General features: G+C 51.1%; 49 protein-coding genes, 3 tRNA genes and 3 pseudogenes (2 of these 55 running past the window's edge). 22 read left to right on the forward strand and 33 right to left on the reverse strand.

Translation table 11 applies throughout. From position 1 onward, the window contains the following. A pseudogene (locus BM191_RS08220) lies at nt 1-123 on the forward strand (IS5 family transposase); it begins 746 nt to the left of the window's first position. 54 nt (nt 124-177) lie between these two features. On the opposite strand, the pseudogene BM191_RS17520 reads toward BM191_RS08220, so the two are convergent. Together BM191_RS17520 and BM191_RS08230 are read right to left on the reverse strand one after the other, a co-directional pair. Next, a pseudogene (locus BM191_RS17520) lies at nt 178-279 on the reverse strand (tyrosine-type recombinase/integrase); the annotation flags it as partial. 201 nt (nt 280-480) lie between these two features. Continuing rightward, nucleotides 481-565: transfer RNA gene (locus BM191_RS08230), tRNA-Leu, on the reverse strand. A gap of 272 nt (nt 566-837) precedes the next feature. On the opposite strand from BM191_RS08230, the gene BM191_RS08235 reads away from it, so the two are divergent. The 3 genes from BM191_RS08235 to BM191_RS08245 all read left to right on the forward strand — a co-directional run bounded on the left by BM191_RS08235 (nt 838) and on the right by BM191_RS08245 (nt 4,440). Next, a complete protein-coding gene (locus tag BM191_RS08235; RefSeq protein WP_092877011.1) occupies nt 838-1,338 on the forward strand; it encodes a DUF2501 domain-containing protein in 501 nt (166 codons plus the stop codon). A 292-nt stretch (nt 1,339-1,630) separates the two neighbouring features. Next, nucleotides 1,631-3,133, forward strand: a complete 1,503-nt coding sequence (locus tag BM191_RS08240) for a helicase HerA-like C-terminal domain-containing protein (protein WP_092877013.1) — start codon at nt 1,631-1,633, stop codon at nt 3,131-3,133. A 17-nt stretch (nt 3,134-3,150) separates the two neighbouring features. Beyond that, nucleotides 3,151-4,440 (forward strand): DUF445 domain-containing protein, encoded by a 1,290-nt coding sequence (locus tag BM191_RS08245; RefSeq protein ID WP_092877015.1) that lies wholly within the window; start codon nt 3,151-3,153, stop codon nt 4,438-4,440. Between the two features lie 159 nt (nt 4,441-4,599). Here BM191_RS08245 and lptG read toward each other — a convergent pair whose 3' ends face one another. Further along, entirely contained in the window at nt 4,600-5,676 is a 1,077-nt protein-coding gene (gene lptG, locus BM191_RS08250) for an LPS export ABC transporter permease LptG (RefSeq protein WP_092877017.1), read from the reverse strand. After that, complete coding sequence (lptF, locus tag BM191_RS08255; RefSeq protein WP_092877264.1) at nt 5,676-6,776, reverse strand: LPS export ABC transporter permease LptF; 1,101 nt, start codon at nt 6,774-6,776, stop codon at nt 5,676-5,678. Before lptF ends, lptG begins: the two co-directional genes overlap by 1 nt. A gap of 275 nt (nt 6,777-7,051) precedes the next feature. Here lptF and pepA point away from each other — a divergent pair, with 275 nt between their 5' ends. The 4 genes from pepA to BM191_RS08275 all read left to right on the forward strand — a co-directional run bounded on the left by pepA (nt 7,052) and on the right by BM191_RS08275 (nt 12,756). Next, a complete protein-coding gene (gene pepA, locus BM191_RS08260) occupies nt 7,052-8,563 on the forward strand; it encodes a leucyl aminopeptidase (protein WP_092877019.1) in 1,512 nt (503 codons plus the stop codon). Between the two features lie 128 nt (nt 8,564-8,691). Further along, the gene (locus BM191_RS08265) at nt 8,692-9,150 is read left to right on the forward strand and encodes a DNA polymerase III subunit chi (RefSeq protein WP_092877266.1); all 459 of its coding nucleotides are present in this window, start codon (nt 8,692-8,694) and stop codon (nt 9,148-9,150) included. 5 nt (nt 9,151-9,155) lie between these two features. Next, complete coding sequence (locus tag BM191_RS08270; RefSeq protein ID WP_092877021.1) at nt 9,156-12,011, forward strand: valine--tRNA ligase; 2,856 nt, start codon at nt 9,156-9,158, stop codon at nt 12,009-12,011. A gap of 250 nt (nt 12,012-12,261) precedes the next feature. Further along, nucleotides 12,262-12,756, forward strand: coding sequence for a GNAT family N-acetyltransferase (locus BM191_RS08275; RefSeq protein ID WP_407927868.1), 495 nt, complete (start codon nt 12,262-12,264; stop codon nt 12,754-12,756). A gap of 121 nt (nt 12,757-12,877) precedes the next feature. Here BM191_RS08275 and miaE read toward each other — a convergent pair whose 3' ends face one another. Then, nucleotides 12,878-13,639, reverse strand: a complete 762-nt coding sequence (miaE, locus tag BM191_RS08280) for a tRNA isopentenyl-2-thiomethyl-A-37 hydroxylase MiaE (RefSeq protein WP_092877025.1) — start codon at nt 13,637-13,639, stop codon at nt 12,878-12,880. Between the two features lie 62 nt (nt 13,640-13,701). Continuing rightward, nucleotides 13,702-14,121 (reverse strand): ribonuclease E inhibitor RraB, encoded by a 420-nt coding sequence (gene rraB, locus BM191_RS08285; protein ID WP_092877027.1) that lies wholly within the window; start codon nt 14,119-14,121, stop codon nt 13,702-13,704. A gap of 153 nt (nt 14,122-14,274) precedes the next feature. On the opposite strand from rraB, the gene argF reads away from it, so the two are divergent. From argF to ridA, 4 genes are all read left to right on the forward strand, one after another. Continuing rightward, complete coding sequence (gene argF / locus BM191_RS08290; protein ID WP_092877029.1) at nt 14,275-15,288, forward strand: ornithine carbamoyltransferase; 1,014 nt, start codon at nt 14,275-14,277, stop codon at nt 15,286-15,288. 291 nt (nt 15,289-15,579) lie between these two features. Beyond that, nucleotides 15,580-16,515 (forward strand): aspartate carbamoyltransferase, encoded by a 936-nt coding sequence (gene pyrB, locus BM191_RS08295; RefSeq protein WP_092877031.1) that lies wholly within the window; start codon nt 15,580-15,582, stop codon nt 16,513-16,515. Nucleotides 16,516-16,525: 10 nt separating this feature from the next. Next, entirely contained in the window at nt 16,526-16,990 is a 465-nt protein-coding gene (gene pyrI, locus BM191_RS08300; RefSeq protein WP_092877033.1) for an aspartate carbamoyltransferase regulatory subunit, read from the forward strand. A 70-nt stretch (nt 16,991-17,060) separates the two neighbouring features. After that, a complete protein-coding gene (gene ridA, locus BM191_RS08305; RefSeq protein WP_092877035.1) occupies nt 17,061-17,447 on the forward strand; it encodes a 2-iminobutanoate/2-iminopropanoate deaminase in 387 nt (128 codons plus the stop codon). 45 nt (nt 17,448-17,492) lie between these two features. Here ridA and BM191_RS08310 read toward each other — a convergent pair whose 3' ends face one another. Both BM191_RS08310 and BM191_RS08315 read right to left on the reverse strand, forming a co-directional pair. Next, the gene (locus BM191_RS08310; protein WP_092877038.1) at nt 17,493-19,883 is read right to left on the reverse strand and encodes a beta-N-acetylhexosaminidase; all 2,391 of its coding nucleotides are present in this window, start codon (nt 19,881-19,883) and stop codon (nt 17,493-17,495) included. Between the two features lie 99 nt (nt 19,884-19,982). Then, nucleotides 19,983-22,562: a DEAD/DEAH box helicase gene (locus tag BM191_RS08315; protein WP_092877040.1), complete on the reverse strand. Its 2,580-nt coding sequence runs from the start codon at nt 22,560-22,562 to the stop codon at nt 19,983-19,985. Between the two features lie 224 nt (nt 22,563-22,786). Between BM191_RS08315 and nrdD the strand changes: the two genes are divergently transcribed. The 3 genes from nrdD (at nt 22,787) to BM191_RS08330 (ending at nt 26,051) form a co-directional block, all read left to right on the forward strand. Beyond that, nucleotides 22,787-24,919, forward strand: a complete 2,133-nt coding sequence (gene nrdD, locus BM191_RS08320) for an anaerobic ribonucleoside-triphosphate reductase (RefSeq protein WP_092877042.1) — start codon at nt 22,787-22,789, stop codon at nt 24,917-24,919. Continuing rightward, on the forward strand, nt 24,919-25,383 hold the full coding sequence (nrdG, locus tag BM191_RS08325) for an anaerobic ribonucleoside-triphosphate reductase-activating protein (protein ID WP_092877044.1): 465 nt from the start codon (nt 24,919-24,921) through the stop codon (nt 25,381-25,383). The genes nrdD and nrdG overlap by 1 nt, the downstream gene beginning before the upstream one ends. Nucleotides 25,384-25,529: 146 nt before the next feature. Further along, nucleotides 25,530-26,051, forward strand: coding sequence for a type 1 glutamine amidotransferase domain-containing protein (locus tag BM191_RS08330; protein ID WP_092877047.1), 522 nt, complete (start codon nt 25,530-25,532; stop codon nt 26,049-26,051). A 21-nt stretch (nt 26,052-26,072) separates the two neighbouring features. Here BM191_RS08330 and BM191_RS08335 read toward each other — a convergent pair whose 3' ends face one another. Beyond that, complete coding sequence (locus tag BM191_RS08335) at nt 26,073-26,504, reverse strand: YhbP family protein (RefSeq protein WP_092877049.1); 432 nt, start codon at nt 26,502-26,504, stop codon at nt 26,073-26,075. A gap of 56 nt (nt 26,505-26,560) precedes the next feature. On the opposite strand from BM191_RS08335, the gene BM191_RS08340 reads away from it, so the two are divergent. Further along, on the forward strand, nt 26,561-26,920 hold the full coding sequence (locus BM191_RS08340; protein ID WP_092877051.1) for a GIY-YIG nuclease family protein: 360 nt from the start codon (nt 26,561-26,563) through the stop codon (nt 26,918-26,920). Here the strand turns inward: BM191_RS08340 and BM191_RS08345 are convergent. Then, on the reverse strand, nt 26,907-27,410 hold the full coding sequence (locus tag BM191_RS08345) for a GNAT family N-acetyltransferase (protein WP_092877053.1): 504 nt from the start codon (nt 27,408-27,410) through the stop codon (nt 26,907-26,909). The two genes, BM191_RS08340 and BM191_RS08345, sit on opposite strands and share 14 nt — an antisense overlap. Further along, complete coding sequence (gene ubiT / locus BM191_RS08350; RefSeq protein WP_092877268.1) at nt 27,404-27,928, reverse strand: ubiquinone anaerobic biosynthesis accessory factor UbiT; 525 nt, start codon at nt 27,926-27,928, stop codon at nt 27,404-27,406. The genes BM191_RS08345 and ubiT overlap by 7 nt, the downstream gene beginning before the upstream one ends. A gap of 204 nt (nt 27,929-28,132) precedes the next feature. Between ubiT and ubiU the strand changes: the two genes are divergently transcribed. Together ubiU and BM191_RS08360 are read left to right on the forward strand one after the other, a co-directional pair. Then, complete coding sequence (gene ubiU, locus BM191_RS08355) at nt 28,133-29,128, forward strand: ubiquinone anaerobic biosynthesis protein UbiU (protein WP_092877055.1); 996 nt, start codon at nt 28,133-28,135, stop codon at nt 29,126-29,128. A gap of 8 nt (nt 29,129-29,136) precedes the next feature. Continuing rightward, entirely contained in the window at nt 29,137-30,018 is an 882-nt protein-coding gene (locus BM191_RS08360) for a U32 family peptidase (RefSeq protein ID WP_092877057.1), read from the forward strand. On the opposite strand, the gene BM191_RS08365 is transcribed toward BM191_RS08360, so the two are convergent. From BM191_RS08365 to BM191_RS08375, 3 genes are read right to left on the reverse strand one after another with little or no spacing between them, the layout of a single operon-like run. Continuing rightward, nucleotides 30,015-31,136, reverse strand: coding sequence for an ABC transporter permease (locus BM191_RS08365; protein WP_177203316.1), 1,122 nt, complete (start codon nt 31,134-31,136; stop codon nt 30,015-30,017). The genes BM191_RS08360 and BM191_RS08365 overlap by 4 nt on opposite strands. Then, the gene (locus tag BM191_RS08370) at nt 31,133-32,287 is read right to left on the reverse strand and encodes an ABC transporter permease (protein ID WP_092877061.1); all 1,155 of its coding nucleotides are present in this window, start codon (nt 32,285-32,287) and stop codon (nt 31,133-31,135) included. The genes BM191_RS08365 and BM191_RS08370 overlap by 4 nt, the downstream gene beginning before the upstream one ends. Then, entirely contained in the window at nt 32,269-33,240 is a 972-nt protein-coding gene (locus BM191_RS08375) for an HlyD family secretion protein (protein ID WP_092877063.1), read from the reverse strand. The genes BM191_RS08370 and BM191_RS08375 overlap by 19 nt, the downstream gene beginning before the upstream one ends. A 229-nt stretch (nt 33,241-33,469) precedes the next feature. Between BM191_RS08375 and BM191_RS08380 the strand changes: the two genes are divergently transcribed. Continuing rightward, complete coding sequence (locus BM191_RS08380) at nt 33,470-34,480, forward strand: luciferase-like monooxygenase (RefSeq protein WP_092877065.1); 1,011 nt, start codon at nt 33,470-33,472, stop codon at nt 34,478-34,480. 116 nt (nt 34,481-34,596) lie between these two features. After that, nucleotides 34,597-35,765 (forward strand): annotated as a pseudogene (locus BM191_RS08385) (IS4 family transposase). A gap of 61 nt (nt 35,766-35,826) precedes the next feature. On the opposite strand, the gene BM191_RS08390 reads toward BM191_RS08385, so the two are convergent. From BM191_RS08390 to rlmE, 17 genes are all read right to left on the reverse strand, one after another. Further along, entirely contained in the window at nt 35,827-37,656 is a 1,830-nt protein-coding gene (locus BM191_RS08390) for a DEAD/DEAH family ATP-dependent RNA helicase (RefSeq protein WP_143088807.1), read from the reverse strand. Beyond that, nucleotides 37,649-37,729, reverse strand: coding sequence for a protein YrbN (gene yrbN, locus BM191_RS17525; RefSeq protein ID WP_143088810.1), 81 nt, complete (start codon nt 37,727-37,729; stop codon nt 37,649-37,651). Before yrbN ends, BM191_RS08390 begins: the two co-directional genes overlap by 8 nt. Nucleotides 37,730-37,832: 103 nt before the next feature. Then, entirely contained in the window at nt 37,833-38,717 is an 885-nt protein-coding gene (nlpI, locus tag BM191_RS08395; protein WP_092877069.1) for a lipoprotein NlpI, read from the reverse strand. A 315-nt stretch (nt 38,718-39,032) separates the two neighbouring features. Then, a complete protein-coding gene (pnp, locus tag BM191_RS08400) occupies nt 39,033-41,150 on the reverse strand; it encodes a polyribonucleotide nucleotidyltransferase (RefSeq protein WP_092877071.1) in 2,118 nt (705 codons plus the stop codon). 295 nt (nt 41,151-41,445) lie between these two features. Continuing rightward, complete coding sequence (gene rpsO, locus BM191_RS08405; RefSeq protein WP_092877073.1) at nt 41,446-41,715, reverse strand: 30S ribosomal protein S15; 270 nt, start codon at nt 41,713-41,715, stop codon at nt 41,446-41,448. Nucleotides 41,716-41,895: 180 nt separating this feature from the next. Further along, the gene (truB, locus tag BM191_RS08410; protein WP_092877075.1) at nt 41,896-42,843 is read right to left on the reverse strand and encodes a tRNA pseudouridine(55) synthase TruB; all 948 of its coding nucleotides are present in this window, start codon (nt 42,841-42,843) and stop codon (nt 41,896-41,898) included. Continuing rightward, nucleotides 42,843-43,250 (reverse strand): 30S ribosome-binding factor RbfA, encoded by a 408-nt coding sequence (gene rbfA, locus BM191_RS08415; RefSeq protein ID WP_092877077.1) that lies wholly within the window; start codon nt 43,248-43,250, stop codon nt 42,843-42,845. Before rbfA ends, truB begins: the two co-directional genes overlap by 1 nt. Nucleotides 43,251-43,316: 66 nt before the next feature. Further along, the gene (infB, locus tag BM191_RS08420) at nt 43,317-45,995 is read right to left on the reverse strand and encodes a translation initiation factor IF-2 (RefSeq protein ID WP_092877079.1); all 2,679 of its coding nucleotides are present in this window, start codon (nt 45,993-45,995) and stop codon (nt 43,317-43,319) included. 24 nt (nt 45,996-46,019) lie between these two features. Further along, entirely contained in the window at nt 46,020-47,507 is a 1,488-nt protein-coding gene (gene nusA, locus BM191_RS08425) for a transcription termination factor NusA (protein ID WP_092877081.1), read from the reverse strand. 23 nt (nt 47,508-47,530) lie between these two features. Continuing rightward, nucleotides 47,531-47,983, reverse strand: a complete 453-nt coding sequence (rimP, locus tag BM191_RS08430; RefSeq protein ID WP_143088808.1) for a ribosome maturation factor RimP — start codon at nt 47,981-47,983, stop codon at nt 47,531-47,533. A gap of 211 nt (nt 47,984-48,194) precedes the next feature. Next, nucleotides 48,195-48,271 (reverse strand) — tRNA-Met (locus BM191_RS08435). A 59-nt stretch (nt 48,272-48,330) separates the two neighbouring features. Next, nucleotides 48,331-48,417 (reverse strand) — tRNA-Leu (locus tag BM191_RS08440). Between the two features lie 49 nt (nt 48,418-48,466). Further along, entirely contained in the window at nt 48,467-48,805 is a 339-nt protein-coding gene (gene secG / locus BM191_RS08445) for a preprotein translocase subunit SecG (protein WP_092877085.1), read from the reverse strand. Between the two features lie 231 nt (nt 48,806-49,036). Beyond that, a complete protein-coding gene (glmM, locus tag BM191_RS08450; RefSeq protein WP_092877270.1) occupies nt 49,037-50,371 on the reverse strand; it encodes a phosphoglucosamine mutase in 1,335 nt (444 codons plus the stop codon). A gap of 109 nt (nt 50,372-50,480) precedes the next feature. Beyond that, nucleotides 50,481-51,329 carry a dihydropteroate synthase gene (gene folP / locus BM191_RS08455; RefSeq protein WP_092877087.1) on the reverse strand — a complete coding sequence of 283 codons (849 nt, stop codon included), beginning with the start codon at nt 51,327-51,329 and terminating at the stop codon, nt 50,481-50,483. A 101-nt stretch (nt 51,330-51,430) separates the two neighbouring features. After that, complete coding sequence (gene ftsH / locus BM191_RS08460; protein ID WP_092877089.1) at nt 51,431-53,338, reverse strand: ATP-dependent zinc metalloprotease FtsH; 1,908 nt, start codon at nt 53,336-53,338, stop codon at nt 51,431-51,433. 55 nt (nt 53,339-53,393) lie between these two features. Next, nucleotides 53,394-54,023, reverse strand: a complete 630-nt coding sequence (gene rlmE, locus BM191_RS08465) for a 23S rRNA (uridine(2552)-2'-O)-methyltransferase RlmE (protein ID WP_092877091.1) — start codon at nt 54,021-54,023, stop codon at nt 53,394-53,396. A gap of 128 nt (nt 54,024-54,151) precedes the next feature. Between rlmE and yhbY the strand changes: the two genes are divergently transcribed. Beyond that, nucleotides 54,152-54,445, forward strand: coding sequence for a ribosome assembly RNA-binding protein YhbY (yhbY, locus tag BM191_RS08470; protein WP_092877094.1), 294 nt, complete (start codon nt 54,152-54,154; stop codon nt 54,443-54,445). Between the two features lie 151 nt (nt 54,446-54,596). Here the strand turns inward: yhbY and greA are convergent, their stop codons facing one another. Further along, complete coding sequence (gene greA / locus BM191_RS08475) at nt 54,597-55,073, reverse strand: transcription elongation factor GreA (RefSeq protein WP_092877096.1); 477 nt, start codon at nt 55,071-55,073, stop codon at nt 54,597-54,599. A gap of 248 nt (nt 55,074-55,321) precedes the next feature. On the opposite strand from greA, the gene dacB reads away from it, so the two are divergent. Continuing rightward, nucleotides 55,322-56,764 (forward strand): serine-type D-Ala-D-Ala carboxypeptidase, encoded by a 1,443-nt coding sequence (gene dacB / locus BM191_RS08480; RefSeq protein ID WP_092877272.1) that lies wholly within the window; start codon nt 55,322-55,324, stop codon nt 56,762-56,764. Between the two features lie 31 nt (nt 56,765-56,795). On the opposite strand, the gene cgtA is transcribed toward dacB, so the two are convergent. Further along, nucleotides 56,796-57,671, reverse strand: partial view of an Obg family GTPase CgtA gene (gene cgtA / locus BM191_RS08485; protein WP_092877098.1) — the 3' portion only. 300 nt of this gene lie beyond the right edge of the window; the window shows 876 of its 1,176 coding nt (coding positions 301-1,176); its start codon lies off the right edge, out of view; the stop codon is at nt 56,796-56,798.

Raw genomic sequence — 57,671 nt, forward strand, 5'->3', positions numbered from 1 at the left:
CTGTTCGGCGGTTCACTGACGCTGCGGGATTATGATGGTCAGGTTGCGGAGGCTATGGACATGGTGCGCGCATTGAACAAAATGACGAAAGCAGGTATGCCTGAAAGCGTGCGTATCGCCTGAAAACCCAGCCCGCCAGGGGATACTTACCTGAAATCTGATTTATTCAACAAAGCCGCCATTGGGGTGAATCAGCAAAAACATGCCATCACTATCAACAAGTGAATACTCTTTTTCCTCAGATTTAGCAGAACGAACCTTAGTACCTGTCAGTGCCATAGCGGCTATCCTTCCATAGTACTGCCGTGAGTATATAAGCAATATCGAACCAGCATATATACTCGGTTCTATACTCACAAGCATGTTGATGTGAGGTAACTCAGATTGACTTCAGTTGAGGTGAAAATCGTGGAAAGCCTTGTCTGGCGTGGATTTAAGGCATAAAAAAAAGACGTCACTGGACGTCTATTTACATGCTTTTGGTGCCGAAGGCCGGACTCGAACCGGCACGTATTTCTACGGTTGATTTTGAATCAACTGCGTCTACCGATTTCGCCACTTCGGCACTGAAGGAAGGTATACGGAAAACGTTGTGGATTATACCGTTACCCCCTGCTGGTGCAACCCCTATCCCTCTGCCCGAGTGTTGAGTGCTGAAAATTTGCGCGGCGGTCACACGCATTCGGGCCATTTATGCCGCTGGAGATAGGAGTAATCTGATTATCTGCGATAAGCGCATATTTTTGCGCAACCTTTAATTATTAACTAAAGTCACAGTTAGGAAGTGTACATGTTCACCTTCAGGGTGTAGTAAAAGACGTGATTAAGGTAATTAATATGAAAGTATCTACTGGGTTAGTAGCGGTTTTGTCTTTTTCTTCTTTTTTACTGGCAGGCCAGGTTTCGGCATCAAGCTGGCAGGATCAGCTCAATAATGCGGCCAATTTACTCAGCAGCGGTAATGGCAGCGCGTCTTCGCCGCAGCCGGCGCAAACCTCGCTATCATCGCTTACTGGCCTGCTTAACGGCGGTAATCAGTCTCTCAGCGCTAAAAGCATGACAAACGCGGCCGGTATCTTGCAATATTGCCTACAAAACAACATTGTCGATAATAATGCAGACTCAATTAAAGATAAGCTATTGGGTAAGCTTGGTCTGGCAAATGCCAGTCAGGCAGAGCAGAAGCAGGACTATAAACAGGGGCTGATGGGTTTGCTGAACACCGGTAATGGCCAGCAGGTGAACCTTAACAGTCTCGGACAGACACCGTTGGCAAAAAAAGTGAAAACCAAAGCCTGCGACCTGATTCTCAAGCAAGGTAAACAGTTTATTTCCTGATTATTTTCCTCGCGCCGCCTTAATAAACGATATTTTCACCGATTGCGGCGCTCTCTTCTTTCTCCTCTGCTAAAGAGTCGGCCCGGCTTTCCCGTCGTCATGCGGTTTGGATAAAAACAGCATCGGACGGGCATATTCAGCAACTATACTTATCAACCGCAGACAATAAAACGCATAACAGATTTTAATATGTCGGTACATCAGCGCGATGCTCAGCAGACGATGACCGGAACTCTCATTGCTATGCTAACCTGCTATTCTTGATGCATTACCTTTATCAAGGACCCAGACTATGAGTTCAGCATTATTGATTGCCCGCACCAAAGAAAAACAGCTGGAACTGCTGCCGTCGATGGCTAACCGCCACGGTCTGATAACCGGTGCGACGGGTACCGGCAAGACTGTGACGCTTCAAAAACTGGCGGAAAGCTTTTCCAGCATTGGCGTACCGGTATTTATGGCGGACGTTAAAGGCGATCTTAGTGGTCTTTCACAACCGGGGATCGCGTCGGATAAACTCAAAGCCCGTCTGGAGAACATCGGTGTCACTGACTGGCAACCGTCGGCAAATCCCGTCGTGCTGTGGGACATCTTTGGCGAGAAGGGTCATCCGGTAAGGGCGACAGTATCGGATCTCGGCCCGATATTGCTGTCACGGCTGCTGAACCTCAATGAGGTACAAAGCGGCGTGTTACAGATAATTTTCCGCATTGCTGACGATCAGGGTCTGTTACTGCTCGATTTCAAAGATTTACGCGCCATGACTCAGTATATCGGCGATAACGCCAAAGCCTTCCAGACGCAGTACGGCAATATCAATGCCGCATCGGTAGGCGCTATCCAGCGCGGATTATTGACGCTTGAACAACAGGGCGCTGAATACTTTTTTGGCGAGCCGATGCTGGATATCCGCGACTGGATGCGAACCGATGCCGACGGGCGGGGAATGATTAATATTCTGGCGGCGGAGAAGCTTTATCAGATGCCGCGATTGTACGCGACCAGCCTGCTGTGGATGCTGGCCGAACTTTATGAACACCTGCCGGAGGCTGGCGATCTTGATAAGCCGAAAATGGTGTTCTTTTTTGACGAAGCACATCTGCTGTTTACCGATGCCCCTGCCGTGCTGCTGGAAAAAGTGGAGCAGGTTGTTCGTCTAATCCGTTCTAAGGGCGTGGGGATCTATTTTGTGTCACAAAACCCCTCAGATATACCGGATAACGTCCTGGGTCAGTTAGGCAACCGCGTTCAGCATGCGCTGCGCGCTTTTACTCCCAAAGATCAGAAGGCAGTGAAAGCCGCAGCACAGACCATGCGATCGAATCCGGCGTTCAATACTGAAGAAGCCATTCAGCAGCTGGGTATCGGCGAAGCGCTGCTCTCTTTTCTCGATGCGAAAGGCAGTCCGGGTATTGTGGAACGTGCGATGGTTATCGCGCCAGCGTCGCGTATGGGTCCGGCCACGGATGATGAGCGCAATGGTTTGATTAATCATTCACCTCTTTTCGGCAAATATGATGAGGCGGTTGATCGCGAATCGGCCTTTGAGCGGCTGGCGCAAGGGGTTCAGCACGCCAGCGAAGAAGCCAATGCTCCGGAAGCTAAAGGCACTAACGTAAAAGTGGATGACGGTATTCTTGGCGGTCTGAAGGATATTATGTTTGGCACTACCGGGCCGCGCGGGGGCAAACGTGACGGTATTGTGCAAAGCATGGCGAAGAGCGCTTCCCGCCAGATAGCGAGCCAGATTATACGCGGCGTGCTGGGTAGCCTGATGGGCGGGCGTCGTCGCTGAGGAGCGTTTCGTACAGGATGACAGATAACAAAGAACGGGCATTACGCCGGGCCAGGCTATGGCCCGGCGTAATGCTATTGGCTGCCGCTGCCGCCTTTTTGTTTACACTTCTCTATCCGGTTTTTTATCCTGGTGACCGCTTGTGGCTGGCAGCGCTGAAGGCAGTTTCTGAAGCCGCGATGGTGGGTGCGCTTGCTGACTGGTTTGCGGTGAGCGCCCTGTTTCATCGTATTCCGCTGCCGCTGATCGGCCGCCACACTGCGATCGTTCCAAATAATAAAGAACGTATTGCCGATAACCTCGCCGCCTTCGTTCAGGATAAATTCCTTAACGCTGATTCACTGCTGTCGCTCATCCGTCGTTACGATCCGGCACAGCTGGTCGCCAGCTGGCTCAGTAAGCCCGAGAACGCCGGTAGGCTGAGCGGTTATTTGCTGCGTCTGATGCACGGATTTCTTGATATGGCGGATGATAGCCGCATTCAGGATTTTATTCGCCGTGCGGTACATCGGGCGATCGATAAGATCGATCTCAGTCAGTCTGCGGCGCTGATCCTTGAGAGTCTGACACGCAACGACCGCCACCAAGCGCTGCTGGATGATGCTCTGAAGCAGATATTGCACCTGATGAATAAACCGGCGACCCACGATTTTATTGCTAAAGAAGTGGTGGCATGGCTGAAACGCGATCACCCGTGGAAAGAAAAAGTACTTCCCAGCGAGTGGCTGGGAGAAAAAAGCGCAGCGCTGGCAGCTGATGCTGTTGAATCTATACTGACCCACGTAGAGCAGGACAGCGCCCACGCCCTGCGTGGAGCGTTCAACCGTAGCGTCAACACGTTCATTGCCCGCCTGCGCAGCGATCCGGAAATGGCCGCGCGTTCAGAAGAAATTAAGCGCTACCTGAAAGAAGATGAGGCGCTAAATCACTATATTCGCCAGCTCTGGAACGAACTGCGTCACTGGCTGAGGCAGGACCTGGCGAATAAAGACTCGGTGGTAAATGCCCGACTGCGCGAAGCCGCACAGTGGTTTGGTGAAACGCTACGTGATGACCCGATTTTGCGTCAGTCGCTTAATCAGCACCTGGAGAATGCCGCCGAACGTGCAGCGCCGGATTTTTCTAAATTTCTCACCCGTCATATCAGCGACACGGTTAAAAGCTGGGATGCCCGCGATATGGCTCATCACATTGAGCTAAATATCGGCAAAGATTTACAGCGTATTCGCATTAATGGCACCCTGGTTGGTGGATTCATCGGCCTGCTGTTATTTTTCATCTCAACCTTCCTGCCGCAATGGCTGTAGCTGGCGTCAGGCAACAGTGCGCTCCATCACAGGCAGATCAACGGATCATCCGCCGACGTAATATGCCGCACTGAGCGGTAAGAAAAACCGACAGCTGTGGCTGCAGGATCCGCTTTAACAATGCATTTGCTCGCCCGCCTTAAGGCAATCAAGCCTGGATTATTTTCGTCTGGCCAGCATAAATACACTGATGGCCAAAAACACTGCGCTCGGCAATAGACCGCCGATAATGGGTGGCAGCCCATATACCAGACTCAGCGGGCCAAAAATGTTATTCAGAACAAAGAAAACAAACCCAAAGCTGATCCCAGTAACGACCCTAACCCCCATCGGCACGCTGCGCAGAGGACCAAATATAAATGACAGTGCCATCAGCATCATCACCGCAACTGAGAGCGGGGAGAATATTTTACTCCACATACTTAGCTGGTAACGACCGGCCTCCTGACCGCTCTGCTTGAGATATTTGGTGTAATCATAGAGGCCACGAATTGACAGTGAGTCAGGATCAAGCGTTACCACACCTAATTTATCCGGCGTCAACGAACTCTTCCACTCCCCTTTCAGGGTCTGACTGCCGGTGATCTGCTGCGGATTCGTCAGGTTCGACTCCTCCACTTGCGACAGATCCCACTGCCGGGTGCCGGGGTTATATTTGGCAGATGCAGCATAACGCACCGTTTCCAGGCGGCGTTTATCGTTAAAGTTGTAGATATTAATGCCTTCGAGGGTGCTGTCGTTGCGGACATGCTGGATGAAGATAAAGCTGTTGCCGTCTTTCGCCCATAGTCCGTTCTGAGTAGAAACCAATGCGCCACCGAGTAGCTGCCGGGCGCGATAATTATTGGCCAGTTGTTCACCCCGTGGTGCTGCAAACTCGCCAATCAGCATGGTCAACAGTACCAAAGGGATCGCCGTTTTCATGACCGAGCCAGCAATTTGCAGGCGGGTAAAGCCTGCGGCTTGCATAACAACAAGCTCGCTGCGCTGTGCCAGCGTACCCAGTCCCAACAGCGCCCCCAGCAGTGCAGCCATAGGAAAGAAAACCTCGATATCTTTCGGCACGCTTAACAGCGTATACGCCGCCGCGCCGAGAGCCGTGTAATCACCCTGGCCAGTTTTACGCAGCTGATCGACGAATTTGATGATGCCGGACAGCGAAACCAGCATAAATAGCGTCGCCATAATGGTGTTAAAAATGGTTTTACCGATATACCTGTCGAGTACGCCAAACATTAAACGCTCCCCCTACGTTTAAAGCGTGCGCGAATGCGACGCATCGGTACTGTATTCCAGCCGTTAAGTATGAGCGCCAGCGCCAGGTAACTGAGGTTTATCCCCCACATCCAGTAGAGCGGGTTCAGGTGATCTCTGGCGGAATTGGAGCGTATCGAGCTTTGCAGTAAGAAAAAGATTAGGTACAGCAGCATTGCCGGCAGCATCGATATCACGCGGCCCTGACGTGGATTGACTTCGCTCAGCGGAACCACCATCAGCGCCATAACAAATACTGAAAATATCAGCGTCAGACGCCAGTTAAATTCACTGCGAAACTCGGGTTTAGCAGAGTGCCACAATGCGGTGAAATCGGCCTGCTCTGCATCATTCGGGTCGAACGGCACGGCTTCGTGGCCAATAATCGCTTTGTAGTTCTGGAAGTCGGTAATACGGAAATCACGCAGCATCGCGGTGCCTTCAAAGCGGGTTCCTTTATCCAGCGTGACCAACTGCGATCCATCGGGCCGTTGCGTCATGAAGCCATGATCGGCAACCACTACCGAGGGCCGGGCGTTGCCTTTTGGCTGCAGCTGGGCCAGGAAAACATGTTCAAAGTCGTTGCCCTTAACCCGCTCAATAAACAGCACGTTTTTACCGTCATTCGTCGTTTTGAACTGACCAGCAACCAGCGCTGCCGCCCCCGGATTGGCTTTCGCGTTCTGCGTCACTTCGTCCTGATAACGCTGTGACCACGGCCCTAGCCAGGCGACGTTAATGGCGGCGACAATCGCCGTAATCACCATCAGTACCGAGGCTGCTTTTATCAGCACAGATTTGCCAAGACCGCAAGCGTGCATCACGGTTATTTCACTTTCAGTGTATAACCGGCTGAAAGTCATTAAAATTGCCAAAAACAGGCTAAGTGGCAGTATTAACTGCGCCATTTGTGGCACGCCCAACCCCAAAAGGGTTAAAACAAGGTCAGTGGGAATATCGCCATCAACCGCTGCACCCAGTATCCTGACTAACTTCTGGCAGAAGAATATCAGTAGCAGGATAAACAGAATGGCTAACTGGCTTTTAAAGGTTTCCCGAACCAAATATCTAATGATGATCACGCTGAGTACGCCTGTGAAAACTTGTCTTTTTGCAGGAAAATCGCTAGTTTCATCGCTTATTAGCCATTTTTTCTTATTAATGGCTGTTGTCATCGCTGGAATAGTATGACAACGCATAGGTTCTGGTGGTGTAAATGTGTACCAAAATTTTAACACCCTGCACCACCAGATTTCCGTTTAATCAACGGCGATTTATTACCGTGGCAATATGCTGTACTAAAACGTACCATTCTATCTGCAGCAAACGCCGTTGTCTTTAAGATTCAGGAGAATGCATGGAGTTCAGTGTAAAAAGCGGTAGTCCGGAAAAACAGCGTAGCGCCTGTATCGTGGTAGGCGTTTTCGAACCGCGCCGTCTGTCACCTGTTGCAGAACAGCTGGATAAAATCAGCGATGGCTACATCAGCGCCCTACTGCGCCGTGGGGAACTTGAGGGCAAAGTAGGCCAGACGCTGCTGCTGCATCACGTGCCTGACATTCTCTCCGAGCGTATCTTGTTGATTGGCTGCGGCAAGGAGCGCGAGCTCGATGAACGTCAGTACAAGCAGGTTATTCAGAAAACAATTAATACACTTAACGATACCGGCTCAATGGAAGCGGTCTGTTTTCTAACGGAGCTACATGTTAAAGGGCGTAATACCTACTGGAAAGTGCGTCAGGCGGTCGAAACTGCAAAAGAGACGCTTTATTCATTTGACCAGTTAAAAAGTAACAAAACTGAACCGCGCCGCCCGCTGCGTAAAATGGTGTTTAACGTCCCCACCCGTCGCGAGCTAACCTGCGGTGAGCGCGCGATACAGCACGGTCTGGCAGTAGCTGCGGGCATCAAAGCCGCAAAAGATCTGGGCAATATGCCGCCAAATATCTGTAATCCGGCCTATCTGGCTTCCCAGGCGCGTCAGTTGGCTGACAGTTTCAATAAGAATATCAGCACCCGCGTCATCGGCGAACAGCAGATGAAAGAGCTTGGCATGAATGCTTACCTGGCGGTCGGCGCTGGCTCGCAAAATGAGTCCCTGATGTCAGTGATTGAATACAAAGGAAACCCGGCGCCAGACGCCCGGCCAATCGTGCTGATCGGCAAGGGTCTGACCTTCGACGCGGGAGGCATTTCGCTCAAGCCTGCCGAAGCCATGGACGAAATGAAATACGACATGTGTGGCGCCGCCTCAGTATATGGCGTCATGCGCATGGTGGCCGAGCTAAACCTGCCTTTGAATGTCATCGGCGTACTGGCGGGCTGCGAAAATATGCCGGATGGCTGCGCTATGCGTCCCGGCGATGTTCTGACCACCATGTCCGGTCAGACGGTAGAAGTGCTTAATACGGATGCTGAAGGCCGTCTGGTTCTCTGCGATGTGCTGACTTATGTTGAACGTTTTGAACCAGAAACGGTGATTGATGTCGCTACCCTGACCGGCGCCTGCGTGATTGCGCTTGGCCATCATATCAGTGGTCTGATATCAAACCATAATCCTCTGGCTCATGAGCTGATTAGTGCCTCGGAGCAATCGGGGGATCGTGCATGGCGTCTGCCAATCGCTGATGAGTACCAGGAACAGCTGGAGTCTAACTTTGCTGATATGGCAAATATCGGCGGCCGGCCTGGTGGTGCAATTACCGCTGCCTGCTTCCTGGCACGCTTTGCGCGTAAATATAACTGGGCGCATCTCGATATTGCAGGCACCGCCTGGCGTTCAGGTAAAGCCAAAGGGGCAACCGGTCGCCCGGTCGCCCTGCTCTCGCAGTTCCTGCTGAACCGCGCCGGGCTGAATGGGGAAGAGTGACGCTGTCCTGTCGGCGCGCTGCAGCGACAAGCTGTTAACGTTTCCGGTTAAGGATAATTTGTCCAGCCGGAGCATTGCTTAATCTACCGGGCGGGCGCCACCTCGTCCGCTTGACTATCTGGCCGCTTATGAAAAACGCAACCTTCTATCTGATGGAGTCCAGCGAAGTCGCTGACGGTCTCAGTGCCGTCGAGGCGCTGGTATGCGAGCTGGCAGGAGAGCGCTGGCGCGCGGGTAAGCGGGTACTGGTTGCCTGCGAATCTGAAGAGCAGGCTAACCGACTTGATGAGGCAATCTGGCAGCGACCGGTCGATGCATTTATTCCCCATAATTTAGCGGGGGAAGGACCCGGTTACGGCGCGCCGGTTGAACTGGCCTGGCCTCAGCGGCGTGGCAACGCACCGCGCGATCTGCTGATTAGCCTGCTGCCGCAGTTTGCAGATTTTGCCACCGCTTTCTATGAAGTGATAGACTTTGTCCCTCACGAAGAATCTTTGAAACAGCAGGCGCGTGAACGCTATAAAGCCTACCGCACCGCCGGCTTCCACTTGAATACGGCCACGCCTTTACAGCCGCAAATGACATAGTAGAAATGGAAAAGACATATAACCCGCAAGATATCGAACAGCCGCTTTACGAGCACTGGGAAAAGCAGGGCTACTTTAAGCCAAACGGCGATACCAGCCAGCAAAGTTTCTGCATCATGATCCCGCCGCCAAACGTCACCGGTAGCTTGCATATGGGTCACGCCTTCCAGCAGACCATCATGGATACCCTGATTCGTTACCAGCGGATGCAGGGAAAAAACACCCTCTGGCAGGCAGGAACCGATCACGCTGGCATCGCCACTCAGATGGTGGTTGAACGTAAAATTGCCGCGGAAGAAGGTAAAACGCGCCATGATTATGGCCGCGACGCTTTTATTGAAAAAATCTGGCAGTGGAAAGCGGAATCCGGCGGAACGATCACCCGCCAGATGCGCCGTCTCGGTGACTCTGTGGATTGGGAACGCGAACGTTTCACTATGGATGACGGCCTGTCTAACGCAGTCAAAGAGGTGTTTGTCCGGTTGTACAAAGAGGACCTGATTTATCGCGGCAAACGTCTGGTTAATTGGGATCCGAAGCTACGCACAGCAATTTCCGATCTTGAAGTTGAAAATCGCGAGTCAAAAGGCTCAATGTGGCACATCCGCTATCCACTGGCTGACGGCGCAAAAACCGCTGATGGCAAAGATTATTTAGTGGTCGCTACTACGCGTCCGGAAACCCTGCTGGGTGATACCGGCGTAGCCGTTAATCCCGATGATCCCCGTTATAAAGATCTGATCGGTAAGTTTATTCTGCTGCCGTTAGTGAATCGTCGCATTCCGGTAGTCGGTGATGAACACGCGGATATGGAAAAAGGTACCGGCTGTGTAAAGATCACGCCAGCGCACGACTTTAATGACTATGAGGTGGGTAAACGTCACGGTCTGCCAATGATTAACATTCTGACCTTTGATGGCGATATCCGTGAGCGCGCCCAGGTATTTGATACTCATGGTCAGGAGTCAACCACTTACGACGCGGCGATCCCAGCGCAGTTCCATAATCTGGAGCGCTTTGCCGCCCGTAAGGCGATCGTCGCCGCCATCGATGATATGGATCTGCTTGCTGAGATCAAACCTCACGATTTAACCGTACCTTACGGCGATCGCGGTGGCGTGGTGATCGAGCCAATGCTAACCGATCAATGGTATGTCCGCACCGCTCCGCTGGCGAAAGTGGCGGTTGAGGCCGTAGAAAACGGCGACATCCAGTTTGTACCTAAGCAGTACGAAAATATGTATTTTTCCTGGATGCGTGACATTCAGGACTGGTGCATCTCGCGCCAGCTTTGGTGGGGCCATCGCATTCCAGCCTGGTATGACGATGCTGGCAACGTCTACGTTGGTCGTAACGAAGAAGAAGTTCGTCAGGAAAATCAGCTGCCAGCAGAGGTGGCGCTGCGCCAGGATGAAGACGTGCTGGATACCTGGTTCTCTTCTGGCCTGTGGACCTTTTCCACACTCGGCTGGCCAGAAAATACTGAAGCATTACGCCAGTTCCATCCAACCAGCGTGCTGGTAAGCGGCTTCGATATCATCTTTTTCTGGATTGCGCGCATGATCATGCTCACCATGCACTTCATTAAAGATGAAAACGGCAAGCCCCAGGTGCCGTTCAAAACCGTGTATATGACCGGGCTGATCCGCGATGAAGAAGGGCAGAAAATGTCCAAATCCAAAGGCAACGTTATCGATCCGCTGGACATGGTTGATGGGATCTCCCTCGAAGCGCTGCTGGAAAAACGCACCGGCAATATGATGCAACCTCAACTGGCTGAAAAGATCCGCAAGCGCACTGAGAAGCAGTTTCCCAACGGTATTGAGCCTCATGGTACCGATGCGCTGCGCTTTACCCTGGCGGCGCTGGCCTCCACCGGCCGTGATATCAACTGGGATATGAAGCGCCTGGAAGGCTATCGTAACTTCTGTAATAAGCTGTGGAACGCCAGCCGCTTCGTGCTGATGAATACCGAAGATCAGGACTGCGGCCAGCACGGTGGTGAAAGGATACTATCGCTGGCCGATCGTTGGATCCTCAGCGAATTCAATCAGACGGTGAAAGGCTACCGCGATGCACTGGATAATTATCGCTTCGATATTGCGGCGAACATTCTGTATGACTTTACGTGGAATCAGTTCTGTGACTGGTACCTGGAGCTGACAAAACCGGTAATGAACGGCGGTACTGCCGCTGAACTGCGTGGCACTCGCCATACACTGGTGGAAGTGCTCGAAGCGCTGCTGCGCCTGGCGCATCCGATAATTCCGTTTATTACTGAAACCATCTGGCAGCGGATTAAAGTGCTGAAAGGCATTAGCGCCGATACGATCATGTTACAGCCGATGCCTGCCTATGATGCGGACAAAGTCGATGCTGTGGCGCAGGCTGACACCGAATGGCTGAAACAGGCCATCATTGCCGTGCGTAACATTCGAGCCGAGATGAACCTTTCTCCGGCGAAGCCACTGACCTTGCTGCTACGTGGCGCCAACGCCGATGCCGAGCGGCGTGTGAGTCAAAACCGCAGCTTCCTGTCAACGCTGGCACGCCTGGATGACATCACCGTGCTGCCAGCCAGTGATAAAGGCCCGATATCTGTCACCAAACTGGTAGAAGGCGCTGAGCTGCTGATCCCTATGGCTGGTCTGATCGATAAAGCGGCGGAGTCAGAGCGCCTGAGCAAAGAAATTATTCGACTGGAAGGCGAAATAGGACGTATTGCCAGCAAGTTGCATAATGAAGGTTTTGTCGCGCGTGCCCCGGAAGCGGTTGTGGTGAAAGAGCGTGAGAAAATGGAGGGTTACCAGCAGGCAAAAGCCAAAATAGCCGAGCAGCTTGAGGTAATTAAAGGTCTCTAGTCCGACGGCCGGAGGCGGCGCTTGCAGCCTCCGGTTTTAGTAAATGCCGCACGTGGATTTACGTCTTAAAAACCGTCACGACTGACAATCACTCTTCTTTTCGAAACACACGAGACAGATATTTTTCAGTCTAATCTGTCGCTTCAAACGCAGTCAGGATAATGACTTACTTCCCCATTGCATATGCAAGGCAGTGATGTTATTACAACTTTTTAGTCCAGGTTGATGCTGAACCAATGTGATGAGTACCATGCATAATATTGATTTGCTGCTGCGTCCGCTAAGCGCCGCTGATAATCCCGCCATCGCCGGGGTGATCCGCGACGTCTCCGCTGAGTTTGGCCTGACCGCTGATCGTGGCTACACGGTGGCCGATCCTAACCTCGACCACCTTTATGAGTTATACAGCCAACCGGACAGCGCCTACTGGGTGGTGGAGCTGGATGGTTACGTGGTTGGCGGCGGAGGCATAGCGCCCTTGCAGTGCTGCACCGAGGCTATATGTGAATTGCAGAAGATGTATTTTCTACCAGTAGCACGCGGGCAGGGGCTGGCGCGAACGCTGGCACTGAAGGCAATGGGATTTGCTCGCGAGCAAGGCTATCAGCACTGCTATCTGGAAACCACCGCCTTGCTCACAAGAGCCATCAGGCTGTATGAACAGCTTGGCTTTAAGCATATCGACAGCGCGATGGGCTGCACCGGCCATGTCGATTGCGAAGTCAGAATGCTCAAAACACTTTAAGAGCATGAAAAGGGCCGGTCACGATGGCCGGCGATTTTTAGCGTGCGGGCTAAGCGTATTCCCAGGGTTATGCAACGCCTCATCAGGCAGCGAAACTCCTTTTCCGCCCCAAGCAATAAAACTAAAAAGCCGGGATACCGCTGTGAAAGCGCAGTTCACCATCTTGCTCACTGATCAGACGCGCTTCTGTCTCCCCGATTTTTCTCACCCGGGGCAGAATATCAACCGGCGATATCTGCTGCGCCAGCGCCAGATAATCCTGATAGTGGCGAGCCTCAGAGCGCAGCAATGAGATGTAGAAAGCAGCCAGCGCCTTGTCCAGCAGAGGGGCAAGGCTGGCAAAGCGTTCACACGAGCGTGCTTCAATATAAGCACCACAAATCAGCTTATCGACTAACGTATCAGGTTCGTGTGTGGTCACTTCGCGCATGAGCCCTTTGGCATAGCGACTGGCGGTTATTTTGCGATAGCTGATACCCCGCGCCTGCATGATTTCCCAGACCTGATAAAAATGATGCAGCTCTTCTTTAATCAGCAGTACCATCTTTTCTACCAATTCGTCCGCCCAGGGCAACGCATTGCGTACGATAATGCGCTTAGTCAGATTACGATGCGCATTAACGAAATCGCTGTCATGATGTTCTCGATAAATAAAGTCTTCATAGGGTTTGAGCCAGCTGAGAATGGCATCACCGCTCGGCTTATCGGCAACATATTTACGAATGAGCCATGTCGCGGTCTGCGCAGCTTTAAGCTCACAGACCAGATGATCGGTCAGTAAGAGTGGCAGATTTTCTGGCTGAGCGGCAACATCGAGCCATCGCTGAGGGGTCCGGCATTGCAGGAAAGCGTGGATTGGGGAAAGCAGATCATCGTATTTCATGATTCAACGTCAATGTCATGGTAGCGGGCTGGCGCGCGAACCGGCGCGCCGTCATGCGTCAATTAATGGCGAATACCGTCGTCGTCGTCGTCGATGTAGTCACCGTCCTGTCCGTCATCCTCGGCGTCAGGATCTTCGAAATAAGTCCCCCAACCGTCATAATCAACGTTAAATTTACCCGCTAACGTCACAAGCTGTTCAACCTGTTCATCAATCAAATCAGCATTCAACGCCAGTTCACTGACAATATCGCAACACATGACTTTACTGCCGTCTTCGAGTTCCAGCTCATCAGGATCGCTGACTTCATACCCTAATTTAAACGCCTCAATGGCGGCTTTTTCCAGCGCATCGAAGTTAGCACAGGATAGGTGATGCTCGATGGCATAGAGCGCGTCAGGATCGCTGCCATCTTCCAGTAACTCATCAATAATCAGCCGGGTCTCTTCGCGCTGCTCTTCCAGCAATTCTTCATAAGCCATGATGCAACTCCTCAGTTAGCACAGATAATTAAAGCATTTTCCCACAGCACTCCGGGCACCACTACCCTAAACAGAAAAAGTTTATTCGCCACAGGGTTGAAAAAGAATATTCATGCGGTTACATTGAATTTTCATTCAATAAAGGGATGTATTATGCGTCAACTTTACCAACGTCATTTACTCAGGCTTCTCGATTTTACTCCCAGTGAGATAAACGTGCTGTTGACGCTGGCCACTTCGCTAAAAGCAGCCAAAAAGCAAGGCAAAGAAGTGCAGCGACTTACAGGTAAAAATATTGCGCTCATCTTCGAAAAAGACTCAACCCGAACCCGTTGCTCTTTCGAAGTTGCCGCTTACGACCAGGGGGCAAAAGTCACGTATCTCGGCTCCAGTGGCAGCCAGATTGGTCATAAAGAGTCAATAAAGGACACCGCCAGGGTGCTGGGAAGACTTTATGACGGTATCCAGTATCGCGGATATGGCCAATCGCTGGTTGAAACGCTGGCACAGTATGCCGGGGTTCCTGTGTGGAACGGCCTGACAAACGAATTTCATCCAACTCAGATCCTCGCTGACCTGCTTACGATGCAAGAGCAGCTGCCGGAGAAGCCATTGAGTGCCATGACGCTGGTTTACGTCGGCGATGCCCGTTACAACATGGGTAACAGCATGCTTGAAGCCGCTGCCGTAGCCGGCCTGGATTTGCGCATCATTGCACCGCGAAGCTGCTGGCCGCAGCAACAGCTTGTTGATGAGTGCCGACAAGCGGCGCAAGCCAGCGGAGGCCGCATCACACTGACCGAAGATGTCGCAGGCGGAGTTAAAGGCGCTGATTTTATCTATACCGACGTGTGGGTGTCGATGGGCGAACCGAAAGCGGTCTGGCAACAGCGGATCGAACTGCTACGCCCTTATCAGGTTAACCGCGAGATGCTGGAACTCACTGGCAATCCGCAGGTAAAATTTCTTCACTGCCTGCCTGCATTTCATGACGATGAAACCACGCTAGGACAACAGATCGCTGGGCAATACAATCTGCCGGGTGGCATGGAGGTTACTGATGAGGTATTTGAATCAGAGCACAGCGTTGTTTTTGACCAGGCCGAAAACCGTATGCATAGCATCAAAGCGGTATTGGTAGCGACGCTGAGCCCGGCGGCGTATTGATATCCTCGACCCACCAGCCATACTCAAAGCTGATGAATTTAAACCACGGTTTTAAAAGGCAACGATGCATTGACGGGCTTGATAAGCGATCTGACATGCGTATAATTCCCGAAAATTTGCCAGGAGGAAGTATGCGATTGCGCGCGTTGAACATTGCTGATAATCCCGCCTTTATTACAGGCGAACAGCGCCGGACTTTCCTCCGTGGTCATTACGATCTTAAGAAGCCCCTTTATTAAGGGGTTTTTTTTTGTCTTCAAACAGAGTTCAGCACGGCATCCGGAGGGTAACATGACCAACCCGCTGTATAAAAAGCATATTATCTCTATCAATGATCTAAACCGTGAGGAACTGGAGCTGGTGCTGGATACCGCCTCGCGTTTGAAATCCAGTCCTCAGCCAGAACTACTGAAACATAAAGTGATTGCCAGCTGCTTTTTTGAAGCGTCAACCCGTACACGCCTGTCGTTTGAAACTGCAATACAGCGCCTGGGCGCGGCTGTCGTGGGATTTCCTGACGGCAGCAATACTTCCCTCAGCAAAAAGGGAGAGTCGCTGGCTGACACTATTTCAGTTATTAGCACCTACGTTGACGCAATCGTGATGCGCCATCCACAGGAGGGCGCCGCCCGTCTGGCTTCCGAGTTTTCCTCGGGCATTCCGGTACTCAACGCTGGCGACGGCGCCAATCAACATCCCACGCAAACCCTGTTGGACCTATTTACCCTTCAGCAGACTCAGCATCGTCTGAGCCATCTGAAAGTAGCGATGGTCGGCGATTTGAAATATGGCCGCACCGTCCATTCACTTACTCAGGCGCTGGCGAAATTTGATGGCAATTGTTTCTATTTTATCGCACCTGATGCGCTGGCAATGCCGGGCTATATTACCTCTATGCTGGATGAAAAAGGGATTCACTGGTCGCGCCACAGTAGTATTGAGGACGTGATTACTGAGGTTGATATTCTCTATATGACGCGCGTTCAGAAGGAGCGCCTTGACCCATCGGAATATGCCAACGTTAAAGCCCAGTTTGTTTTGCGTGCTGCCGATCTTGCCGGAGCGCGCGATAATCTGAAAGTGCTGCATCCATTACCGCGCATTGATGAGATTGCCACCGACGTCGACGAAACCCCCTATGCCTGGTACTTCCAGCAGGCCGGAAACGGTATCTTTGCCCGTCAGGCATTGCTGGCTCTGGTTTTGAACAGCGAACTGCCGCAATAAGGAGCACGAGATGAAGCACGATAATAAATTGCAGGTTGAAGCGATCAAAAGCGGCACGGTGATTGATCACATTCCGGCTCAGGTTGGCTTTAAGCTGCTCTCGCTCTTTCGCCTTACCGAAACCGAACAGCGTATCACCATTGGCCTTAACCTTCCTTCGGGCGAAATGGGACGTAAGGATTTGATTAAGATTGAAAACACCTTTTTGACGGAGGAACAAATTAATCAGCTTGCCGTTTATGCGCCACACGCCACGGTAAACCGTATTGATGATTATCAGGTAGTCGCTAAAGCGGTACCGACGCTACCGGAGATCATCGACCGGGTACTAACCTGCCCGAACAGTAACTGTATCAGCCGCAGCGAACCCGTGATTTCCAGCTTCGCTGTGAAGCAACGCGAAAAGGAAATCCATCTGCAATGCAAATATTGCGAAAAAGAGTTCGCACATCATGTCGTTTTAGGAAACGGCTAACACGGCAGGCGTTGATGAATAGTCCCGGCGAGGCGTATTATCATACTCTTTCATTTTAAGGGAGAAGGTTATGTCACGCGAAATCAGTACGGAAAACGCGCCAGCGGCAATTGGTCCTTACGTACAGGCCGTTGACCTCGGCAACATGATAATGACCTCCGGCCAGATCCCGGTCGATCCAAAAACTGGCCTTGTTGCGGATGATATCGCCGCGCAAACGCGCCAGTCGTTGGCGAACGTCAAAGCAATCATTGAAGCCGCCGGTCTAAAAGTGGGCGATATTGTAAAAACGACGGTATTTGTTAAAGACCTCAACGACTTTGCTATCGTAAACAGCACCTACGAGGCCTTCTTTAATCAGCATCAGGCTAGTTTCCCGGCCCGCTCATGCGTGGAAGTGGCTCGCCTGCCTAAAGATGTAAAGATTGAAATCGAAGCCATTGCATTGCGCCGCTGAGGCCCGACGTTGAAACAGACCCGGCATGCTGCCGGGTCTGATAGATTACTTTTCTGCTCTCAGTAAGGTTTCAATCGGACGAACTAACGCATTTACCGTTTCATCCTGTACTTGTGCCGCATCACTCAACTGGTCGTGCATATTCGCCATTTCATGCGCGCCAAAAGTCCTATCGCTTTCGATAGCGTCAACCACCGCTAAACCAATGGTGCAGATCTTCGCAGTATACAGGGCCAGAGGCTTTAACGCGTGTAGCTGATAGTTTTGCTCCAGCAGCGGCATGACCTGTGGCACTATGCCCTGCCAGCGCAACAGCTTCTGCCGGATTGCTTGTGCAGCGTGCTTGTCACCCCGGTTTTCTACCAATCGGTTAACTAATCCCTGCAGTTCGCGCGCCGAATTACTTTCCGCCGGCAATACATCTGCCAGTCGATTAAGCGGCTCAAACTGATTATCTTGCCCGGCGAGGAATCTAAGATGACTCCGGGTATTAGCTTGCGCAGGCTCCAGAATTTCTGCGAATATTTGCAGCGGCAGAATATTGCTATTATTAGCAAGGCGCATCATTTGTACCTGCGTCTGGGCGTGCTGCTGCAAACCCACCGAAACGGTTGACCAGAGGTCGACGGCCTTCAGCCGTTGATACATGCTGTTTTCATCGGTGATATTTTTTGCCGACCAAAGCCGTTCAGCAACGACAAACATTTGCGGCCATAGCTTAACATCGATGATACGGGCGTTAACCAGCGACGACCATAGCATGGCCTCACCACCCAGAATATTAGCCTGCCGGGTACTTTCTGGCACTATCGGTTGCATACCCCGCGGCATCGCGGCCAGTCGGCTGCCTGTCAATAGATAGCGCACATTACCGACAAGAGCATAGCCACTCATCCGATTATTGTTAAAGGTGACGACGGGTTCTATCACGCTCATCCAGCTGTCCACGCGGAATGTCACCTGATGGGGTGACAACCAGCGAATATTACGCACCATGCGGCGCGACCTGCCATCAAAGTCGATGAATCCCCGGGTGCCATTTTTACCCTCAATCAGCGTAAAAGAACCCGTGACTGCCTTACCCTTTAGCATCGGCATGGTAAATAGCCAGCTTTGGGTATATTCATCGTCCTGAGCGCGATCGGCACCGTTTAACGGCCGCAGTTCAGGATCGTTGCGATAGTAATACGCGGCGGGTTGTGGTTGATTCATATAAAATCCGCTGGATAAAATACCGCGGTAGTTCGCGCGGGCAACAGCAGCGAGCGAATCCTGTCCCTGCCAGGACTGGATCAGGGTGTCAGGCGATAAATCCCGATGAAATATTCGGTCCCAACCGACCATACGGCGTTTGTGTGCGGTGAGTATTTTTTCTACACGTCGGTAAAAATAGTCTTGCACCGCCTCCACATTCTTCAGATTATGTTCTTTCATAAATTGCTGAATGCGCGCCGAGTTATTCCACTGGCTGGGATCAATCTCATCGCCGCCTATATGCAAATAACTATCGGGAAAGATAGTCGTCATCTCTCCGACCAACGAGTCAATGAACTGATAAACCTGCTCATTGCTGGGATCGAGTAAAATCTTCATCACTCCCCAGCTTCGCCCGATTTTATAGTTGCCGGGGGCGCTTATCAGTGACGGTATGGCCGCCGCCAGCGCGCCAGTATGCCCCGGCAAATCCACCTCCGGCACCACCCGTATCCCGCGATCGCGGGCATAAGCCACGATATCGCGCATTTGCTGCTGGGTATAAAACAGTCCATCACTGCCTTTCTCCGTCAGCACAGGATAGTTTTGCGAAGCAAAACGCCAACCCTGATCATCGGTAAGATGCCAGTGAAACACGTTCAAACGCGCCGCAGCCATGCCGTCCAGCTGACGCTTAATATCTTCAACTGGCAGGAAATGGCGGGCCGAATCCAGCAGGAGACCGCGCCAGGCAAAACGTGGCTTATCGTTGATTGTAACCCAAGGGATAAAGCTGGACTGACGGCCATTTTCCACCAGTTGCAATAACGTCTCCATTCCACGCAACGCACCGAAACGCGTCGCGGCGTACAGCACTACGCCGTTCTTATCGACCTGCAGGCAATAGCTTTCATCACTTTGCAGATTAGGCAGCGGATCAACGCGTTTAGCGATACGAATGCTGATCATCGGCTGTGGGAGATTAATCACCTGGGGCTGTAACTCCCAGCCGGTCTGGCGGGCAAGGCGCTCACGCCAACGCATCATCGCATCACCCAAGTCGTCACCGCTAACGGAAATAGCAAGCTGATCGTTAAGAATCAGTTGCCCGCCGCCAGCGGGCTGCATGACCTCCTGCGGCCAGGGCATCAGCGGTAAAAAATCTGCTGTCTTAGCAGACAGCGCTGGCGGAACAACAGCCAGAGCAAGCGCAAACGAGGTAAACTGCAAAACGCGCAGCATGGAGGCTCCATCAAACCATCAGGTTTAGGTGTGCAAAAAATCCGGTAAAAGATATTCAGTCATAGTCATTAAATCACTAGCTGGAAAACGCGCGTATGCTCAGTTACTTAGCAGATCAGTCAGCTCCTCATCGCTCAACAGAGCCGTTTCATCCGGCCCGTCTTGTAAAATACTCTCCGCCAAAGACGCTTTTTTCTGTTGCAGATTGACGATTTTTTCCTCAATGCTGCCTGCGATGATCAGCTTATAGACGAAAACCGCTTTCTGCTGACCGATACGCCACGCACGATCTGTCGCCTGATTTTCTGCCGCCGGATTCCACCAGGGATCGTAGTGGATCACCGTATCGGCAGCGGTCAGATTCAGCCCCACCCCACCCGCTTTCAAACTGATGAGAAATACCGGCACCTCTCCACGCTGGAAGCGCTCTACAGGCGCCTGCCGATCGCGGGTGCTGCCGGTCAGCACGGCATATTCAACCCCGGCCTTTTTCAGTTCGTCGGCGATTAGCCCCAGCATTTCGGTAAACTGCGAAAAAATCAGTATGCGGCGATCTTCAGCCAGCAGCGCTGGCAGCATTTCCCGCAGCATTGTCAGTTTGGCCGATTGACGAACGCCGGCGGCTCTGTCCAGTCGCATCAGGCGCGGATCGCAACAGATCTGACGCAGCTTCAGCAGTGCATCAAGCACCTGGATGCGGCTCGATGCATTGCCACGCTGACTGACGGACAGCCTGATTTGGCTCTCCAGCGAAGCGCGTACCGTTTCATACAGGTCGCGCTGCGCATCCCCAAATACGATACGGCGTATTATACTGCTTTTTGGCGGCAGCTCTTTGACAACCTCCAGCTTGCGCCGTCGCAGCATAAAAGGTCGCACCCTGTGCGACAACAGCGCACGGCGGGTAAGATCGCCATCGCGTTCAATCGGCAGGCGCCACTGGTGCAAAAAATCTTTCTCGCTGCCAAAGAAACCAGGCATTAAAAAATCAAATTGCGCCCAAAGCTCACCGAGGTGGTTCTCCAGCGGGGTTCCCGTCAGACAAAGACGGTGGCGCGCCTGCAGCTTACGAATAGCTCGTCCGGCCTGAGAATGCGGATTTTTAACGTATTGCGCTTCGTCGAGGATCAGTAGATGCCAGCGTTGAGGCCTTAGCGTCAATTGATCACGCCATAATAATGGATAGCTGGTCAACACGACATCGTATTGATGGAGCTGAGAAAAATGTTCACGACGCTGTGCACCGCTAAGCGGTAACACTCGCAGGTCGGGTGCAAAGCGCGCTGCTTCACTTAACCAGTTATAGATAAGCGTGGTCGGCACCACGATTAACGCTGGGTGATTCAATCTGCCACTCTCTTTTTCCAACAGCAAATGCGCCAGAGTCTGAACCGTTTTTCCCAGCCCCATATCGTCGGCCAGTACGCCGGCCATAGATTGCCGACTTAATGCCTGCATCCAGCTTACGCCTTGCTGCTGATAATCCCGCAGAATCGTTTTTAACCCTGCGGGCGGAGTTACCGCCGGCAACTCACGCGGGTTTTGTCGCCCAGCGCTTAACGCTTGCAGCGCAGTCTCATCTGCGGCTTGCCAGCTTCCGCTTTGAGACATTGCTGCCAGGCGCCCCCCCTCCCAAAGCGGCAGCTGTAGCGTTGCACTGACCGTTTCACCCTCGGGCAGTAGGTCAATCAGGCCACCGACCAGGGGTTTCAACTGCCCCGCTGGCATCGCCAGTCGCTCATTATTGACGCTGCATAGCTCAAAAATCTCATCGTCGGCAATCGTATTAAGATCGCCACTCCGCCAGCGCGTATCCTGCGCGAGCAAATGCGGCATCATTGGCAGCAACGCTATACGCCGCTGACCAACACAGGCATCGAGGCTAATTTCAAGATAGCCCTTTCTACGCTGGCTCACCCGGGCGCTAACCGCCTCGATATCAGTGCGATTCCAGGTGAAATCGTCATCCAGTGAAACCAGCCAGCCTTTGGCTTTTAATGCCGGTAATAGCTGCCTGATAATACGCCGCCAGTCATCAGTTCGCTCGGGAACAAACAGCCGCTCGGGTAACGGTGATGTAGGAGGCGTGTAAATATGTCCGGCTGGCACGACATGCAGACCAGCGTCCAGCAATTCATCCAACCAGCGCTGCTCTTTTTCTGGCTGGCGCACCACCAGCCAGCATTGTCCATCATCGTCGGTAAAAAGGTTTTCACTGCTGCCAGCGTCTACCATCACCTCGCGATAGCGAAATGACAGTGCGGCAAAATCCAGCCGTTTTTGCCGGTGACCATAGCGACCATAGCCACTGACAAAGCGGGAACGTGATTGCAGATGTATAGCGGGAACGGGATCGACGCAAAGTGACAGCGGCGTCAATATCACCTCTTTTTTCGCCGACTGTTGCTGTAGATCTGCGAGCATTATCGCAGCGACATGGCGGCAGTTGGTATGAACCGGACAGGTGCATTCACCGCTGACATGTAACTTGCCCTGTGGAGTACTGAAATGCACAACCACTCTCCAGGGCTCGTCTCCGACGCCGGGTATTTCGCCAGTCAGCAGATTAGGCTGTCGCTGAAGATTTTGCACTCTGGAGATCAAACCCTGCGCTTTGGCTACAGTTCCTGCGCCTAACCAGCGCCTGACCTGAGCTGCGTCATAGGTGAAAGAAGACATGAATACCCTCATGGGTCCTTATACGAACGCTTTTTACCGCATAACCGAAAATAGTAACGATCTGCGACGGTGGGATGCAACCTGCATTATCCTCGCGATGGCATTTTATTCACCTTTCTCTGTTCATTGATCTGCATCAATCGCAACGTGCTTAATTTTAACCAGACGCTACATATTGGGTCTATTATCCTAAAAAAACCCTATATATTGTAAAGGAGCAGCGCGTGGCGACGGTGGTAATCAAGCGGGATGGTTGCAGAGTGGCATTCGATGCCTCGCGTATTGAGCAGGCTATTCACCGGGCAGCGGAAGCTGCCGGAGTTGCAGATCGCGATTTGAGTCAGACAATTACGGATGCAGTCAGTGATAGCTTACAGACTCAACCCGAGGTCGATATCAGTGAAATTCAACGTTCTGTAGAGAACGCGCTGATGGCAAGCCGCTGGCCTGAAGTGGCGCGCTGCTGGATTGAGTATCGTCACGACCGCGACCTGGCTCGCGAGCAGCGGAGCCGCCTTAGTACTGCCATTCGTGGCCTGATTGAACAAAGCGATGCGGCGCTGCTGACCGAAAATGCCAACAAAGACGGCAAAGTTATCCCGACCCAACGCGATCTGTTAGCCGGCATCGTGGCAAAGCATTACGCCACGCGCTATTTGTTACCCCGCGATGTTGTTCAGGGGCATGAACGCGGCGAAATTCATTATCACGACCTCGATTACGCGCCTTTTTTTCCGATGTTTAATTGCATGCTTATCGATCTGAAAGGCATGCTGACTCATGGTTTTAAAATGGGCAACGCGGAAATTGAACCGCCAAAATCTATCGCCACCGCTACCGCGGTTACCGCACAAATTATTGCGCAGGTAGCCAGTCACATCTACGGCGGCACGACGATTAATCGCATTGATGAAGTGCTGGCCCCCTATGTGGACGCCAGTCGCGAGAAACACCGGGCTATCGCCCTTCAGTGGAATATTGCGGATGTTGACGGCTACGCAGATGAACGCACGGAGAAAGAGTGCTATGACGCCTTCCAGTCGCTGGAGTACGAGGTTAATACCTTGCACACAGCCAATGGACAGACGCCTTTCGTCACCTTTGGCTTTGGTCTGGGCACCGAACCTGCTGCGCGCCTGATTCAACAGTCTATTTTGAAAAATCGCCTGGCGGGTCTGGGTAAAAATCGTAAAACCGCCGTGTTTCCCAAGCTGGTATTTGCACTGCGCGACGGCGTGAATTTACGTGCAAAGGATGCGAATTACGACATTAAACAGCTGGCGCTGCGCTGTGCCAGTCAGAGAATGTATCCCGATATTCTCAACTATGAGCAGGTAGTCAAAGTCACTGGCTCCTTTAAAACCCCAATGGGCTGTCGCAGTTTCCTCGGAGTGTACCAGGAAAACGGCGAGACGATTCATGAAGGGCGCAACAATATTGGCGTTATCAGCCTCAATCTACCCCGTATTGCGCTGGAGGCTGCTGGCGACGAGCCGCGTTTCTGGTCACTTCTGGATGAACGGCTGGCGCTGGCAAAAAGCGCATTGATGACCCGCGTAGCGCGCCTGGAGGGTGTAAAAGCCCGCGTAGCACCCATTCTCTATATGGAGGGTGCCTGCGGCGTACGTTTACAACCCGACGACGACGTCGCCTCGCTGTTTCGCAACGGCAGAGCAACTCTGTCATTGGGATATATCGGACTGCACGAGACGATTAACGCACTGTACGGCACCGAATGCCATCTTTTCGACTCACCGCCGCGCCGTGATAAGGCGCTGGCCATTGTTCAGCGTTTGCGCTTAGCAACTGAAGAATGGAAAACCGAAACTGGCTATGGGTTCAGCCTGTACAGTACACCGAGTGAAAATCTGTGCGACCGCTTCTGCCGCCTTGATGCTGCCCGGTTCGGTATTATTGAGGGAGTAACGGATAAAGGCTTTTACACTAACAGCTTCCATCTTGATGTGGAAAAAAATGTGAACCCTTATGACAAACTCGACTTCGAAGCGCCCTATCCGCCAGTCACCAGCGGCGGCTTCATTTGCTACGGCGAGTACCCGAACTTACAGCACAACCTCAAGGCACTTGAAGACGTCTGGGATTATAGCTATAGCCGGGTTCCCTACTACGGCACCAATACTCCGATCGATGAATGTTACCAATGCGGCTATACCGGCGAATTTCATTGCACCAGCAAAGGTTTTGTTTGCCCACGCTGTGGTAACCACGATCCTGCCAGCGTTTCCGTAACCCGAAGAGTATGTGGCTATCTGGGTAGCCCCGATGCGCGGCCGTTTAACGCGGGTAAGCAAGAGGAAGTCAAACGGCGCGTGAAACATTTATCTCCGGGGGGCTGATGAATATCCAGCAATATTATCCGGTCGACGTGATAAACGGCCCAGGCACGCGCTGTACACTATTTGTTTCTGGATGCGAACATCAGTGCCCAGGTTGCTATAACCAGTGCACCTGGCGTACCGATAGCGGCGTGCCTTTTACCATCGAGCGAGAGGAGCAGCTAATTGCCGATCTTAAAGACAGCCGCATACCCCGGCAAGGTCTCTCGCTTTCTGGCGGCGATCCGCTACATCCGCACAATGTGGCCGATATTCTGAGGCTGGTTAAACGGGTCAGGCGAGAGTGTGCCGGGAAAGATGTCTGGCTTTGGACCGGATACCGGCTGCAAGAACTAAGCGATGCGCAGCGGGAGGTCGTTGCCCAACTGGATGTTCTGGTGGACGGTCGCTTTGAGCAGGCCTTAAAAGATCCGGCGCTGGTGTGGCGCGGCAGCAGCAACCAGATTATTCATCGGCTACGTTGAGATTAATTGCAAGCCCGACACGCATGAAGCAAGGCTCATTACTTTTCCTGATACTGTGGATATAAAAATTGCGGAATAATCCTGGTTGCATTACGGACAGCACCGACCAGGCTTAACGTTTTATAGCCCCTCTTTAAGGAAAAAATATGCGTAACAGAATTGCGGTACTGATTACCGACGAATTTGAAGACACTGAATTCACCTCACCCGCAGAAGCCTACCGCGCGGCGGGCTTCGAAGTGGTCACCATTGATGATCAGGCAGGTAAAACTATCAAGGGTAAAAAAGGGCATGCGCTAGTCATTGACAAGGCGATCGACGAGGTCAGCACGGCGGAGTTTATTGCATTATTACTGCCGGGCGGTCATTCGCCGGATAATCTCCGCGGGGATGACCGTTTTGTGAAGTTTACACATGATTTCGTTGTTAGTGGCAAGCCCGTTTTTGCCATTTGCCATGGCCCGCAGCTGCTCATCAGCGCCGGGGTTGTTCGTAGCAGAAAAATGACGGCAGTTAAGGCAATCGCCATTGATCTGAAAAATGCCGGCGCCGATTTTCACGACAAGGAGGTGGTTGTCGATAATGAAAATCTGGTCACCAGCAGGACGCCTGATGATTTACCTGCTTTTAATCGGGAGGCGCTGCGCCTTCTTAAAGCAGTATCCTGAGCCGGGACGGGCAACGCACATTTATTCACCTTTTCTCAGCCAGTGATGTTTACTGCCAAACCCCTGCGTGTTGTCCGTCATTTTAAGTTCGTTTATTACGATCTCCCACATCGGCGCCTTCGTCTTCATTGCAACGGGAAAGCGTCGAACGTAAGCATTTCGCGCAGCGATTTCTTGTTCGTCACTCAGCTGTCGAATTACGCCCTGATATTGCACACCCTTAATCAGCATGATGTTACGCGTCTGAGCACTGATGGTGCCTGCCACCTGCGGTTGCGCCAGCATCAGCACGCTGTGGCGTGTTTCAGCTTCACTGATCAACCAGAAAACCTGACGCTCTTCATTAAACAGATAAAAACAGTTAGCACACCACGGCGGCACTCCGGCGCACAGCGATAAAACATGCTGTTTTTTCAGATAACGGCATATAGCTGCCGGGATGCTATTATCCATACTGAATCATTCCTGAATCAAAAATAAGCGTTGCCACTTTGGCATCCGGATAAGTTATGGCCTTAGTACCCTTGTTACAGCAGCAGCGTCCGCATGAACCGCCAGGCACTGGCTCCTCACTGACGGTACCTGAATGGCAACTTTATATTTTACGCACTGCCTACGGCGTACTTTATACAGGTATTACCACTGACGTGGCCCGCCGTATGAGCATGCATCAGAACGGAAAAGGGGCAAAATCTCTGCGAGGTAAAGGGCCACTGGAACTCATGTTTCAATTCGCTGCTGGCGATCGTTCCAGCGCCTCCCACCTTGAATATCACGTTAAACAGCTGACAAGACTGCAAAAACTGCGTCTGATTTCAGAGCGTCCGCCTTGCCTTAACGACTGGCTGATTCGGATCAGAAGCGACTAAAAGGCGCTGAGAATTCAATTTGCCCCTGCAAGCCGTCAAATGCATGTTCAGCCAACGGATAAACCTGAAATGTGGCTTCGCTTCCCGGCCACCGGCAACTTAACTGATGACGCGCGGCTGGAGCAAAGCCATAGCGGCCATAGTAAGCCGGGTCGCCCAGTACAAAAATAGCGCTATAACCAAATTCGTTGAGCGCATCCAGGCCTTCATAAATCAGTTTTTTACCTAAGCTGTCGCCGCGCGCACTCTCATCCACGGCCAGCGGTGCCAGAGCAACCCAACCTTTGTCTTCATTATTCAACATAACCGGACTGAAGGCGGCATAGCCTAAAACCTGACCATCGTCATCTGTTGCCACCATGCCCAGGGTTAACAGGCCATTTTCACGCAGTTGTTGCACCAACTCTGCCTCTGCGGAGTCGATAAAACAGCGTCGTAACAGGCTGTCAATACTGGCCGCATCGACCCCAATCTCAGTTCGAATCAACATAGCTTACCCGCGCAATCCAGCGACGAATTCGCGTCCTCGTTAAGTCCGGCTTCGACAAATGAGGCCAGTTTTAACAAGCCTATACGTAGCGGAGCCGGTAGCGTTTCAAGTTCAATTGCATCCATAAGATTTTTTACCTCCAGCCCGAGTTCGGTGTCACCTTCAATGATAAGCCTGCGCTGGAAGAATAGCGTATCGGGGTCCTGTCTGCGTGCGGCAATTAACAGTAAATCGTTCGCCTGACCACGGAACCAGGCGTCAGCATGGGTTCCGTCAGCGAGCTCAATACGCCCCTCTCTCACCGTCATTCGCCAGCATAATCCCAGGTCAGTGATATCAATACCTAACCAGCGCCCTTCCAAAAAGTCTAGCTCCCCCTCAGCCAAAGCATGGCTGAACTGCCAGCATAGCACTTGTTGCAGCACATGTTTTTTTACAGCGAAAGGCGTAAAACTCAGCGGATAACGCATGAAGTTTGGCCCTTTGCGCACGCATTCGGCGCGTAAGCGGTTTAACACACTCAACACTCCCATTTATCGAATTCTGCTTTATTTTGCCACAGCATGGTTGCAGGTCAGTTGGCTGGATCAACAAAGAGGACGATTGCCTGTTTTTTTTTCTTAATTGCCGGCAATCAATGCATTTCACTGCCTCAAATCAAGACTCTGGTGCAAAGGGATATTTAAACTTCTGCACATTGCTAAAAACTAAGGATACCGAGAATGGAACTGCTGTGCCCGGCCGGGAACTTGCCTGCCCTGAAAGCGGCCATTGATAATGGCGCGGATGCGGTTTATATCGGCCTAAAAGATGATACTAACGCCCGCCATTTTGCCGGTCTGAATTTTACTGAAAAACGGCTTTGTGAGGCAGCCAACTATACTCACCAACGGCGGCGTAAACTGCACGTCGCAATTAATACTTTTGCTCATCCGGATAATTTTTGTCGCTGGCAGCACGCGGTTGACGTTGCGGCTCAGAGCGGCGCAGATGCATTGATACTCGCGGATATCGCTACCCTGGAGTACGCCTCTACACGCTATCCGGAAATGGAGTTGCACCTCTCCGTTCAGGCTTCGGCAACCAATAGTGAAGCTATTACTTTCTACCAGCGCAATTTCGCCATCGACCGTGTAGTGCTCCCCCGGGTACTTTCTATGCATCAGGTCCGCCAGCTGGCGCGCAGTACGTCGGTTCCGCTGGAAGTTTTTGCCTTCGGTAGTCTGTGCATCATGGCGGAAGGGCGTTGCTATCTCTCATCATGGCTGACCGGTGAGTCACCTAATACCGCTGGTGCCTGCTCGCCGGCGCGTTACGTCCGTTGGCAACAAACGCCGGATGGCCTGGAATCGAGACTTAATGAAGTGTTGGTTGACCGCTACGCCCCTAAGGAAAATGCAGGCTACCCTACCCTGTGTAAAGGGCGTTATCGCGTGGACGGAAATTGTTATCACACGCTGGAGGAACCTACCAGCCTTAATACTCTGGAACTGCTACCCGAATTAATGGCGGCAGGTGTCGTCTCGGTAAAAATCGAGGGACGCCAGCGCAGCCCGGCTTACGTGGCGCAGGTCGCACGCATCTGGCGCCAGGCCATCGATCACTGTAAAGCAGCGCCAGAGAGCTTCCGCATCAACCCTGCCTGGATGGAGGGACTTGGCGAACTGGCAGAAGGTACGCAGACCACTTTGGGTGCCTATCACCGCCAATGGCAGTAGGAGAAAAGATGAAATATGCCCTAGGCCCGGTACTCTGGTATTGGCCACAAAAGACTCTGAAAGCGTTTTATGAGGCTGTCAGCCAGAGTGACGCCGATATTATCTACCTCGGTGAGACCGTTTGCAGCAAACGCCGTGATAGCAAATTTGCCGACTGGATGGCACTGGCTCGTGATCTGAGCACCAGCGGTAAACAGGTTGTGCTAAGTACTCTGGCATTATTGCAGTCGCCTTCTGAACTCGTCGAACTCAAGCGTTTTGTAGAGAACGGCGATTTTGTGATTGAGGCCAACGATTTTGGCACGGTAAATATGGCTGCTGAACGCAAGCTGCCCTTTGTTGCTGGGCATGCGCTTAACATCTATAACGCCCAGACACTTCATCTTTTGCAGCGCCAGGGGATGATCAGATGGTGCATGCCAGTAGAACTTTCCCGTGACTGGCTGATCCAGCTGCTGGAGCAGTTTGATAACCTCAAGCTCAACCGGCTGTTCGAAGTAGAAGTATTTGGTTACGGCCATCTACCGCTGGCGCTCTCCGCACGCTGCTTCACCGCTCGCTCGGAAAATCGCAGTAAGGATGAATGCGAAACCTGCTGTATTAATTACCCTCAAGGACGTCAGGTTTACAGTCAGGAAAATCAGCGGGTTTTCGTGCTGAATGGTATTCAGACGATGAGCGGCTATTGCTACCACCTCGGTAATCATCTGCATGACATGCAGGGACTGGTCGATATCGTGCGTATTTCCCCAGAAAGCGCGGAAACATCAACGCTGGTTGATCAGTTTCGCGCTAATGAGCAGGGAGCGCACCCCTTCAACTTCACCGGCCAACAGTGCTGTGATGGCTACTGGCGCCAGCTGGCAGGGCTGACGCAGATCAGCGCTTAGCCCGGTAGTTGCCTGCGCTGGCGATGTGACCGCAGCCAGCGCAGGGCCAGACCAAAGCATGTCCACCCCGCACCCAGCAGCAGTAGCATCCCAACGTCGGGAAGCGTTTGCTGCCAGGGCCTGCCCATCTGATTAACACTTGCGAGAATATTAACCTGCCAGGTTGAAGGGAAAAGATGACTAAAAAAGTCGACCCACGCAGGCATCGACTGTAACGGCCAGAGCATGCCGGATAGATAGTAAACCGGCGTACTAATAAACGTCAGCGTCAGATAGATATGCTCAATCCTTCCAAGACATTCTGTGATGAATTTACCAAAACCCAGCACTGCCAACAAAAACGGAAATGTCAGTAGTAAAACTTCCGCCACGCTGCCGGTTTGTCGGTAACCCAACACCCACGGCCAGAGAATGTAGAGTAGTATGGATAAAAACAACCAGGGTGGGATCAACGCGCTAAGGGTGCCGAGAGTCTCCGCCACCGACACATTTCCCTTGGCGCGTAGCGTTATATTAACGCGAATGCTGGCGATCAGCAGGGTCTGCTGTAAAATCATGACCAGCAGCCCGGGAAAAATTATCGCCGCAAAACCAATACCAGGATTAAACACATCTTCAGTCTGGCCGATAAAAGGCGTGATAAGAACCTGCGCCTCGCGTGGCGAAAAACCCTGCTCTTGTGCTAACGTCTGCTGATATTTCTGCAGCATTTCCTGATAAGCAGCTGAGACATCCATTTGGATCTGACCGCTCGCCAGACGATTCGTCGCATCACCATATACCGGAATAGTCACCTCAATACCCGCGAGCATTTTTTTCTCTAAATCTTGCGGCATTATAATCACCGCAAACAGCTTACGGCGCCCCAGGTCATATAATGCGTCACGCAGATTACTATAGCTGACCGTCTTCATTTTCGACGTCGCATTAAGATCGCGAATAATGCGGTAGCTGACGGTCGAATGGTCCTGGTCGATCACCCCTACCGGCAGGTTCCAGACGCTGCCTTTAGCATATATCAAACTCATCAGACACAGGGAAACCAAGAGCATAAGCCACATCGGGCGCTCAAGTAAGCCTTTTAGCGTTGTACTGAATGCCTGCCACCATTGCTTCACGATATCACCTCTTTCTGTGCCAGACGCCATTTAAGGCGCTTGCGTAACAATAAAGTAGCCAGCAGTGGATATATCAACAGCAACAGGCAGGTATTGATTATCGGAGCAACGGGAACATCCCGTAAGAAGATATCGAACATCGCGGCCAGAGCATGTGTGAGTGGCTCCAGATCGGCAATTAAACGCGCTGGCAAAGGCATTGAAAGCTGCGGCATTGCGGTTCCGGAAAAAGACATCGCTACGCCGACCAGCATACTGGTGAACATATAGGCAAAAAGGATGCTTGAGGTAAATGAATATAGCAGCAAGCCGAGGCTCTGAGCGGCAATCACATAGAAAAAAGCCACAAACAGCATATAAAGTGGATTGCCGACCACCCTGGCATCAAAAATGCCAACCAGTAGCGCGAGCTGCACCATCAGAAGCGTCGTGAAACACAGGGTGTAAGGCAGTAATTTGCCAATCAGCGACGCGAAGAAATAACGCTGCTTTACCAATGGACGGCTACGGGCCAGTACGTAAATCATACAGACCACCGCAAAGAGTTGAGTCAGGTGAATCGTAGCTGAAAACTGTTGATAATAGATATAGCTGCCGCTGGCATTAAATAAGCTGTCATACATCAACGTGACTTTAGGCATCACCGGTAGCGCCTTTCCGGCGGCGTTGGCCAGTATAGAGCTGTACTGGCTGTTGAGCGAACTGACTAAACCCGCAAAGTCCTGAGTGGAATAAAATCCCGGTCCAAACATCAACGCATTGTAATACATCGTTACCCGCGGCTGACGTCCCGCCAACGTATCAGCTTCAAAGTTACGGGGAATCCATAACAGGGCATACACACCAGCACTTTCAAGCTGCGCACGCGCGCCGGGCAAATCACCGTCAAAGCGGATGATACGGGCATGCGAGCCGGCGTTAAGATCGCGGATCAAGGTGCGCGACAGGCTGCTATGATCGTTATCAACCGCCGCAACCGGCAGATGTAACAAGGTGCCTTCCGAAAAGGCACTACTAATAAGTGCAAACAGTAATAAAGGAAAACACCAGCAGAGCCAATGGACTACAGGCTTACGCCATGCGGTACGGACCTCATGCCCAAAAGCGCGGCTAAAACTGTGCCAGTGAGTCTTCAGGACTTCCATGACCATAATGCGCTCATTCCCTGACGCAAGCCTTCGACTGGTTTGGCTGGATAAAGCCTGACCTCAAACGTTTTCAGATCGAAATCGCCGGTGGCACGCGTCGCACGTTTGGTCGCGTAATCACCTAACGGCGCAATATAACGAACCTCAGCCTCAATTTCTTTATTCCCAAGCGCTGGAACCCGCAGCTTAACCTTATCCCCCTTGCGCACGTGGGCCAGAATGTCTTCGCGCAGATCAAAAACAAAATAGGCGTGGGACAAACGAACCAGCGTCAAAAGCGGGCTGGATGCGTTGAGAAGCTCACCATCTTCAGCCGGAATAGGACCGACTTCGCCAGCAACAGGGGCACGAACATTGAGTTCCTCAGTAACCGCTTCCACTTCGCGAAGCTGCTCTTCGGCCACCTTCAGCGCTGCAGCGTAACTTTCTCGCTGTTCGATACGATCGCCATTTATCCCCTCATCGAGGTTAGCTTCTGCGGCACGCATTGCTTGCCAGGCACTTTCGCGATTCTGACGAGCTGTTTCCAACGCCTGGGCAGAGACATAGCCTTTAGCCGCCACGGCATTATCGCGCTTCCAGATCGCATCAGCATCCTTATATTTTGCCTGTGCCTGCAGCCACTGAGCACGTAGATTTTGCAGACTCTCTTTTCGAGTGCCATCAAGCGACATTTTAAGCTGAGCAGCAGCCTGGTCCCGGGTTGCCTGCGCGGCGCGTAGCTGGGCGATAAGTTCCGGTGCCCTCAGGCGCATCAAAAGCTGCCCGGCCTTAACGTCATCACCGCGATGAACATAACGCTCAACCACTCTTCCTTTAGCCTTTGAGGTAACGATGACTTCCGGGGCATCAACCTCCCCCTGTAGCAACAGCTTGTCACTGTGCGCCCTGAACAGCACCGCCAACGCCACGACAACCATCATAAACAGCAGAGTGAGAAAGGTAGTCTTTTTCATTATGACACGCCTCCATATCCGGGCAGGAAGCGGAGATATCCATATGACGTCACGGTAATGATCCAATAAACAGTAAATAGAGGGTGGGAATTATAACGTTATGCAGATTGATTAGTTTGATTTAAAACCACTATTACACGGCTAACAATGACCATAAATGGTTAACATCCATTACAAAGTTAATGAATACTTATCGAAGATTTAAGCGCAGCAGGGAGTTAATTGGGTTATGACTAAGAGAATACAGGTTCCTTTATCCGTGCTGGATTTGGCACCTATTCCGCAGGGAGCAACACCACATGATGCTTTTCATTCATCCCTGGCCCTGGCACAGCAGGCAGAGAAGCTCGGCTTTCATCGCTACTGGTTAGCAGAGCATCACAATATGACCGGCATTGCCAGCGCAGCAACCTCCGTGCTTATCGGTTATCTGGCAGCAAATACCACTACTTTGCATCTTGGGTCCGGGGGCGTCATGCTGCCGAATCATTCGCCACTGGTCATTGCCGAGCAGTTCGGTACTTTGGCCTCGCTCTATCCTGGCCGCATAGATCTTGGGCTAGGACGCGCACCTGGTTCTGACCAGCGCACCTTGATGGCTTTACGACGTCACATGTCCAGCCATGATGATACTTTTCCGCAAGATGTACAGCAGCTCATAAGCTGGTTTGATCATCAGCAGGAGGAAAAGCTGGCCGTACAACCCGTTCCTGGACTAGGGCTAAAGATACCTGTCTGGCTGCTTGGTTCCAGTTTGTATAGCGCGCAGCTGGCAGCGCGGCTAGGCCTGCCGTTCGCGTTTGCTTCGCACTTCGCGCCAGAAATGCTGTTCCAGGCCCTCGATCTTTACCGCAAAAACTTCCAGCCATCAGAAAGGTTGGAGAAACCCTATACAATGATATGCATTAATGTGGTTGCCGCCGACAGCGAACGGGATGCTCGCTTCTTGTTTACCTCTATGCAGCAGCAATTTGTTCATTTGCGTCGTGGTGATCCTGGACAGCTCCCGCCCCCCGTGGAAAATATCGACAATATCTGGTCACCCTCGGAACAGTTCGGCGTCCAGCAGGCTCTGAGCATGTCTATTGTTGGTGATCGACGCAGGGTGCAGCAGGGGTTTGCATCGTTGCTGCATGAAACTCAGGCTGATGAGATCATGGCTAATGGTTTGATTTTCGATACGCAGGCGCGCCTGCACTCTTACGCACTGGCAAAAGCAGCCTATGATGAGCTGCAGTAAATATTCTGTAGCACAAAAAAGCCCGCCGGTGCACTGATGCAATGGGCGGGTAAAAAAGGACGGGCATCGAAAAATGTGATTGACTGATGGTGCTAACAATTAAGCAGATCGTTTTTATGCCCGCTCGTTCAGTATGTCAGACGTTTTTCCGCAACGCTTTAGCGCCGTTTCAACAGTATCACCATAATGCGCTCATTGATGCCACTCCTGCTCTGACTCGTTAAGTTTCGCTCACTCTGAGCATTATCGTTCGTTACATGCCGGGCACCGCTCAGGTGAAAAACAAGATAAAGCGGGTCGATCGTCTCCTGGCTAACACCGCGCTTCATAATGATATCCCTCTCATATTCAAAAATATTACAGTAATGCTGACTCAGCGTCTTACCTGGTGCGTCATTGCCGTTGACTGGCGTGGCTGGCCCACCCAACCGTTTCATGTTTTACACACCCGCCTGATTTGCGACGGTCGCGCCATTTCGCTCATGAGTCAGGTTGTTTCATCTGAACAACAGCAGAATGGCCGGATACATACCGCTCTACTAGATTCTGTTTCCCGTGCCATCGGCACTTGGTAAAAAGGTCATTATTGTCACTGATGCGAATTGTCAGAATGCCGGGTTACGCCCTGTAAAATCACCGGGATGAGGCGTTACTGGCCTCTGACCCGGTTAAAAATCGGGGGAGCAGTGGGTCAGACGACAATATTACCGGCCAGCGGCAAACCTGAGTATCCCGGGGCAGGCACACTTTCCCGAGCAGAATATGTCCGCTGAGAAGGTTATTTTTATCTTAATTGAAATGCATCCAGAGGCAGAAAGCACCCACGTTCCCACTGTCGTACAGCGCGTAAATCTGAGGAGCATGATGGCTGTTCAGCTGCCAAAGAACCCAGGCTTATTTTCAGCAGCATGGATGAATTTAAGCTGCGGGAAGTGATGAAGCTTTACGGCGCAGAATGCAGATTGAGCAGAATTTCCGCGACGAACTAAGTGCGCGTTTAGGTTCTGGCCTTTGGGCCAGCCATGGATATAGGGCAGGACGCCTGCGGGTACTGAGCCTGCTTGCGGCAACGGCAGTACTATGGCTACCGGATTATCTTGCTGAAAATAAAGGGTTGCATCTGAGTTATCAGGTCAGCAGTCTGAAAATACGAGGAGAAGTATCGTATCTGACGTTAGCGGAGAATGTTCTGCCACACTCTCCGCTAATTTTAAAACAAACGGCACGGGATGCTGTTCTTAACCACCTCACCAGAACCCACCGAAGCAGGATGCTGGTTTATTAGCGCTGATTTATGGGGATCCCTCAGCGCAAATGCGGGCTTTTTTTATCATAGGCTGACGCTATCAGGCATCACGACGACGCGACGGCGCACTGCCATCACGACGGCCACGGCCGCCTTCACGACGTTCACCGCCGAAATCACCACGACCCCCTTCACGACGATCGCTAAAACGTCGTCCACCTTCATGGCGGTCAGCTCCGCCAAAACCACGTCCACCACGACGTTCACTATTTCCTGGCTGAGCGGCTCCGATAAGCTGCATATTCATCGGCTTATTCAGGATACGTGTGCGAGTGAAGTGTTGCAGCACCTCGCCAGGCATGCCTTTCGGCAGCTCGATTGTTGAGTGAGAGGCAAACAACTTGATGTTACCAATATAGCGGCTGCTAATATCTCCTTCGTTGGCAATTGCGCCGACAATATGGCGAACCTCAACACCATCGTCACGACCCACATCAATGCGATACAGCTCCATATCGCCAACATCACGACGTTCACGCCGAGGACGATCGCCATCACGCCCACTACGACGGTCATCACGCTCACGGAATTCACGGCGAGCGGGGCGAGGGGCATCAGGTGGAAGAATTAACGGACGTTCACCTTGCGCCATTTTCAGCAGCGCAGCGGCCAGGGTTTCCATATCCAGCTCACTTTGAGGCGCAATTTTACTCAGCAGCGCACGATATTGATCTAAATCGCTGCTTTCCAGCTGCTGCTGCACTTTTTCAGCAAATTTAGTCTGACGGCGTTCACCCAGCAGGTCGGCATTTGGCAGTTCGACTTCCGGGATAGTCAGCTTCATGGTGCGCTCAATGTTGCGTAGCAAACGACGTTCACGGTTCTCAACGAACAACAATGCGCGACCCGCACGACCTGCACGGCCAGTGCGACCGATACGGTGAACGTAGGATTCAGAGTCCATAGGAATATCGTAGTTAACCACCAGGCTGATACGCTCAACGTCCAGACCGCGAGCAGCAACGTCAGTGGCTATCAGGATATCCAGTCGACCATCCTTAAGACGCTCCAGCGTCTGCTCGCGCAGAGCCTGATTCATGTCGCCGTTGAGTGCAGCACTGTTATAGCCATTGCGCTCCAGCGCTTCTGCCACCTCCAGCGTTGCGTTTTTCGTGCGCACAAAAATAATAGCTGCGTCAAAATCCTCAGCTTCGAGGAAACGAACCAGACCATCAGTTTTACGGCCCCACACGGTCCAGTAACTCTGACTGATATCAGGACGAGTCGTTACGCTGGACTGAATGCGCACTTCCTGAGGCTCATTCATAAACCGGCGAGTAATACGACGGATGGCTTCCGGCATAGTGGCAGAAAACAGCGCGGTCTGATGACTATCCGGGATTTGCGCCATAATGGTTTCCACGTCCTCTATAAAGCCCATACGTAGCATTTCATCGGCTTCATCAAGTACCAGACCACGCAGGCTAGACAGATTTAACGTGCCGCGCTTCAAATGGTCAAGCAAACGGCCAGGCGTACCAACAACGATTTGAGGTCCCTGACGCAGCGCACGCAGCTGCACGTCGTAGCGCTGGCCACCATAAAGGGCCAATACGTTTACGCCGCGCATATATTTAGAAAACTCAGTTGCAGCTTCAGCTACCTGCACCGCCAGCTCGCGGGTTGGTGCTAGCACCAGGATTTGCGGTGCTTTCAGCTCTGGATCAATATTATTAAGTAACGGCAGAGAAAACGCCGCCGTTTTTCCGCTTCCGGTTTGGGCCATACCCAGTACGTCGCGGCCTTCGAGTAGGTGCGGTATGCAAGCTGCCTGGATTGGCGAAGGCTTAACATAGCCCATATCGTTAAGTGCTGACAGGATCGATTCGTTCAGGCCAAGGTCGGAAAAATTGGTTTCAATATCAGTCATGTAGTACACGTGCCTCTTGTATTGCGGCGGCCAGTCTACATAACTTGTCATGAAAATCTTCAGTCATTTTCATCGAAAAGTGTGAACCGGCTCAAATTAGTAGTTTGGACGAACAACAAAGCCCTCATCCATATGAATGATGACTTTCAAAATGTCAGGCAATGGTAGTTCGTCAGCTATTGCTGGTCAGATTCTGATAAGTAGTCTTGTGTCTGGCCGAGAAGCGCCAGTTCCAACAATGCATACCGGTGCTCAACAAAATTATTCACGTTGTTGGCAACCGACAGCTTGAATAACGCTTCCGCGTTATCCTTATCCCCCAGACTTAGGTAATACTTACCTAAATAGAAGTAGGTTTCACTGAGATGCTCAGCGAGCGAGGTGTTATCCGTTGCGTCCGCCTTGAGGCGTTTCATTAGCGTTTCTTCGCTAATGTCGCCCAGGTAGAACTCGACAATGTTCCATCCCCATTGATCTCTGACCGCTTTGTCGTAACGCTGCTTTAGCGCTATTTTGGCCTGTTTAGCATTTATCTCACGCTCCGTGAGATAGAGCCACAAGCTGCGATAAGGATCATTGGGATCGTCTTGATAAAACGCCAGCAGATCATCCTGCGACAATTTATACCGACCGCCATAGTAAAGCGCGATGCCTCGGTTTAAACGCGCGTAGTTATAAGTTGGATCAAGCTCAAGTACAGAATCAAACGCTTCGTAGGCAGCATCAAAGTTGCCGGCCTGCGTTAAATATATGCCTAAGTAATTAAATACTTGAGGCATATCAGGTCTGATGGATAACGCTTGTGAAAAATCATTACGCGCTAAAGCCTCCAGACCGAGACTATCATACAACACTCCGCGCTCATATAACAGCTGCGCGCGTTCATCATCGCTCAATGCGTGACTGGCAAGAATTTGTTCCATGCGAGCCAAAATGACTTCCTGTTGCAGCGTCGGTTGTAAAGGAACCGCCAGCACTGCATTTTTACGCCAATTTGCGTTGCTGCAGCCTACCAGCGTTAACGCCGCCGCAACAACACACAAGCGCAAAAAAGGCTTCATTTCCCACTCCTGAATACAAACAATGGGATAAATTTCAAGTTATCCGCCTGCCTTGCACAAGGTGTCCCGACCTCGCAATTAAACGTCACTTTGTCCATTTTAGTTACCATTGTGCTGGCATTTTTAGACTGCCTAAAAAAAGACTTTCATTAACAATCTCAGCCCTCAGGTAACCATCATGTACATAGGTTATGAAGAGCAATATACCCCGGAATGCGCATCTGGCTTTGTCTAACATTACCAATAAAATTTCTGGGGTTATCAGCTGCTGTTACTCCAACAAACGGAAAGCACATAAGCAGCTGAGTTATTATATTACTCTGTCTCGGGTGTCGACTCTGCCGTTGACGCTTCGCTGGCCTCTTTTATGCTCAAACGAATGCGCCCCTGACGATCAACTTCAAGCACCTTAACCGGGACTTCCAGGCCCAATTGCAAATAGTCACCCACTTTTTCAACGCGCTTATCTGCGATTTGCGAAATGTGAACCAGACCCTCTTTACCACCACCAATAGCGACAAAAGCACCAAAATCAACGATGCGTGTAACTTTACCGTTGTAAATCCGGCCCACTTCGATCTCTGCGGTAATCTCTTCAATACGACGGATAGCATGTTTAGCTTTATCACCATCGGTAGCAGCGATTTTAACCGTGCCGTCATCTTCGATTTCAATGGTGGTGCCAGTTTCTTCTGTCAAAGCACGGATCACCGAACCGCCTTTACCAATCACGTCTTTAATTTTGTCCGGATTGATGCGGATCGTGTGAATACGCGGTGCGAACTCAGAGATATCACCACGATGTGTGCTAATCGCCTGCTCCATCACACCGAGGATATGCAGACGAGCACCCTTTGCCTGATTAAGGGCAACCTGCATGATTTCACGGGTGATACCTTCAATTTTGATATCCATCTGCAGCGCACTGATACCTTCACGGCTACCCGCTACTTTGAAATCCATATCGCCGAGATGATCTTCATCACCGAGGATATCGGACAGAACAACGAAATTGTCACCTTCTTTCACCAGACCCATAGCGATACCGGCTACGGCCGATTTAATCGGTACGCCTGCATCCATCAATGCCAGCGAAGCGCCGCAGACAGAAGCCATTGAAGAAGATCCGTTAGATTCAGTGATTTCAGACACCACGCGAACAGTATAAGGGAAAGCTTCCTGCTTAGGCATTACCGCCAGCACGCCGCGTTTTGCCAGGCGACCGTGACCGATTTCACGGCGTTTTGGTGAGCCGACCATACCCGTTTCACCAACTGAGTATGGAGGAAAATTATAATGAAACAGGAAGCTATCAGTGCGCTCGCCCATCAACTCATCAAGATTTTGTGCATCACGAGCGGTTCCCAGCGTGGCCGTAACCAGCGCCTGAGTCTCACCTCGAGTAAACAGCGCAGAGCCATGAGTACGTGGTAATACGCCGGTACGTACGTCCAGACCACGAATCATGTCTTTTTCACGGCCATCAATACGCGGCTCGCCACGTAATACGCGACTACGAACTACGTTTTTCTCAATGGCATGCAAAATCTCACCCAGCTCGTTTTCGTCCAGGGCCTCGTCTTCTGCTAACAACGCGGCAATCACTTCGGATTTAATCGCGCCAATCTGCTCATAGCGGGCCTGCTTGTCGGTGATGCGATAAGCGTCGCTAAGGCGAGATTCAGCTTGGGCGGCAACACGAGCATTCAGTGCGTCATTAACAACTTCAGGTTGCCAGTCCCAGCGGGGTTTACCAACTTCAGCAACCAGTGAATTAATATTGTCGATAACAACCTGCTGTTGCTCGTGGCCGAAAACTACAGCACCGAGCATTTGCTCCTCGCTCAGCAGTTCAGCTTCAGACTCAACCATAAGCACTGCGCCCTTGGTACCGGCAACAACCAGGTCGAGTTTGCTGTGAGCCAGTTCTTCAACTGTCGGGTTCAATACGTACTGATCGTTGATATAGCCAACGCGTGCAGACCCTATCGGACCATTAAAAGGAATACCGGAAAGGGACAGCGCTGCAGAAGCACCAATCATGGCAACAATATCAGGATTGACCTGCGGGTTAACCGAAACCACAGTGGCGATAACCTGCACTTCATTCACGAAGCCTTCAGGGAATAGCGGGCGAACAGGACGATCGATCAAACGAGCAATCAGCGTTTCACCTTCGCTGGGACGGCCTTCACGACGGAAAAAGCTACCGGGAATGCGACCAGCAGCATAGGTACGCTCCTGATAGTTAACTGTTAACGGAAAAAAGTCCTGTCCTGGCTTAGCTTTTTTCTGACCAACGACTGTCACAAATACGGCGGTGTCATCCATGCTGACCATTACGGCAGCAGTAGCCTGGCGAGCCATCATACCGGTCTCAAGAGTGACGGTATGCTGACCATACTGAAATTTACGTACAATTGCGTTCAGCAAAATTTTATCCTTACTTCATGGCAGAAAATACGCGTTCGCGCTCTGCCGTGGATTTCAAAATCTTCTGGTGCATCCTCGCGACTAATGACAGCCTTCAATCTTCAAGAGTTAAAGTCTCTCATTAGCCGCGCGAATCTCTGCAACATAAGATCACCCATGCAACAATACATTAGTTTGCTTTGAATTGCTGCCGGTTACTCGAAAAAAGGGGCCATGATGGCCCCTTTTTAGTAAAACTGACATAAATCCGAAAACGCCACTATGTATTGCGCTGAATACGTCGGGTTATTAAGACTTAGCGACGCAGACCCAGGCTCTGAATCAGGCTTGAATAACGTGCAACGTCTTTACGTTTTAGATAGTCCAGCAGCTTACGACGCTGAGATACCATGCGCAGCAGCCCACGGCGGCTGTGATGGTCTTTTTTATGCTCAGAAAAATGACCCTGCAGGTGATTTATCTGGGCAGTCAGCAGGGCAACCTGAACCTCGGTAGAACCACTGTCGTTGGTGCCACGACCGTATTTAGCAACGATCTCGGCTTTAGCTTCTACGCTTAGAGACATAGTAAACTCCGTTATAAGTGAATGATGGTGGCCGATCTCTAATTCAGCACACCTTGTTTGGGGCCGCCGTATTCTACTCTGCGTTTCTTGCGATAGCAAACGTGGAAACTGACATGACCTTCAGCATCCAATGAGCGTTTATTATTGTTTCTTCGAAAGCTATCTCACCTCAGCCAGCACTCAGGAAGTCAAAGCCTCAACCACCAACCGACGGGGGGCAACACGCCCGAAGTCATCTATTTCCGCCATGCCGATAAAATTACCACCATCGCCTTCAGTGACCCGAACCAGACCACAAGGTGGTATGCCAGGTACCTTAACAGGCTGCCCCTGCTTAAAGTATACGGCGACCGAAGGCTGAATATTAACCTCGGGCAGGCTGGCCGCCGGGCTATCCATTGACATCAGAAGCGTATCGAGATGGATATAAGGTGAGCACCCACTTTCATCTGCTTCATTAAGAATTGAATGTAATTGCTCAAGCGTAATCATCTTTTCAACAGGATAGTTTGCCACCTGCAGACGACGTAACATAGTTACATGTGCTCCGCATGCCAGCTTTTCCCCGAGGTCGTCAATAATCGTGCGAATATAAGTCCCTTTAGAGCAGTGAATTTCCAGCTCCAGCTCTTCAGCCTCATGACGAATAAACACCAGTTCATAAACGGTAATTGGCCGCTCTTCACGCGGAACCACAATGCCCTCACGCGCATATTCATACAGTTTACGCCCCTGAAACTTTAGCGCAGAGAACATCGAAGGCATCTGCAGTGTGTCGCCGCGAAAACTATTCAATGCCTCTTGCAACTGAGAATCACTAAATGTTAGCGGGCGCTCACTAACTATTTTACCATCAGCATCTGAAGTATCTGTACGCTGACCAAGACGAGCAATCACTCGATAGCGCTTATCCGAATCCAGCAGATAGCGAGAGAATTTAGTGGCTTCTCCTAGGCAGATCGGCAGCATACCGGTTGCAAGTGGATCTAATGCGCCTGTGTGCCCCGCTCGATTGGCGTTATAGATACGTTTTACTTTTTGCAGCGCGTCGTTTGAAGAGATTCCCTGCGGCTTGTCCAGCAACAGTACGCCATGAACGTCACGCCCACGGCGGCGAGGACGGCTCATCACTCCTCCCTGGAGTTGTTGTCGTCGCGATTAACCCGACGCGCATCATCACTGCGAATAACTGAACTGACCAGATTAGACATACGCATCCCTTCGATCAGGGAATTATCATAAAAGAAGGTCAGTTCAGGCACGATGCGCAAACGCATTGCTTTGCCCAGCAGCGTTCGAATATAGCCCGAAGCTTCTTTCAGCGCTTTCAGGCCATTTTTTATGGCGTCTTCATCCTGGTCATTCAAAAAGGTCACAAATACTTTTGCATAAGCCAGGTCACGTGAAACTTCAACACCGGAAACTGTTACCATCATACCCAAACGCGGATCTTTGATTTCGCGCTGTAGAATGATAGCAATCTCTTTTTGCAGCTCCTGTGCTACGCGCTGCGGGCGACCAAATTCTTTCGCCATAATTACCTCCAAATAATTAGGAGGCCGAGCGGCCTCCCAAAAGTATTGTTGTCATGCTCAGCGTGATTATTCAATCATGCGCTTAATTTCAATTATTTCAAACACTTCTATCATGTCACCTGCGCGAACGTCATTATAGTTTTTCACGCCGATACCACACTCCATACCGTTACGCACTTCATTTACGTCATCTTTAAAGCGACGCAGGGACTCCAGCTCGCCTTCATAAATAACAACGTTTTCACGCAGTACACGGATTGGATTATGACGCTTAACCAAGCCCTCGGTTACCATACAGCCAGCAATAGCGCCGAATTTTGGCGACTTAAATACATCGCGAACTTCAGCCAGGCCAATGATCTGCTGTTTATACTCAGGCGCCAGCATTCCGCTCATAGCCGCTTTAACTTCATCGATGAGATGATAGATGACTGAGTAGTAACGCAGATCCAGACTTTCTGCTTCAATTACCCGCCGCGCTGACGCATCGGCACGCACGTTAAAACCAAGTATAATCGCGTTGGAAGCTGCCGCAAGCGTTGCATCGGTTTCAGTGATACCACCGACACCGGAACCAACGATTTTCACTTTCACTTCGTCAGTTGAAAGTTTAATCAGCGAGTCAGCAATCGCCTCGACAGAACCCTGAACGTCCGCTTTTAGGACGATATTGAGCTCAGAGACTTCACCTTCAGACATGTTAGCAAACATGTTCTCCAGTTTAGATTTCTGCTGACGCGCCAGCTTAACGTCGCGGAACTTGCCCTGACGATACAGAGCAACTTCGCGCGCTTTCTTCTCATCACGCACAACCGTTGCTTCATCACCAGCAGCAGGCACACCTGACATACCGAGAATTTCGACCGGAATGGAGGGGCCTGCCTGCGTAACTTCACGCCCCAGTTCATCACGCATTGCACGCACACGACCGTACTCAAAACCACACAGCACGATGTCGCCTTTATTAAGCGTGCCTTCACGGACCAGTACGGTGGCAACCGGACCACGACCCTTATCGAGGAAAGACTCAATGACCACCCCGCTGGCCATACCACTGCGAATGGCGGTCAGCTCCAGAACTTCGGCCTGCAGCAGAATGACCTGCAGCAGATCATCAATTCCTGTCCCTGCTTTGGCTGATACGTTGACAAACATATTTTCGCCGCCCCACTCTTCAGGAACGATGCCATACTGTGTCAGCTCATTTTTAACGCGGTCTGGATCGGCTTCAGGTTTATCGATTTTGTTGACGGCAACCACAACAGGCACGCCGGCCGCTTTCGCATGCTGAATTGCCTCGATAGTTTGCGGCATCACGCCATCATCTGCGGCAACCACTAACACAACGATATCCGTCGCCTGTGCACCACGAGCTCGCATCGCGGTAAAAGCAGCATGACCGGGGGTATCGAGGAACGTGATCATCCCATTTTCGGTTTCGACGTGATAGGCACCAATATGCTGTGTAATACCACCGGCCTCACCAGATGCCACCTTAGTGGAGCGAATATAGTCAAGCAGTGAGGTTTTACCGTGGTCAACGTGACCCATAATCGTAACCACCGGTGCACGGGATTCCATCGCAGCGCCGGTGTCACGGTCGCTCATCACCGCCTCTTCCAGCTCATTTTCACGGCGCAGGATCACTTTATGCCCCATCTCTTCAGCAACCAGCTGTGCTGTTTCCTGATCGATGACCTGATTAATAGTCGCCATTGCCCCCATTTTCATCATTGCTTTGATGACCTGGGAGCCTTTTACCGCCATTTTATTTGCCAGTTCAGCAACAGTAATAGTTTCACCGATGATAACGTCACGGTTTACAGCCTGTGCAGGTTTATTAAAGCCCTGTTGCAAGGTGCTGCCTTTACGATGCTTACCGCCTTTGCCGCCGCGAATAGCGGCTCGGGCTTCTTCACGATCGGTTTTCGCTTCCGCGTGTTTGTTGCCTTTTTTGGCACGAGCTGGTTTTGCACTACGACCGTGCGAACGGCCACCTTCAACCTCACGGTCGTTCTCATCTTCGGCCTGCCGGGCATGCTGCGAGGTAGTAACGTGATAATCCGTCTCCTCCTCAACTTCAGCTTTTTCCCACTCACCGGCTTTTTCTTCGGCCAGACGACGAGCTTCCTCAACAGCCTTTTTGGCGTTTTCTTCTAGTTTGCGACGAGCTTCTTCTTCCGCTTTTCGCTGCAGCTCAGCCGTTTCGGCTTCCAGACGCGCCTTTTCGGCTTGGTTCATTCGGGTTGCTTCGTCGATAGGTTGATTGCTCACTTTACTTTTTTCCGCTGCCTCACGTTTGGCTTTTACTGCAGCCTCACGCCTGGCTTGCTCTTCAGCGTCACGCTTCGCTTTCTCATCTGCTTCGCGTCTGGCTTGCTCTTCCGCCTCACGTTTAGCCTGTTCTTCTGCTTCACGCTGTGCCTGAGCTTCAGCTTCTGCCTGCTCAGCATCAGCTGCATCGCCCTTGACATAAGTACGCTTTTTACGCACTTCAATTTGTACCGACTTACTTTTACCCCCTGACCCGGGAATATTCAAGGTGCTGCGCGTTTTGCGTTGCAACGTTAGTTTACTACCGTTGCTGTGATCACGGCTAAGATGAGTCAATAAGGTCTCTTTTTCTTGTTGGCTTACAGAGTCATTTTCAGACTTGCGGATCCCCGCTTCAGCAAACTGCTGTACCAGGCGTTCTACCGGGGTCTGAATCTCTGCAGCCAGGGATTTTACGGTTACATCTTTCATGCTGTTCCTTCCTGCTACAGTTTATTACGCGTCGTCACCGAACCAGCAAATATTGCGTGCAGCCATAATTAGTGCGCCGGCTTTCTCATCGTCAAGCCCTTCAATATCTGTCAGATCGTCGACTCCCTGTTCGGCAAGATCTTCCAGCGTACAAACGCCTTTTGCTGCCAGAGTGAATGCCAGAGTACGATCCAATCCTTCGAGGTTCAGCAGATCTTCCGCAGGTTTGTTATCGCCCAGGCTTTCTTCCTGTGCCAGCGCGAGGTTAGTCAACGCACTTTTCGCACGTTCACGCAAGGCTTCTACGGTATCTTCGTCCAGACCATCGATTTCCAACAATTCATTGATGGGCACATAAGCCAGTTCCTCCAGTGAGGAAAAACCTTCGTCGACAAGCGCCGTAGCGAAATCTTCATCAATGTCGAGGTGTCTGGTGAAAGCATCAATTGCCGCGTGCGCTTCAGCCTGATGTTTAGCCTGAAGATCGTCGACGGTCATCACGTTCAGTTCCCAACCACTCAGTTGCGATGCTAAACGGACGTTCTGGCCATTACGACCAATTGCCTGAGCCAGATTTCCGGCCTCTACGGCAATATCCATGGTGTGATTATCTTCATCCACCACGATAGAAGCGACATCCGCTGGCGCCATCGCATTGATAACGAACTGCGCCGGGTTGTCATCCCAAAGTACGATGTCGATACGCTCACCACCAAGCTCACTGGACACCGCCTGAACGCGTGCACCACGCATGCCTACGCAGGCACCAACTGGATCAATCCGTTTATCATTCGTTTTCACTGCAATCTTGGCACGTGAACCTGGATCGCGTGCAGCCGCCTTAATTTCAATGACTTCCTCGCCGATTTCAGGCACTTCGATGCGGAAAAGTTCAATCAGCATCTCCGGGCGTGAACGACTGACAAACAGTTGAGCACCACGCGCTTCCGGACGTACAGCGTAAAGAATACCCCGAATACGGTCGCCAGGACGGAAGTTCTCTCGCGGCAGCATATCTTCACGAATGATGACAGCTTCAGCGTTATTACCTAAATCCAGAGTGATATTGTCACGATTTACTTTCTTCACCACGCCAGTGATGATATCACCTTCCTGCTCACGGAACTGGTCTACGACCATAGCGCGTTCAGCCTCACGCACTTTCTGCACGATGACCTGTTTGGCAGTCTGCGTGGTGATACGATCAAAGGTTACAGATTCAATCTGATCCTCGACATAATCGCCAAGGTTGAGGTTTTCATCCTCAAACTGTGCGGCTTCCAGCGTGATTTCACGCGTCGGCTGGGTCACTTCCTCAACGATCAGCCAGCGGCGATAGGTATCAAAGTCACCACTTTTACGATCAATGCTGACACGTACGTCTATTTCTTGTTGATACTTTTTCTTGGTCGCTGTTGCCAGAGCGCTCTCCAGAGCCTCGAAGATCTTCTCACGGGGCAGAGCTTTCTCGTTGGATACGGCTTCAACGACAGCTAAGATTTCTTTATTCATCCTGGTTAGCCTCAATTCTGACTTTAAAAGTGGGGGATCAGATTCGCCTTCTGAATATTGCTCAGTGCGAACACTTCATCGTTACCCTCAACGGCTACAATAATCATCTCACCGTCGACAGACTTAATTATACCCTGCCATTTGCGGCGGTTTTGTACAGCCATCCGTAATACGAGACTGACTTCCTCGCCCTTAAAGCGAACATAATGTTCAGCTGTGAACATCGGGCGGTCGAGCCCGGGCGAAGAAACTTCGAGGTTGTAAGCGACACTGATTGGATCTTCAACATCAAGAATCGCACTGACCTGATGGCTGACATCGGCGCAATCATCGACAGTAATACCCTCGTTACTATCAATATAGATACGCAGCGTTGATGTGCGCCCGCGCAAGAATTCAATACCAACTAATTCATAGCCAAGCGCTTCAACGGGAGCGGAAATCAGCTCTGTCAATTTTTGCTCTAATGTGGACAAGGCCACCTCCAGGACATAAAAAAAGGGCTTTCAGCCCAGTAATGCAATTGCCTGATAACAAAAAACCCCGATAAATCGGGGCTTTATGCGACTGGACCCTGTATGTCGCAATATGCGACACGGCACACTATCCAGAAAATTTTTTTTTAATATCACTCGTATGCGTTCATAAATGCCTACGGTATTTTTGAAAAAAAATTCTATGGGAAAGTGGTTGCGGGGGCCGGATTTGAACCGACGACCTTCGGGTTATGAGCCCGACGAGCTACCAAGCTGCTCCACCCCGCGTCCGAAAACGTGGCAAACACTACACCTAACTTGTATAAAATGCAAGTAAAACTAAGAGTTGGTACCGAGGACGGGACTTGAACCCGTAAGCCCAATCGGGCACTACCACCTCAAGGTAGCGTGTCTACCAATTCCACCACCTCGGCACTCATTTGCAAATTTTTAACTACATTTACAGAAAAAACCTCAGCCAACTTATTTAGGGATATCGTTCCCAGGAGCTGGTTTGGCAGGCTGTTCTTGCGAGACCTGCTGACTCTGGGTTGGAGCAGTCAGATTTTCCCACTCACTCCCTTTCTGCGTATAGTTGGTGTTCAGATTGCCCAGAAGCAAGCTGATAATGAAAAACAAGGTTGCCAGCACTGCTGTGGTACGGGTCATAAAATTACCTGAACCGGAAGAACCAAACAGCGTTGCAGAGGCACCCGCCCCAAAAGAGGCACCCATATCAGCGCCTTTACCTTGCTGCAGCATGATAAGACCTACGAGGCCAACAGCTACAAGAAGGAAAACAACTAACAGAGCGTCGTACATAATCAACCTTATACTGGCGGCATTAACCGCATCTGAAATAGCTTCAAAACTTTACAGGGATGATATTACTTTCACCCACTGAAGCGGGTGAGAATACTAACTAATGCCGCCTATCCAGGCAAGCGCAATTTACGCTGAAACGGTTATTTGCAGAAAAAAACGGCAACCCGACAGTTAGAAGTTCGCCGGATAACTGGAAAATACAACCATTTCGTTGGCCTGTCTCTGCTTTCAGACCGCCTTCACTGCTTCGGCTATTTGGTGTGCCAGCTCATTAACCAGCGTTTTATTCTCACCCTCAACCATTACCCGAATCAGCGGCTCAGTGCCAGATTTACGAAGCAGCACCCGACCTTTTCCATTCAGCGTTTTTTCCACCTGGTGGGTCACAGCCAAAACGTTTTCATCTTTCAATGGGTCATGCGTACCGCTAAAACGAACGTTTACCAGAACTTGCGGCAGTAGGGTCATACCCGCACACAAATCGTGCAGGCTCATATTATTACGAACCATTGCGGTTAGTACCTGCAAACCCGCGACAATGCCATCTCCGGTGGTGGTTTTATCTAGCAAAATGACGTGTCCGGAATTCTCTGCGCCAAGACGCCAGTCCTTTTCTTTCAGCAGTTCAAGTACATAGCGGTCGCCAACTTTAGCCCTGGCGAACGGAATTCCCAGTTGTTTTAACGCTAACTCCAGTCCCATATTGCTCATCAGCGTACCAACAACACCACCACGCAGCTGCCCCTGCCGCAAACCTTCACGCGCGATAATATACAGAATCTGATCGCCATCTACTTTTAAGCCCTGATGATCCACCATCATCACTCGATCGCCATCACCATCAAAAGCCAAACCCAGATCAGCTTTTTCCGTCAACACCCGCTCTTGTAGCTGGCGGGTATCTGTAGCGCCACACTCTTTATTGATATTCATTCCGTCCGGCTGTACACCAATTGAGACCACCTCTGCACCAAGTTCACGCAGCACATTGGGCGCAATGTGATAAGTAGCGCCGTTAGCGCAGTCCACCACAATTTTCAGACCATTAAGACTCAATTCACTGGGGAAAGTCCCTTTACAGAATTCAATATAGCGACCGGCAGCATCCACAATGCGGCTCGCCCGCCCCAAATCCGCCGACCCTACGCAGGTAAGCGGCTTTTCCATTTCGTTTTCAATCGCTTTTTCTATTTCGTCCGGCAACTTAGTACCATCAGTTGAAAAGAATTTGATGCCGTTATCATCGTAAGGATTATGTGATGCAGAAATAACAATCCCTGCCTCGGCGCGAAAAGTTCGTGTGAGATAGGCAACCGCCGGCGTCGGCATTGGTCCGGTAAAGGCTGCGGAAAGACCTGCTGCTGCCAGACCAGCTTCAAGCGCAGACTCCAGCATATAGCCGGAAATACGTGTATCTTTACCAATGATCACCTTACGAGAGCCTTGCCCTGCAAGCACTTTACCCGCAGCCCAACCAAGCTTGAGTACGAAATCAGGAGTGATAGGAAATTCGCCAACTTTTCCGCGAACGCCATCTGTTCCAAAATATTTTCGGTTATTCATAAGACCTTTCATCTTTCTTAGTATCGGAGTTTCACCCGTTACCCCGTCATCTACACAGCGGCATGCGTTCAGGCTACTCACGTCCACTGGTTTAAGGTTTTGGATATTTTTAATGCGTCCGCCCGCGTTCCCGTTCATTGAGTGTCGCCTCAGCAACTCGCATTGCCTCCACCGTTTCTTTCACATCATGAGCACGTATAATATGCGCCCCTTGCATGGCTGCAATAACTGCACAGGCCAGGCTACCACTAAGGCGCTGCGTCGGTCCAACATTTAGCAGTTGCCCAATCATACTCTTACGCGACATACCAACAAGCAGCGGCAAACCAAAATGGTGATAGTCTCCCAAATATGCGAGCAATTGATAATTGTGAATAAGGTTTTTTCCAAATCCGAATCCCGGATCGAGCAATATCTGCGTTTTTTCGATACCAGCCGCCTCACAGCGTGATATTTGAAGGGTAAAAAAGTCGTGCACCGCGCGTCGCACATCCTGATAATCGGGATCCAGCTGCATTGTCTTCGGCTCCCCTTGCATATGCATGAGACAAACCGGCAGCCCCGTAGCTGCTGCAGCCTCCAACGCACCAGGCAGCTGAAGTGAGCGTACATCATTAATGATATGCGCACCGGCATGCGCTGACTCTTCAATTACTCGTGCTCTGGAGGTATCAACCGATATCCAAACCTCGAAACGTTGAGCAATAGCTTCAACAACTGGAATAACGCGATCAAGTTCTTCCTGCTCACTGACCTCAAGCGCGCCGGGACGTGTTGACTCGCCACCTACATCAATGATAGTTGCGCCCGCATTAGCCATTTCATTAGCATGAGTCAACGCTTTAATCAGGGTATTGTGCTTTCCACCATCTGAGAATGAATCCGGCGTAACGTTAAGTATTCCCATCACGTGAGGATGTGACAGATCTAGCTCACTCTTTCCTGCGCGGAGTTTCATCAACGCTTTCTCCTCAGAACTACAGGGTAAAATAAAAAAGCCCCGAAAGGTACGGGGCTGAGCTTCAGTTTACACTTCCGAAATATTTCATCAGATGTAACTTACATGGTATTTCCTGGATCTACCGTGGTTGGCTCATCAACAGGGCGAGGTGCTTTCGGTGAACTATTATCGCTGTTATCGCTACCCGGCTCCTCCCATCCGGCCGGAGGCCGCACTTCACGTCGGGCCATCAGATCGTCAATCTGTGGCGCATCAATGGTCTCATACTTCATGAGTGCATCTTTCATTGCGTGAAGTATATCCATATTCTCGTTCAGAATTTCGCGAGCGCGCTGATAATTTATTTCAATCATGTGCTTCACTTCCTGATCGATAATGCGCGCTGTTTCATCTGACATATGTTTAGCTTTTGCCACAGAGCGTCCGAGAAAGACTTCCCCCTCCTCTTCCGCATACAAAAGCGGACCGAGTTTTTCGGAGAAGCCCCACTGTGTAACCATGTTACGGGCAAGATTAGTCGCAACCTTGATATCGTTGGATGCCCCTGTTGAAACATGATCAACACCGTAGATAATCTCCTCGGCCAGACGACCGCCATACAGCGTTGAAATCTGACTTTCCAGCTTCTGTCGGCTGGCACTGATTGCGTCACCTTCGGGCAAAAAGAACGTTACGCCGAGCGCGCGACCTCGAGGAATAATGGTAACTTTATGCACGGGATCGTGCTCCGGCACCAGGCGTCCGATGATTGCATGACCGGCTTCATGGTAAGCCGTTGACTCTTTTTGCGCTTCAGTCATCACCATAGAGCGACGTTCAGCGCCCATCATGATTTTATCTTTAGCTTTCTCAAATTCAACCATCGAAACTACGCGACGATTACTACGAGCGGCAAACAGCGCAGCTTCGTTTACCAGGTTTGCTAAATCTGCGCCGGAGAATCCGGGAGTGCCACGCGCGATAATCGCAGCATCAATATCAGTCGCCAGCGGCACGCGGCGCATATGTACTTTCAAAATCTGCTCGCGTCCGCGCACATCAGGCAATCCGACGACTACCTGACGGTCAAAGCGTCCAGGCCGCAGCAACGCTGGATCAAGTACATCAGGGCGGTTAGTTGCTGCAATAACAATAATGCCTTCGTTGCCTTCGAAGCCGTCCATCTCAACCAGCATTTGGTTAAGAGTCTGTTCGCGCTCATCGTGACCGCCACCCAATCCAGCTCCACGCTGACGGCCAACTGCATCAATTTCATCAATAAAAATGATACAAGGCGCCGCTTTTTTGGCTTGTTCAAACATATCTCGTACGCGTGAGGCACCCACGCCGACAAACATTTCCACAAAATCGGAACCAGAGATAGTAAAGAAAGGCACTTTAGCTTCACCCGCGATGGCCTTAGCAAGCAGAGTTTTACCTGTACCTGGAGGGCCTACCATCAACACGCCTTTTGGAATTTTACCACCCAGTTTCTGGAAACGGCTTGGCTCACGCAGATATTCCACCAACTCACCCACTTCTTCTTTAGCCTCATCACAACCAGCTACGTCTGCAAGCGTTGTTTTAATCTGGTCCTCAGTCAGCATCCGCGCCTTGCTTTTACCAAAGGACATGGCACCTTTACCACCTCCCCCCTGCATCTGGCGCATAAAGAAGATCCAGACACCAATCAGCAACAGCATGGGGAACCATGAAATGAAGATAGTGGTAAGCATACTCGGTTCTTCAGGCGGATCGCCTACCACTTTGACATTTTTAGTCAAAAGGTTATCGAGCAACTTGGGGTCGTTGATAGGAATATAGGTCGTGTATCGATTACTGTCTTTTTTGGTTACGTTGATTTCACGCCCGTTAATACGTGCCTCGCGGATCTGATCCTGATTCACTTCCTGCAGGAAGGTTGAATAATCAACCCTACGACTATTAGACTCGCTGGGCCCAAAGCTCTGGAATACCGACATCAGCACAACCGCGATGACTAACCAGAGAATCAGGTTTTTCGCCATGTCACTCAAGGGATTAACCTCTTATTACAACTGTGTTAACAGACAGCGTAGGGTACTATAGTTTGCGCCCTGTCGCTACAATGTACACTTCACGCGAACGTGCGCGCGAAGCTTCCGGCTTACGAATTTTTACTTTCGTAAACAGGGAGCGAATTTCCCGCAGGTATTCATCAAAGCCTTCTCCCTGAAACACTTTCACTACAAAACTACCGCCGGGTGCCAGGACATCCCGACACATCTCAAGCGCTAACTCAACCAGATACATTGACCGCGGAATGTCAACCTCTGGCGTGCCGCTCATGTTTGGTGCCATGTCCGACATTACCGCTTGAATTTTTTCATCACCTACACGCTCTAACAACGCTTTAATGACTAATTCATCACGAAAGTCGCCCTGAAGGAAGTCAACACCAACAATCGGATCCATTGGCAAAATATCGCAAGCAATAATACGCCCCTTTGATCCTATCTGCGTTACCACATATTGGGACCATCCGCCCGGAGCAGCGCCAAGGTCAACAACCGACATTCCAGGTTTAAACAGCTGATCACTTTGCTGTATTTCATCAAGTTTAAACCAGGCCCGCGAGCGCAGGCCTTTTTTCTGCGCCTGCTGAACATATTTATCGCTAAAGTGTTCCTGTAGCCAGCGGCTGGAGCTGGCTGAACGCTTTTTACCAGTCATACAATTTCCAACTATGATTCATTATGAGCGATAAATAAACCGCTTAAATCAGTACCGTCGATTTGGTGATACACCGGAGATGGCGGTAGAATGCTCCGTTTTCAATCCCTGTGTAAGTATAAAATACGATGAATCTGAGTACTAAACAAAAACAGCACCTGAAAGGGCTGGCCCATCCATTGAAACCCGTTGTGATGCTGGGTAACAATGGCCTGACTGAAGGGGTATTAGCCGAAATTGAACAGGCTCTTGACCACCACGAACTGATTAAAGTAAAAGTCGCAACAGAAGACCGTGAAACCAAATGCCTGGTAGTAGAAGCCATCATACGCGAGACTGGAGCTGCAAATGTGCAAGTGATCGGTAAAACACTGGTACTGTACCGTCCATCCCAGGAGCGTAAAATTTCCCTTCCTCGCTAATTTCCTTGACCCAGCGCCTTACGTCAAGCGACGTTACGTTGGTCAAACGAACTTGCCATGCTATTTATCACTATAAAAGGCCGCGCGGCGGCCTTTTTCTTTTCTTTACACATTACGGTCAAAAGTGCTCACAGCGCAGTTGGCGGCGATATTAAACGTAATCAATCTTGATAATTTCGTATTCGGCATCTCCGCCCGGCGCTTTGACGATAACAACATCGTCCCGCTCCTTACCAATCAACCCACGAGCCATCGGTGAGTTAACGGAAATCAGGTTCTGTTTAAAATCTGCTTCATCGTCACCCACAATCCGATAAGTAGATTCTTCGTCATTTTCCAGATTTAGCACAGTAACCGTTGCGCCAAAAATGACCCGTCCATTAGCATTCATTTTCGTAACGTCAATCACTTGGGCGTTCGATAGCTTAGCCTCGATCTCCTGGATTCGTCCCTCACAGAAGCCCTGCTCTTCGCGCGCCGCATGATACTCAGCATTTTCTTTCAGGTCTCCGTGTTCACGAGCCTCAGCAATTGCAGCGATAATGCGGGGACGCTTTACCGACTTCAACTCTTCGAGTTCAGCACGCAGCTTTTCCGCACCGCGTAACGTCATCGGAATCTGGTTCATCTCAATACCTCGTCAAATCAATCCTATTTAAAACATCGTCATCCTGACCGGTGATTGCAGAAAGCGCTCTGCCGCGCCTGTTATCAAATTTAAAAACGAAAGAAACCTGACCCGGAGCGTATCCAGGCCAGAAAGTCATTTTGCATTTTGATACGTATTTTACCCAGGAGTTCCCCCCGGGTCATCGTTTACTTTGCACCTCAATGCACCGTAGTATGACAGCACCATCTGCCTTTTGCCGCGAAATTATGCGATTTTTACGAATTATTACCGGTGTAGCCTACGCGATTTCACTTAATGCTCAAGTTGTACAGGCTGCCTCAATTGAGAGCTATACGCAATATTTACCTGAAGGAGCAAGTCTGGCATTTCTGGCTCAAAAAGTAGGTTCTGACACACCATTACTGGATTACAACGATAAGCAGATGGCTCTACCCGCCAGTACGATGAAGATACTTACGGCACTGGCGGCACTGTTGCAGTTGGGGCCGAACTTTCGCTTCACCACCACGCTGGAGAGTCACGGCAGCGTTAGCGCTGGCACCTTAACGGGGGATCTGATTGCACGTTTCGACGGCGATCCTACCTTTTCCCGTCAGGATATGCGCAATATGATCGCTCAGCTTAAAAAACTGGGTATAACGCATATCGACGGAAATTTAGTGATTGATACCTCGGTGTTTGCCAGTCATGACAAAGCGCCCGGCTGGCCATGGAATGATATTTCGGAATGCTTTGATGCGCCACCCGCTGCTGCGATCGTTGACCGTAATTGCTTCTCGGTCGCGTTGCACAGCGCAGCCAAACCTGATGAGATCGCACACGTCACCGTGGCGTCTTATTATCCGGTAAGCGTGTTTAGCCAGGTTCGTACGCTGGGCCACAACTCTCCGGATGCGCAATACTGCGAACTGGATGTCGTCACGGGCGAATTAAATCGCTATACGCTGACAGGCTGCATGCCGCAGCGTGCGGAACCGTTGCCGCTATCCTTTTCCATTCAGGACGGGGCCGCATACGCAGGGCAGTTGCTGAAGGAAATGCTCTCTGAGGCAGGCATTGACTACAGTGGGCACTTGATCAGACAAACGCAGGTCAACCAACCCGGCACGGTGCTGGCGCAAACACAATCAGCACCTCTGCATAATCTTCTGCACACCATGCTGAAGAAGTCGGATAACATGATTGCCGATACCGTTTTTCGCACTATTGGGCATAACTATTTTGGGGTTCCAGGCACCTGGAGAGCCGGATCTGATGCTGTTCGACGTATTCTCAAACAAAAGGCCGGCATTGATATGGGCAACAGCATTCAGGTCGATGGTTCGGGATTATCGCGCCACGATCTGCTTTCGCCGGAAACAATGATGCAAGCTCTACAATACATTGCACAGCATGATAAGCAGCTGGACTTCATTTCTATGCTGCCGCTAGCTGGTTACGACGGTACTTTACGCTATCGTGGCGGCCTGCATGAAGCGGGGGTTGATGGTAAGCTGTCGGCAAAAACAGGCTCACTATCAGGGGTGTATAACCTTGCTGGATACCTGACCACCGCAAGTGGTCAGCACGTCGCATTTGTTCAGCTTTTGTCGGGATATGCCGTTTCGCCTCAGGATCAGCGGCAGCGCCGGATCCCACTGATACGTTTTGAAAGCCACCTGTATCGCGATCTTTATTCAAAATACTAGCAATAATGGGAGCCGCTGGCTCCCATTTGTCTTAACGCTGATAAATAGTTTCTACACCTTCATCATCGTCTTCATTCCAGTCGTCGTTCCACTCATCGTCCTCGACTTCCTGGGCCGCTTCCAGCTGCTCACGATGGTAGTCGTCCCACATAAATTCAACTTTCTCAGCCGTCTGAGGCTCTTTCTCTTCAAGCTGCTTAGGATTCGCTACCAGGAAAGACATCACATCCCAGCACAAATCTTTTATACCGTTGTGGCTGGCGGCCGAAATAACATAATGCTTCTGCTGCCAACCTAAGGTCTCAGCAATAGCCTGGGCGCGCTCCTGCGCGTCTTGCGGATCGAGCAGATCAGCTTTGTTAAATACAAGCCAGCGTGGTTTCTGGAAAAGCTTGTCGCTGTATTTTTCCAGTTCACCAAGAATGGTCCGCGCGTTCTCAACCGGATCAGATTCATCGATCGGCGCCAAATCAATCAGGTGCAACAATACGCGGCAACGCTCCAGATGTTTTAGAAAACGGATACCCAGGCCGGCCCCATCGGAAGCGCCTTCAATCAGGCCGGGGATATCGGCCACGACAAAGCTCTTTTCGCTGTCCATGCGCACTACACCCAGGCTTGGAACTAAAGTCGTAAAGGGATAATCAGCAACCTTTGGCTTAGCAGCAGACACCGCGCGGATAAACGTTGATTTACCGGCATTCGGTAATCCCAGCATCCCTACATCGGCTAACAGCATTAACTCCAGCTGCAGATCGCGCTGCTCGCCTGGGGTACCCATCGTTTTCTGACGCGGCGTACGGTTAACAGACGATTTAAAACGGGTATTCCCCAGACCGTGCCATCCCCCCTTCGCTACCATCAAACGCTGATTGTGACGCATCATATCGCCCAGAGTTTCACCCGT

It is taken from the genome of Izhakiella capsodis, from assembly GCF_900115045.1.
In the GTDB taxonomy this organism is placed as follows: Bacteria; Pseudomonadota; Gammaproteobacteria; order Enterobacterales; family Enterobacteriaceae; genus Izhakiella; species Izhakiella capsodis.

What these genes read in the sequence shown, in the direction of transcription:
- rbfA (WP_092877077.1), bottom strand. Translation starts at nt 43,250, where the DNA reads ATGGCGAAAGAATTTGGTCGCCCGCAGCGCGTAGCACAGGAGCTGCAA.
- glmM (WP_092877270.1), bottom strand. Translation starts at nt 50,371, where the DNA reads ATGAATAACCGAAAATATTTTGGAACAGATGGCGTTCGCGGAAAAGTT.
- BM191_RS08245 (WP_092877015.1), top strand. Translation starts at nt 3,151, where the DNA reads ATGACAGATAACAAAGAACGGGCATTACGCCGGGCCAGGCTATGGCCC.
- BM191_RS08310 (WP_092877038.1), bottom strand. Translation starts at nt 19,883, where the DNA reads ATGCTGCGCGTTTTGCAGTTTACCTCGTTTGCGCTTGCTCTGGCTGTT.
- folP (WP_092877087.1), bottom strand. Translation starts at nt 51,329, where the DNA reads ATGAAACTCCGCGCAGGAAAGAGTGAGCTAGATCTGTCACATCCTCAC.
- BM191_RS08380 (WP_092877065.1), top strand. Translation starts at nt 33,470, where the DNA reads ATGACTAAGAGAATACAGGTTCCTTTATCCGTGCTGGATTTGGCACCT.
- pepA (WP_092877019.1), top strand. Translation starts at nt 7,052, where the DNA reads ATGGAGTTCAGTGTAAAAAGCGGTAGTCCGGAAAAACAGCGTAGCGCC.
- nusA (WP_092877081.1), bottom strand. Translation starts at nt 47,507, where the DNA reads ATGAATAAAGAAATCTTAGCTGTCGTTGAAGCCGTATCCAACGAGAAA.
- BM191_RS08360 (WP_092877057.1), top strand. Translation starts at nt 29,137, where the DNA reads ATGAAATATGCCCTAGGCCCGGTACTCTGGTATTGGCCACAAAAGACT.
- BM191_RS08270 (WP_092877021.1), top strand. Translation starts at nt 9,156, where the DNA reads ATGGAAAAGACATATAACCCGCAAGATATCGAACAGCCGCTTTACGAG.
- BM191_RS08370 (WP_092877061.1), bottom strand. Translation starts at nt 32,287, where the DNA reads ATGGTCATGGAAGTCCTGAAGACTCACTGGCACAGTTTTAGCCGCGCT.
- BM191_RS08240 (WP_092877013.1), top strand. Translation starts at nt 1,631, where the DNA reads ATGAGTTCAGCATTATTGATTGCCCGCACCAAAGAAAAACAGCTGGAA.
- rlmE (WP_092877091.1), bottom strand. Translation starts at nt 54,023, where the DNA reads ATGACTGGTAAAAAGCGTTCAGCCAGCTCCAGCCGCTGGCTACAGGAA.
- truB (WP_092877075.1), bottom strand. Translation starts at nt 42,843, where the DNA reads ATGAGCCGTCCTCGCCGCCGTGGGCGTGACGTTCATGGCGTACTGTTG.
- ridA (WP_092877035.1), top strand. Translation starts at nt 17,061, where the DNA reads ATGTCACGCGAAATCAGTACGGAAAACGCGCCAGCGGCAATTGGTCCT.
- BM191_RS08235 (WP_092877011.1), top strand. Translation starts at nt 838, where the DNA reads ATGAAAGTATCTACTGGGTTAGTAGCGGTTTTGTCTTTTTCTTCTTTT.
- pyrB (WP_092877031.1), top strand. Translation starts at nt 15,580, where the DNA reads ATGACCAACCCGCTGTATAAAAAGCATATTATCTCTATCAATGATCTA.
- miaE (WP_092877025.1), bottom strand. Translation starts at nt 13,639, where the DNA reads ATGAAATACGATGATCTGCTTTCCCCAATCCACGCTTTCCTGCAATGC.
- ftsH (WP_092877089.1), bottom strand. Translation starts at nt 53,338, where the DNA reads ATGGCGAAAAACCTGATTCTCTGGTTAGTCATCGCGGTTGTGCTGATG.
- lptG (WP_092877017.1), bottom strand. Translation starts at nt 5,676, where the DNA reads ATGTTTGGCGTACTCGACAGGTATATCGGTAAAACCATTTTTAACACC.
- BM191_RS08345 (WP_092877053.1), bottom strand. Translation starts at nt 27,410, where the DNA reads ATGTTGATTCGAACTGAGATTGGGGTCGATGCGGCCAGTATTGACAGC.
- BM191_RS08390 (WP_143088807.1), bottom strand. Translation starts at nt 37,656, where the DNA reads ATGACTGATATTGAAACCAATTTTTCCGACCTTGGCCTGAACGAATCG.
- yhbY (WP_092877094.1), top strand. Translation starts at nt 54,152, where the DNA reads ATGAATCTGAGTACTAAACAAAAACAGCACCTGAAAGGGCTGGCCCAT.
- pyrI (WP_092877033.1), top strand. Translation starts at nt 16,526, where the DNA reads ATGAAGCACGATAATAAATTGCAGGTTGAAGCGATCAAAAGCGGCACG.
- argF (WP_092877029.1), top strand. Translation starts at nt 14,275, where the DNA reads ATGCGTCAACTTTACCAACGTCATTTACTCAGGCTTCTCGATTTTACT.
- ubiU (WP_092877055.1), top strand. Translation starts at nt 28,133, where the DNA reads ATGGAACTGCTGTGCCCGGCCGGGAACTTGCCTGCCCTGAAAGCGGCC.
- greA (WP_092877096.1), bottom strand. Translation starts at nt 55,073, where the DNA reads ATGAACCAGATTCCGATGACGTTACGCGGTGCGGAAAAGCTGCGTGCT.
- BM191_RS08315 (WP_092877040.1), bottom strand. Translation starts at nt 22,562, where the DNA reads ATGTCTTCTTTCACCTATGACGCAGCTCAGGTCAGGCGCTGGTTAGGC.
- BM191_RS08330 (WP_092877047.1), top strand. Translation starts at nt 25,530, where the DNA reads ATGCGTAACAGAATTGCGGTACTGATTACCGACGAATTTGAAGACACT.
- rraB (WP_092877027.1), bottom strand. Translation starts at nt 14,121, where the DNA reads ATGGCTTATGAAGAATTGCTGGAAGAGCAGCGCGAAGAGACCCGGCTG.
- infB (WP_092877079.1), bottom strand. Translation starts at nt 45,995, where the DNA reads ATGAAAGATGTAACCGTAAAATCCCTGGCTGCAGAGATTCAGACCCCG.
- yrbN (WP_143088810.1), bottom strand. Translation starts at nt 37,729, where the DNA reads ATGAAAATGACTGAAGATTTTCATGACAAGTTATGTAGACTGGCCGCC.
- rpsO (WP_092877073.1), bottom strand. Translation starts at nt 41,715, where the DNA reads ATGTCTCTAAGCGTAGAAGCTAAAGCCGAGATCGTTGCTAAATACGGT.
- dacB (WP_092877272.1), top strand. Translation starts at nt 55,322, where the DNA reads ATGCGATTTTTACGAATTATTACCGGTGTAGCCTACGCGATTTCACTT.
- BM191_RS08335 (WP_092877049.1), bottom strand. Translation starts at nt 26,504, where the DNA reads ATGGATAATAGCATCCCGGCAGCTATATGCCGTTATCTGAAAAAACAG.
- secG (WP_092877085.1), bottom strand. Translation starts at nt 48,805, where the DNA reads ATGTACGACGCTCTGTTAGTTGTTTTCCTTCTTGTAGCTGTTGGCCTC.
- BM191_RS08265 (WP_092877266.1), top strand. Translation starts at nt 8,692, where the DNA reads ATGAAAAACGCAACCTTCTATCTGATGGAGTCCAGCGAAGTCGCTGAC.
- BM191_RS08375 (WP_092877063.1), bottom strand. Translation starts at nt 33,240, where the DNA reads ATGAAAAAGACTACCTTTCTCACTCTGCTGTTTATGATGGTTGTCGTG.
- nlpI (WP_092877069.1), bottom strand. Translation starts at nt 38,717, where the DNA reads ATGAAGCCTTTTTTGCGCTTGTGTGTTGTTGCGGCGGCGTTAACGCTG.
- nrdG (WP_092877044.1), top strand. Translation starts at nt 24,919, where the DNA reads ATGAATATCCAGCAATATTATCCGGTCGACGTGATAAACGGCCCAGGC.
- BM191_RS08340 (WP_092877051.1), top strand. Translation starts at nt 26,561, where the DNA reads ATGGCCTTAGTACCCTTGTTACAGCAGCAGCGTCCGCATGAACCGCCA.
- BM191_RS08275 (WP_407927868.1), top strand. Translation starts at nt 12,262, where the DNA reads ATGCATAATATTGATTTGCTGCTGCGTCCGCTAAGCGCCGCTGATAAT.